At 65.0% G+C, this 56,226-nt stretch carries 49 protein-coding genes and 1 tRNA gene (1 of these 50 cut by a window edge); 22 read left to right on the forward strand and 28 right to left on the reverse strand.

Annotated features, from left to right (window positions below; genetic code table 11):
* Together mfd and AB1384_05130 are read right to left on the reverse strand one after the other, a co-directional pair.
* Positions 1-2,511: the 5' portion of a transcription-repair coupling factor gene (mfd, locus tag AB1384_05125; GenBank protein MEW6553649.1), read on the reverse strand. It extends 726 nt beyond the left edge of the window; 2,511 of the gene's 3,237 nt are visible here — the first part of the coding sequence; its start codon is at positions 2,509-2,511; the stop codon falls past the left edge of the window.
* Positions 2,512-2,733: 222 nt separating this feature from the next.
* Positions 2,734-3,366, reverse strand: a complete 633-nt coding sequence (locus AB1384_05130; GenBank protein MEW6553650.1) for a hypothetical protein — start codon at positions 3,364-3,366, stop codon at positions 2,734-2,736.
* A gap of 163 nt (positions 3,367-3,529) precedes the next feature.
* Here AB1384_05130 and AB1384_05135 point away from each other — a divergent pair, with 163 nt between their 5' ends.
* The 5 genes from AB1384_05135 (at position 3,530) to AB1384_05155 (ending at position 6,933) form a co-directional block, all read left to right on the forward strand.
* Positions 3,530-4,087, forward strand: a complete 558-nt coding sequence (locus tag AB1384_05135; protein MEW6553651.1) for a hypothetical protein — start codon at positions 3,530-3,532, stop codon at positions 4,085-4,087.
* Positions 4,088-4,233: 146 nt separating this feature from the next.
* Positions 4,234-4,920, forward strand: coding sequence for a 50S ribosomal protein L25 (locus AB1384_05140; GenBank protein MEW6553652.1), 687 nt, complete (start codon positions 4,234-4,236; stop codon positions 4,918-4,920).
* Between the two features lie 63 nt (positions 4,921-4,983).
* The gene (pth, locus tag AB1384_05145; protein ID MEW6553653.1) at positions 4,984-5,538 is read left to right on the forward strand and encodes an aminoacyl-tRNA hydrolase; all 555 of its coding nucleotides are present in this window, start codon (positions 4,984-4,986) and stop codon (positions 5,536-5,538) included.
* A gap of 259 nt (positions 5,539-5,797) precedes the next feature.
* Entirely contained in the window at positions 5,798-6,376 is a 579-nt protein-coding gene (locus AB1384_05150) for a hypothetical protein (protein ID MEW6553654.1), read from the forward strand.
* A complete protein-coding gene (locus tag AB1384_05155) occupies positions 6,373-6,933 on the forward strand; it encodes a hypothetical protein (protein ID MEW6553655.1) in 561 nt (186 codons plus the stop codon). The genes AB1384_05150 and AB1384_05155 overlap by 4 nt, the downstream gene beginning before the upstream one ends.
* 41 nt (positions 6,934-6,974) lie before the next feature.
* On the opposite strand, the gene AB1384_05160 is transcribed toward AB1384_05155, so the two are convergent.
* The 4 genes from AB1384_05160 to spoVG form a co-directional block, all read right to left on the reverse strand.
* Positions 6,975-7,940, reverse strand: a complete 966-nt coding sequence (locus AB1384_05160; protein ID MEW6553656.1) for a ribose-phosphate diphosphokinase — start codon at positions 7,938-7,940, stop codon at positions 6,975-6,977.
* A complete protein-coding gene (glmU, locus tag AB1384_05165; protein ID MEW6553657.1) occupies positions 7,937-9,325 on the reverse strand; it encodes a bifunctional UDP-N-acetylglucosamine diphosphorylase/glucosamine-1-phosphate N-acetyltransferase GlmU in 1,389 nt (462 codons plus the stop codon). Before glmU ends, AB1384_05160 begins: the two co-directional genes overlap by 4 nt.
* 172 nt (positions 9,326-9,497) lie before the next feature.
* Positions 9,498-9,571: transfer RNA gene (locus AB1384_05170), tRNA-Gln, on the reverse strand.
* Between the two features lie 22 nt (positions 9,572-9,593).
* Positions 9,594-9,875, reverse strand: a complete 282-nt coding sequence (gene spoVG, locus AB1384_05175; GenBank protein ID MEW6553658.1) for a septation regulator SpoVG — start codon at positions 9,873-9,875, stop codon at positions 9,594-9,596.
* A gap of 389 nt (positions 9,876-10,264) precedes the next feature.
* Here spoVG and rbr point away from each other — a divergent pair, with 389 nt between their 5' ends.
* Entirely contained in the window at positions 10,265-10,840 is a 576-nt protein-coding gene (gene rbr / locus AB1384_05180; GenBank protein MEW6553659.1) for a rubrerythrin, read from the forward strand.
* A gap of 25 nt (positions 10,841-10,865) precedes the next feature.
* Here rbr and ispE read toward each other — a convergent pair whose 3' ends face one another.
* Positions 10,866-11,753, reverse strand: a complete 888-nt coding sequence (gene ispE, locus AB1384_05185; protein ID MEW6553660.1) for a 4-(cytidine 5'-diphospho)-2-C-methyl-D-erythritol kinase — start codon at positions 11,751-11,753, stop codon at positions 10,866-10,868.
* A 190-nt stretch (positions 11,754-11,943) separates the two neighbouring features.
* On the opposite strand from ispE, the gene rsmA reads away from it, so the two are divergent.
* Positions 11,944-12,786 (forward strand): 16S rRNA (adenine(1518)-N(6)/adenine(1519)-N(6))-dimethyltransferase RsmA, encoded by an 843-nt coding sequence (rsmA, locus tag AB1384_05190; GenBank protein ID MEW6553661.1) that lies wholly within the window; start codon positions 11,944-11,946, stop codon positions 12,784-12,786.
* 181 nt (positions 12,787-12,967) lie between these two features.
* On the opposite strand, the gene AB1384_05195 is transcribed toward rsmA, so the two are convergent.
* Positions 12,968-13,210: an AbrB/MazE/SpoVT family DNA-binding domain-containing protein gene (locus AB1384_05195; protein MEW6553662.1), complete on the reverse strand. Its 243-nt coding sequence runs from the start codon at positions 13,208-13,210 to the stop codon at positions 12,968-12,970.
* A gap of 160 nt (positions 13,211-13,370) precedes the next feature.
* Between AB1384_05195 and metG the strand changes: the two genes are divergently transcribed.
* Entirely contained in the window at positions 13,371-14,915 is a 1,545-nt protein-coding gene (metG, locus tag AB1384_05200; protein MEW6553663.1) for a methionine--tRNA ligase, read from the forward strand.
* A 5-nt stretch (positions 14,916-14,920) separates the two neighbouring features.
* On the forward strand, positions 14,921-15,673 hold the full coding sequence (locus tag AB1384_05205) for a TatD family hydrolase (GenBank protein ID MEW6553664.1): 753 nt from the start codon (positions 14,921-14,923) through the stop codon (positions 15,671-15,673).
* 88 nt (positions 15,674-15,761) lie between these two features.
* Here AB1384_05205 and AB1384_05210 read toward each other — a convergent pair whose 3' ends face one another.
* The 4 genes from AB1384_05210 to AB1384_05225 form a co-directional block, all read right to left on the reverse strand.
* Positions 15,762-17,744 (reverse strand): DUF2330 domain-containing protein, encoded by a 1,983-nt coding sequence (locus AB1384_05210; protein ID MEW6553665.1) that lies wholly within the window; start codon positions 17,742-17,744, stop codon positions 15,762-15,764.
* A 128-nt stretch (positions 17,745-17,872) separates the two neighbouring features.
* Entirely contained in the window at positions 17,873-18,439 is a 567-nt protein-coding gene (locus tag AB1384_05215) for a hypothetical protein (protein ID MEW6553666.1), read from the reverse strand.
* 221 nt (positions 18,440-18,660) lie between these two features.
* Positions 18,661-19,521 (reverse strand): 16S rRNA (cytidine(1402)-2'-O)-methyltransferase, encoded by an 861-nt coding sequence (gene rsmI, locus AB1384_05220; GenBank protein MEW6553667.1) that lies wholly within the window; start codon positions 19,519-19,521, stop codon positions 18,661-18,663.
* Positions 19,522-19,723: 202 nt separating this feature from the next.
* Entirely contained in the window at positions 19,724-20,050 is a 327-nt protein-coding gene (locus AB1384_05225) for a hypothetical protein (GenBank protein ID MEW6553668.1), read from the reverse strand.
* 328 nt (positions 20,051-20,378) lie between these two features.
* Between AB1384_05225 and AB1384_05230 the strand changes: the two genes are divergently transcribed.
* The 5 genes from AB1384_05230 to otsB all read left to right on the forward strand — a co-directional run bounded on the left by AB1384_05230 (position 20,379) and on the right by otsB (position 26,162).
* Positions 20,379-22,478 carry a DUF5719 family protein gene (locus AB1384_05230; GenBank protein MEW6553669.1) on the forward strand — a complete coding sequence of 700 codons (2,100 nt, stop codon included), beginning with the start codon at positions 20,379-20,381 and terminating at the stop codon, positions 22,476-22,478.
* A 113-nt stretch (positions 22,479-22,591) separates the two neighbouring features.
* The gene (locus AB1384_05235) at positions 22,592-23,530 is read left to right on the forward strand and encodes a zinc ribbon domain-containing protein (GenBank protein MEW6553670.1); all 939 of its coding nucleotides are present in this window, start codon (positions 22,592-22,594) and stop codon (positions 23,528-23,530) included.
* Positions 23,531-23,599: 69 nt separating this feature from the next.
* Entirely contained in the window at positions 23,600-24,559 is a 960-nt protein-coding gene (locus tag AB1384_05240; protein ID MEW6553671.1) for an NAD-dependent epimerase/dehydratase family protein, read from the forward strand.
* Positions 24,560-24,561: 2 nt separating this feature from the next.
* Positions 24,562-25,377 (forward strand): CpsB/CapC family capsule biosynthesis tyrosine phosphatase, encoded by an 816-nt coding sequence (locus AB1384_05245; GenBank protein ID MEW6553672.1) that lies wholly within the window; start codon positions 24,562-24,564, stop codon positions 25,375-25,377.
* A complete protein-coding gene (otsB, locus tag AB1384_05250; protein MEW6553673.1) occupies positions 25,374-26,162 on the forward strand; it encodes a trehalose-phosphatase in 789 nt (262 codons plus the stop codon). Before AB1384_05245 ends, otsB begins: the two co-directional genes overlap by 4 nt.
* A gap of 113 nt (positions 26,163-26,275) precedes the next feature.
* On the opposite strand, the gene AB1384_05255 is transcribed toward otsB, so the two are convergent.
* Positions 26,276-26,941 carry an ABC transporter ATP-binding protein gene (locus tag AB1384_05255; GenBank protein ID MEW6553674.1) on the reverse strand — a complete coding sequence of 222 codons (666 nt, stop codon included), beginning with the start codon at positions 26,939-26,941 and terminating at the stop codon, positions 26,276-26,278.
* Positions 26,942-27,206: 265 nt separating this feature from the next.
* Between AB1384_05255 and AB1384_05260 the strand changes: the two genes are divergently transcribed.
* Positions 27,207-28,247 carry a nitronate monooxygenase gene (locus tag AB1384_05260; GenBank protein MEW6553675.1) on the forward strand — a complete coding sequence of 347 codons (1,041 nt, stop codon included), beginning with the start codon at positions 27,207-27,209 and terminating at the stop codon, positions 28,245-28,247.
* Positions 28,248-28,489: 242 nt separating this feature from the next.
* On the opposite strand, the gene AB1384_05265 is transcribed toward AB1384_05260, so the two are convergent.
* Together AB1384_05265 and AB1384_05270 are read right to left on the reverse strand one after the other, a co-directional pair.
* Entirely contained in the window at positions 28,490-29,737 is a 1,248-nt protein-coding gene (locus AB1384_05265; GenBank protein MEW6553676.1) for a glycosyltransferase, read from the reverse strand.
* Between the two features lie 37 nt (positions 29,738-29,774).
* Positions 29,775-31,916 (reverse strand): HAMP domain-containing methyl-accepting chemotaxis protein, encoded by a 2,142-nt coding sequence (locus AB1384_05270; GenBank protein MEW6553677.1) that lies wholly within the window; start codon positions 31,914-31,916, stop codon positions 29,775-29,777.
* 340 nt (positions 31,917-32,256) lie between these two features.
* Here AB1384_05270 and AB1384_05275 point away from each other — a divergent pair, with 340 nt between their 5' ends.
* From AB1384_05275 to AB1384_05290, 4 genes are all read left to right on the forward strand, one after another.
* Complete coding sequence (locus tag AB1384_05275) at positions 32,257-32,778, forward strand: nitroreductase family protein (protein MEW6553678.1); 522 nt, start codon at positions 32,257-32,259, stop codon at positions 32,776-32,778.
* A 97-nt stretch (positions 32,779-32,875) separates the two neighbouring features.
* Positions 32,876-33,955, forward strand: a complete 1,080-nt coding sequence (locus tag AB1384_05280; GenBank protein MEW6553679.1) for a hypothetical protein — start codon at positions 32,876-32,878, stop codon at positions 33,953-33,955.
* Between the two features lie 74 nt (positions 33,956-34,029).
* A complete protein-coding gene (locus AB1384_05285; GenBank protein MEW6553680.1) occupies positions 34,030-35,634 on the forward strand; it encodes a trehalose-6-phosphate synthase in 1,605 nt (534 codons plus the stop codon).
* A 189-nt stretch (positions 35,635-35,823) separates the two neighbouring features.
* Positions 35,824-36,927, forward strand: coding sequence for a hypothetical protein (locus tag AB1384_05290; protein MEW6553681.1), 1,104 nt, complete (start codon positions 35,824-35,826; stop codon positions 36,925-36,927).
* Positions 36,928-37,047: 120 nt separating this feature from the next.
* Here AB1384_05290 and AB1384_05295 read toward each other — a convergent pair whose 3' ends face one another.
* A complete protein-coding gene (locus AB1384_05295) occupies positions 37,048-38,331 on the reverse strand; it encodes a nucleotide sugar dehydrogenase (protein ID MEW6553682.1) in 1,284 nt (427 codons plus the stop codon).
* 118 nt (positions 38,332-38,449) lie between these two features.
* Here AB1384_05295 and AB1384_05300 point away from each other — a divergent pair, with 118 nt between their 5' ends.
* Both AB1384_05300 and AB1384_05305 read left to right on the forward strand, forming a co-directional pair.
* On the forward strand, positions 38,450-39,232 hold the full coding sequence (locus tag AB1384_05300; protein ID MEW6553683.1) for an NAD+ synthase: 783 nt from the start codon (positions 38,450-38,452) through the stop codon (positions 39,230-39,232).
* 93 nt (positions 39,233-39,325) lie between these two features.
* A complete protein-coding gene (locus tag AB1384_05305) occupies positions 39,326-40,486 on the forward strand; it encodes a glycosyltransferase family 4 protein (protein ID MEW6553684.1) in 1,161 nt (386 codons plus the stop codon).
* 71 nt (positions 40,487-40,557) lie between these two features.
* On the opposite strand, the gene AB1384_05310 is transcribed toward AB1384_05305, so the two are convergent.
* The 12 genes from AB1384_05310 to AB1384_05365 all read right to left on the reverse strand — a co-directional run bounded on the left by AB1384_05310 (position 40,558) and on the right by AB1384_05365 (position 53,919).
* Positions 40,558-41,211, reverse strand: coding sequence for a response regulator transcription factor (locus AB1384_05310; GenBank protein ID MEW6553685.1), 654 nt, complete (start codon positions 41,209-41,211; stop codon positions 40,558-40,560).
* A 6-nt stretch (positions 41,212-41,217) separates the two neighbouring features.
* Complete coding sequence (locus tag AB1384_05315; GenBank protein MEW6553686.1) at positions 41,218-42,867, reverse strand: PocR ligand-binding domain-containing protein; 1,650 nt, start codon at positions 42,865-42,867, stop codon at positions 41,218-41,220.
* 151 nt (positions 42,868-43,018) lie between these two features.
* Complete coding sequence (locus AB1384_05320) at positions 43,019-43,354, reverse strand: non-heme iron oxygenase ferredoxin subunit (GenBank protein MEW6553687.1); 336 nt, start codon at positions 43,352-43,354, stop codon at positions 43,019-43,021.
* Between the two features lie 102 nt (positions 43,355-43,456).
* Complete coding sequence (locus AB1384_05325) at positions 43,457-44,860, reverse strand: 2-hydroxyacyl-CoA dehydratase family protein (GenBank protein MEW6553688.1); 1,404 nt, start codon at positions 44,858-44,860, stop codon at positions 43,457-43,459.
* A 157-nt stretch (positions 44,861-45,017) separates the two neighbouring features.
* Positions 45,018-45,788 carry an acyl-CoA dehydratase activase gene (locus tag AB1384_05330; protein MEW6553689.1) on the reverse strand — a complete coding sequence of 257 codons (771 nt, stop codon included), beginning with the start codon at positions 45,786-45,788 and terminating at the stop codon, positions 45,018-45,020.
* Positions 45,785-46,576, reverse strand: coding sequence for an acyl-CoA dehydratase activase (locus AB1384_05335; GenBank protein ID MEW6553690.1), 792 nt, complete (start codon positions 46,574-46,576; stop codon positions 45,785-45,787). Before AB1384_05335 ends, AB1384_05330 begins: the two co-directional genes overlap by 4 nt.
* Positions 46,577-46,673: 97 nt before the next feature.
* A complete protein-coding gene (locus tag AB1384_05340; protein MEW6553691.1) occupies positions 46,674-48,074 on the reverse strand; it encodes a 2-hydroxyacyl-CoA dehydratase family protein in 1,401 nt (466 codons plus the stop codon).
* A gap of 13 nt (positions 48,075-48,087) precedes the next feature.
* Entirely contained in the window at positions 48,088-49,200 is a 1,113-nt protein-coding gene (locus AB1384_05345) for a 2-hydroxyacyl-CoA dehydratase family protein (protein ID MEW6553692.1), read from the reverse strand.
* A 13-nt stretch (positions 49,201-49,213) separates the two neighbouring features.
* Positions 49,214-50,836 carry a hypothetical protein gene (locus tag AB1384_05350; protein ID MEW6553693.1) on the reverse strand — a complete coding sequence of 541 codons (1,623 nt, stop codon included), beginning with the start codon at positions 50,834-50,836 and terminating at the stop codon, positions 49,214-49,216.
* Positions 50,837-50,846: 10 nt separating this feature from the next.
* Entirely contained in the window at positions 50,847-51,410 is a 564-nt protein-coding gene (locus AB1384_05355) for a hypothetical protein (GenBank protein MEW6553694.1), read from the reverse strand.
* Positions 51,411-51,422: 12 nt separating this feature from the next.
* The gene (locus tag AB1384_05360; protein ID MEW6553695.1) at positions 51,423-52,691 is read right to left on the reverse strand and encodes an acyl-CoA dehydrogenase family protein; all 1,269 of its coding nucleotides are present in this window, start codon (positions 52,689-52,691) and stop codon (positions 51,423-51,425) included.
* 19 nt (positions 52,692-52,710) lie between these two features.
* Positions 52,711-53,919, reverse strand: a complete 1,209-nt coding sequence (locus AB1384_05365; GenBank protein MEW6553696.1) for an acyl-CoA dehydrogenase family protein — start codon at positions 53,917-53,919, stop codon at positions 52,711-52,713.
* A gap of 534 nt (positions 53,920-54,453) precedes the next feature.
* Between AB1384_05365 and AB1384_05370 the strand changes: the two genes are divergently transcribed.
* Positions 54,454-55,974: a DUF2079 domain-containing protein gene (locus AB1384_05370; protein ID MEW6553697.1), complete on the forward strand. Its 1,521-nt coding sequence runs from the start codon at positions 54,454-54,456 to the stop codon at positions 55,972-55,974.
* Positions 55,975-56,226: the final 252 nt, after the last annotated feature.

Raw genomic sequence — 56,226 nt, forward strand, 5'->3', positions numbered from 1 at the left:
GTTGCCGCGCCCTATCCGGCCCCGCAGGTGGTAGAGCTGCGACAGTCCCAGGTTCTCCGCCGCGTCCACGATAAGGGTGTTCACGTTGGGGATGTCCAGGCCGGACTCCACGATGGTGGTGCACACCAGCACGTCGGCGCGGCCGGCGATGAAATCGTCCATGACCGCCGCCAGCCGGCCCTCCTTCATCTGGCCGTGCCCCACCACGATCCTCGCCTCCGGCACCAGCTCGTGCAGCCTTTTCGCCGTCCGCTCGATGCTGCGCACCCGGTTGTGGACGAAGAAGACCTGCCCCTCGCGGGCCAGCTCCCGGCGCACGGCCTCGCGCACCAGCTCGTCGTCGTAAGGCCCCACCGAGGTGATGACCGCGTAGCGCTCCTCGATGGGGGTATCCATGATGCTGAGGTCGCGGATGCCAGAGAGGGACATCTGCAGGGTGCGCGGGATGGGGGTGGCGGTGAGGGTGAGCACGTCCACGCTGCGCCGCAGGGCCTTGAGGCGCTCCTTCTGGGCCACCCCGAAGCGGTGCTCCTCGTCCACTATGACCAGCCCCAGGTTGGCGGGCCTGACGTCGTCCTGCAGTAGGCGGTGGGTGCCGATGACCACGTCCACCTCGCCCGTGGCCAGCTTCTCCAGTACCTCTTTCTGCTCCCGCGGAGAGCGGAAACGCGACAGGCTCTCCAGGCGCACCGGGAAGGAAGCGAACCTCTCGGCGAAAGTGCGCTGGTGCTGCTGCGCCAGCACCGTGGTTGGCACGAGCACCGCCACCTGCTTGCCGTCCATGACCGCCTTGAAGGCGGCTCGTACCGCCACCTCCGTCTTTCCGAAACCGACGTCGCCGTAGACCAGGCGGTCCATGGGCCGCGCCTTCTCCATGTCCCGCTTCACGTCGCGGATGGCCCGCTCCTGGTCGGGGGTCTCCGCGTAGGGGAAGGACGACTCCAGCTCGCGCTGCCAGGGGTCGTCGGGGCCAAAGGCATGGCCCTCCCCCGCCATGCGGTCGGCGTACAGGCCGAGCAGGTCCATGGCCATCTCCTTCACCGCGGAACGGGCGCGGCGCTTGACGCGCCCCCAGTGGTGGCCGGAGAGGTGGTGAACCGCCGGCTTCTCCACCCCCACGTAGCGGTGCACGAGGTCGATGCGGTCGGTGGGCACGTAGAGGGCGTCGTCCCCGGCGTAGCGCAGGAGCAGGTACTCGCGCACCGCTCCGTCCACCTCGCGTTCCACCAGCCCGCTGTAGACGGCCACGCCGTGGTTGACGTGTACCACGTAGTCTCCCTCGTCCAGGTCCCACCAGCCCTCCACGGGCTTGCCGGATACCGCGCCAGCGGGGGCTGGGCGCATACGCACGCTCCCGAAGATATCGCCCTCGGTGAGCAGCGCCACCTTCTCGCGCGTCAGCCGGAACCCCCGGGTCCAGCTCCCCTCCGCCAGCGTCACCGTCCCCGGCCGCATGGGCTGACCCGGCCTGACGCCGATGCCCTCCTCGCCCAGTATCTCCCGCAGCCGCTCCGTCCGGCCCCGTGTGTCCATCAGCACGGCGACCCTCCAGCCGTCCGCGAGGAGCTGCCTCAGGTCGGCGAGGAGATCTTCATGGCGGCCGCGGTACTCCGTTGCCCCGAGACTGGGGACAGCCGCCGTGGGGTAGGGGGCCATGGGGTCCAGTTCCACCGTGAAGAAGGGCTTCCCGCGCGCCCACGCCGCGAGGTCCATGTCCTCGCCCCGGGCGCGCAGCTTCTCTCTAACCAGCATTGGCTGCAGCAGGGCGGCCACCGTCCCTTCCGGCGCCAGCTCCAGCAGTCCCATTCCGCCACCGCCCGCATCCGGCAGGACCACCGGGAAGATCTCCACCTCCTCGCGCGCCTCGTCCGAGCGCTGGTCGACGGGGTTGAAGTGGCGTATCCTCTCCACCGTGTCGCCGAAGAACTCCACCCGCACCGGCCGGGGCCAGCCGGGGTCGAAGACGTCCAGGATGCCGCCACGCACCGAGAACTGCCCCGCCCCCTCCACCAGGTAGTCCCGGACGTAGCCTGCCTCTGAGAGCCGCCGCGCCGTCCCGGCCATGTCCATCTCGGCCCCGACCTCGAAGCGGAGCGGCGAGACGGCCTTCTCCGCGGCTGGGAAGAGCTGCGTGAGGGCCCGGGCCTCGCAGACCACCGCCACACGCTCGCCCCTGCCCAGCGCCCTCAGGGCGCGCGAGCGCAGCGCCACCGCCTCCGGGTCCTCCCCGTGCTCCCCGGCGATGACCAGTTCGCGGAAGGGCAGCTGTCGCACCGCCTCCGGGCCGAGCAGCAGCTTGAGGAGCAGCGAGAGTTCCTCCTGCGCCGCCCTTCCCGGCACCACCGCCAGCAGCGGTCCGGACACGGCACGAAAGAGGGAGGCCGCCAGGAACGGGTGAAGCTCCTCTTCGGCCTTGACCGCCATGCCGCCACCTCCCCCGGCCAGCGACTCCCGCGGCCAGGGGCCCAGGCTCTCCTCTACCAGTCCCTCCAGTTCCCGCAGTATCTCCATGTCTCTCCTTGCCAGCACACGCCGAACGGGCCTCGATGCACAGCACCCAGGCCTCCGTACTATAATACAACACCCTACTTATCTCCCACGCCCGTTCTTTTCACCGTAGGTGGGGGTCAGCGCCTGGAAGGCCTGACCCCGCTTGCCATTACCTGCCTCCCCACACCCCACACCCCACGCCCCGTTGTGTTAGGAAAAATTGAAAAGTAGACACTTTAAGGTTTAAAAGTGGACCCTGGGAAACTCTCCCAATGGATAGACCACCGATTTGACCATCTTATCCCCCCACCATATCCTAAGCTCCATGGCACCCCTCTTCACGTCGGGGATGAGATGGACATCGACCTCGTCGTGCAGGGTCACCCCGGGCACTGGTATATCGTGCTTATGGATCTCTATCTTGCGATAGCTGTTCACCATCCTTCTCTCCCGCAGGCAGAAGACGTCCCGGGGAAGGGAATAGGGCTTGGGGATGGCAAAGGGCCTGAAGAGGCTGTTTCCCTCCGAGAGCGCCTTTCCGAAGCGCACAGCAGGTATCTCCCCGGTGGTGGAATGGACCTGGCGATTGTTGTAGCGGTCCACCTCTTCCTTGAGGACCGCCCGCACCTCCTCCATGGTGGAGAGCTTCTCCCGGGCGCAGGTCCTCACGATACGGTCCTGCAGCCAGCGGTAGGGCCTCTCCACCTTGCCTTTGGCCTGGGGGGAGAGGGCGTAGACCACCTCCACACCCAATACGCGCATCACCTTCTTCCACTGGGGGTCCACGTCGCCGGTTAAGGCCACGTGCCTTCTCCATACGCCGTCCCTTGTCTTTACGTAGCGGAAGACGGAGAGGGAATCCACGTAGTAGCGCAAGGGAATGCCGAATCGGCGCGTAACGTCCTCGGCGGCCCGGATATGGGCCCAGCTGCTCTCGGCGCCCCAGAAATCGGCGTAGAGGAGCAGGCGGGAAAAATCGCGAGGTTGGCAGGGCCCATTTCTCCAGGGCGTAGGGCGACCAGAGGTGATGGGAGGCGTCGTGCTGGATGAGGGCGTCCACCGCGGCGGTCACCACCTCGCGGTCATGCGCTTTCTTCTTCCTGCGCGGCTTATGGCATCCCATCCCCTTGGCCCGGTCGATGATGGTGGGCAGGGATACCTCTATTCCCTGTCCGACCAGACGGTCCCTGACCGCCGAGTAGTTGTAGCTGGTGATGGGAAGGGCGGGGTTGTCTATGAGCTCCTTCTCCTCGAGGATGGCGCGGGCGATCCCCTTCTCCCACAGTGCGGGGATCCTGGCCGGCGAGGACCTGCGGTACTCCACGCTGAAGCCATCCGGATTCTCTCTGTATTCCCGGAGCAGGGAGAAGAAGCGTGCCTTGCCTATCCCCAGGATCTCCTCCACCTCCCTGCGCTCCAGGTTTTTCTCCAGGTATCCCTTGAGCAAGGCTTTTACCTGTTCGGTGGTGAATCTCCTGTGGATCTGCTCCATGTCTCCTCCCTCCGTCCGGACTGTTTCTCCAGGCTTCAATTAAAGCCCGGTCGAGCGGAGGAGTCAGGTGGCAGTTCGGGCAGATCACCAGTTGGAATATCTTAGTGTCCAGTTTTCAAGCTTAAACTGTCCAGTTTTGAATTTTAGATAACAACCCACGCCCCGTTGTTGCCACCCTACCCGCTCTTCCCTATAATTGTATGGTTGGACCGGCCCGAAAGTGGGCGATAAGGAAGAAGAGGTGGCGAGAGATGCAAGCGGAACTGGTAGCCGTGCCCCGCGAGGAGAAGGGGAAAGAGGCGGCGAAACGGATGCGACATGCTGGGCGGATACCGGCCGTCCTCTACGGTCACGGGTTCGATCCCATGCTCATATCCCTCGATGAGAGGTCGTTCAAATCGCTGCTCCGGCACGAGAAGGGACTGCACGGACTCCTCGGCCTCAAGGTCGAGGGAGACGCGGGGGACCCCCATACCGTGGTGTTAAAGGAGCTGCAGCGCGATCCCATCAAGGACCACATCCTGCATGTGGATTTTCAGAAGATACGCGGCGACGAGGAACTCCACGCCGAAGTGGCGCTGCACTTCACGGGAGAGCCGGCCGGGGTCAAGGCAGGGGGGATCATGCAGCATTACCTCTACGAGGTGACGGTAGCCTGCCTGCCCAGGGACCTGCCCGAGGTCATCGAGGTCGACGTGTCCGGCCTCAAACTCAAAGAGAACCTTAGGGTGAGCGACCTTCCCTCCATGGAGGGGATAAGGTATATCAACAACCCCGATGAGATTGTCGCGGCGGTCACCCCCAAGCGCGTACGCGAGGAGGCAAGGGTCGTGGAGGAGCTCTTCGTGGAAGGCGAGGCCGCGCCCGCGGAGGGGGCGGCGGAGGCTCCGGCGGCAGCCGCGGAGGGCGAAGCCGCTCCCGGCGGAGAGCCGGAATAACCTGCATTCGAAGTCGGTCTCACAGGGGCGGGAAAACCGCCCCTGTGTTTATGGGGAGGCTGTATGTTCCTGATCCTGGGCCTGGGAAACCCGGGAGAGCATTACCGCAGGACGCGGCATAACGCCGGCTTCTGGGCGGTGGAGGAGCTTTCGCGCAAGCACGGCGTGGCCCTCAAGCCCAAAAAGGGCTACGACCTCGCGGAGGTCAAGTTCTATACCGAGGACGTCTACCTGGCCCGTCCCCTCACTTATATGAACCTCAGCGGCAAGGCGGCCCGCAAGCTGCGCCGCAAACTGAAGGTGGAGCCGGCCTCCATCCTGGTCATCCACGACGACATCGACCTCAGGGAGGGCACCATCCGCATCAGGAAGGGCGGCTCCTCCGGCGGCCACCTGGGCGTGCAGTCCCTCATCGAGAACCTCGGTACGCAGGATTTCCCGCGTATCCGGGTGGGAGTGGGCCGTCCCCCGCAGGGCATGGACCCCGCCAAGTACGTACTCGCCGAGATGAAGGGCCCCGGCCTGGACGATTTTCTCTCCTGGTGCGAGAAAGCGGCGGCGGCTGCCGAGGCCGTGGTCATGGACGGCCTGGAGACCGCCATGAACCTCTACAACTGAGCACTCTTCGGGCGCTCTTGGAGATCAACGCGGGATTGCCGACCGCGAATGCTTTCCCGGCTTTGTCGGGGTTCCCATATCCGTCTTCTCGATTATCTATTCCTTCTTCCTCATAGAAGACACGTCCGTCCTTATCGCCAACGACGTATCAAGCATTATGTGACATAACCCTCCTCCGTGACGTCAAACCGGATGAAGGATGAGGCTCGTGGGCTTGTTTAGAGGAATAAGCCCGCCGTTGAGAGAAGAAACGACGGAGATGAAAGCTAACAGGATCGTGATCCCGATGGTGGCGCTGCTTTTCGCGGTGGTCCTGGCCCTGCCGGGTTGCGGCAACTCCGAGGCCAAGTCCAAGGTGGAAGAAGCCGTGGGGGTGATCGCGGCGACCCGGTCCGTTCAAGACGACCTCATGAGCCTGAACCAGCGCCTCAACGCCCTGGGCACGCGCTCCTCCAACGTGGAGGACACCATCGCCGAGGGCAAGTCCCTGGTGGAGATAGCCCTCATGGACCTGGACGAGCTGGAGACCGACTACGCCCGGGCCAGGGACATCCTGCGGGAGGTCGAGTCCATGGACGGGGCCGGGGATTATGCGGAGTACGCCAGGCTCGCGCTGGCGGCACTGGAGACGGAGAGCGAGGCCCTGGCGGTAAACCGCCTGCTGCTCACCTCCGTCTGGGACATGCTGGACGTCCTGCCCATGGCCGAGAGCCAGGAGCAGCTCTCCTACTACGTGGAGGAGATCGACAGCCTCACCACCGAGGTGAACGACCTGCTGCAGCAGGGGGCGGCCGAGGCGGCCGAGGCCGACCGCTATTACCGGGAGGAAGGCCTGTGAAAAAGGCGCCGGCACTCGTCCTGGTGCTGCTGCTGGCGCTGGCCGCCGCCGCCGGCTGCGGCTCCAGCGCCCGCGAATACGCCAGGGAGGCGCGGTCGAGCTACATCTCCGCGCGGGCCGTGCTGGTGGGCGTCGAGAAGTTCCCCTCTCAGATGGAGGAGCTGCTGCGCTCCACGGGCATCAGCGCGGTGGAGGAAGACGCCGACGCCCTCATCGACGAGGCCCGCGACCTGCTGCCCACCGCCTCCTCCGCCTTCCTCTCCGCTAAGCAGGCCGCGGAGCTCCTCGGCGCGGAAGACAGCGAGAAGTTCAACCCTTACGCCGACCGGCTGCTGCAGCTCTGCGGCCTCAACGAGCAGCTCATCAGCGCCTACTCGGAGTTCATCGCGGCCTCCAGCTCGGTGCTGCAGGGCCTGCCCTATGCCGAGGACCCCACCGCGCTCATGCCCACCCTCGACTACCTCGACGAGCTGAGCCGGGGCATCCAGGAGCTGGGCGCCAGCATCGAGGTGCTGGAGGAGGAGACCGAGGCGCTCTACCGGCAGATAACGCGGTGACCCGGCCCTTGGGGCCTCGAATCGATGGATGAGACCGACCTCTACGGCATGTTGTCGCCGCCGAAGAGTTCGCTCACCGACTCGTCCTTGAAGACGCTGGCGATGGTGTTGGCGAAGATGGAGGCTATGGAGAGCACCTCCACCTTACCGCTCAGGCGCTCCGCGGGGATGGGCAGGGTGTTGGTCACCACCACCTTTTTCAGGGGGCTCGCGTCCAGCCGTTCCCTGGCCGGCCCGGAGAAGATGCCGTGGGTTGCGCAGGCGTAGACCTCCCTGGCGCCGTTCCTGATCAAAGCTTCCGAGGACGCCGCCAGGGTGCCGGCGGTGTCGATCATGTCGTCCACCAGCACGGCGGTCTTTCCTTCCACCTCGCCGATGACGTGCAGCACCTCGGCCTGGTTGTGGCCCGGCCGGCGTTTGTGGAGTATGGCCATGGGCACGCCCAGTTGGTCGGTGTACTTGTTGGCCATCTTCACGCGCCCGGCATCGGGGGAGACGATGACCAGGTCCGGGAAGTCCTGGCGCGAGATATAGGAGGCCAGCAGGGGCACGGCGGTGAGGTGGTCCATGGGACCGGAGAAGAAACCCTGTATCTGGCCGGCGTGCAGGTCCATGGTGAGGATGCGGTCCGCTCCGGCCACGGCGAGTACGTCCGCCATGAGCCTCGCGGTGATGGGCTCCCTGGCCAGGGTCTTCTTGTCCTGGCGCGAGTAGCCGTAATAGGGGACCACCGCGGAGATGCGCTTGGCCGAGGCCCTCTCCAGGGCGTCGATCATGATCAGCAGCTCCATGATGTTGTCGTTGATGGGCTCGGAGCAGGTCTGGACGACGAAGGCGTCGCAGCCGCGCACGCTCTCCTCGAACCTGACGTATAGTTCGCCGTTGCTGAAGGTCTTGAGGTCCACCTTGCCCAGACCTATGCCCAGGTGGCCGGCGATCTGTCGCCCCAGTTCGGGATATGACCTCCCGCTGAAGATCATCAGCTTCTTGCGCGTTACCTCCTTCAAGGCCGCTCCTCCTCCTTCTTTCCGCCCCTCTTCCTGTATTCCGGGATGTTCTTCTGCTGGTTGCGTTCCACCCCCAGCCCGCCGGGCGGGACGTCCCTGGAAATGGTCGAGCCCGCGCCGGTCACCGCCCCCCTGCCTATGCGCACCGGGGCCACGAACATGGTATCGGACCCGATGAAGGCCTCGTCCTCGATGACGGTGCGGTGCTTGCTCACGCCGTCATAATTGCAGGTGATGCTGCCCGCCCCGACGTTCACGCCCTCGCCGATCTCCGCGTCGCCCATGTAGCTGAGGTGCGGCACCTTGCTCCCCCTGCCCACCACCGTCTTCTTCGTCTCCACGAAGGTGCCCGCCTTGGAGCCGGCGCGGAAGACGCTGCCCGGGCGCAGGCTGGCATAGGGGCCCACTTCCACCCCGTCCTCCAGCTCGCATTCCCGCACCGTGGCCTGCTCGACCGTGACCCCTCTGCCAAGGCGCGAATCGACGATGCGCGTGTTGGGGCCGATGACGCAACCCTCCCCCACCGCCGTGGTCCCCTCCAGCATCACCAGGGGACGCAGGACGGTATCCCTGCCGATGGTCACCTCGCCGCCGATGAAGGTGGTCGCGGGGTCCTCCATGGTCACCCCCTCGGTCATCCAGCGGCGGTTGATGCGCTGCCGCATCACCGCCTCGGCCTGGGCCAGGTGCTCGCGTGAATTGACCCCCAGGGCCTCCGAGGCATCCGGGGTGATATGGGCGGAGATGGCCTTCCCGGCCTGCGCCAGCAGCGTGATGGCATCGGTGAGGAAGTACTCTCCCTTGGCGTTGGCGGTGCCCAGTTCCGGCAGGACCTTTTTCAGCTCCTGCCAGCGGAAGACGTAGGTCGAGGTGTTGACCTCCCTGGTCTCTCTCTGCGCGGGGCTGGCCTCTACCTCTTCCACAATGCCTTTTACCTGGCCTTTTTCGTCGCGCACTATCCTGCCGTAACCGGTGGGGTCGTCGAGGACCGTGGTGAGGACGGTCGCCGCCGCGCCTCCGGAGCTGTGGCTCTCGCACAGCTCGCGCAGGGTGGATGGGGTGAGCAACGGCGAGTCGGCGGTCACTACCAGCAGCTCATCGGCGCTGATGTCGGGGGCGGCCACCATGACCGCGTGCCCCGTTCCCTTTCTCTCCTCCTGCACCACACAGGCGGCCCGCTCGCAGACCTCGCCCTGTACCTCGTCGGCACCCCTGCCCACCACCACCAGGATATCGCCGATATGCCCCGTATCCCTGGCCTGCTCAAGGGCATCCAGGACCCACGAGAGCATGGGGCGGCCGCAGACATGGTGCATGACCTTGGGCCTGTCCGATTTCATGCGGGTACCTTCTCCCGCCGCCAGCACCAGCGCCGTGCGCCTCATCTTCTCTCCTTACACCGCCTCGCTGAACAGGGAATCCAGCAAGTCACGCGCCTGGATCAGCCGGGTCCGCGCCGCCATCCGGCTGGATGCTCCCGACGGCATTATTGTATAGGACTGGTAGTGACAGTCCAACTCGGGGATAAAAAAAGAGGGCCCGGGGCCCTCGGTCAGCTGGCTGGGGCGGTAGGATTCGAACCTACGATAGCGGCTCCAAAGGCCGCTGCCTTACCACTTGGCGACGCCCCAGAGAAGAGGCACGCTTATCGCCCTAATCCTCTTGGAGCGGCTCGCTCTCTCCCCTTTTGACCTTGAAGAACTCTCGCAGGACCGCTTCCTGGATCTTCTCCCGCGTCTCCGAGTTCAGGGGGTGAGCGATGTCTTTAAAATCTCCGTTTGGGAGCTTCCGGGAGGGCATTGCCACGAAATATCCGCGGTCTCCGTCCACAACACGCAGATCGTGGATGACGAAGCAGTCGTCTAGGATGATGCTGGCGATTCCTTTGACCATGTTCATGTCGATCTCACGTACGGTTACCCTTGTGATCTCCAAGACTTGTGTCCCCCCTAAGTAGCTCGTTCGTCCCAATTTAACCGACAGGAAACTTGTTAATATATTATGCCCCTCAAGCTCCGTTTTCAAGCCGTTTGTCTGGTTTGCTAAACGTTTTCTGTAAACTATGTTCGCCGCGGGGGTTTAAATAGTGGCCTACACCCTTGCGGCGCGGCGGCGGGCCCGGCCCGGGACGGCTTCCCGCGCAGCGGAACGGCCTCCCGCCGTCCCGCCGGGGTCCGCTCCGGGACGATCTGGAACATGTTGAAGTGGCGGCGAACGTGGTAGAATCCACTCTGCCAGCAGAACGGCCACTGCGGCCCGGCGCCGCCCGGACCCGGGGGCTCAGTGTGTATGAGACCGCATGGAAGGACGGAAAGGAGAGTGTGATGGCAGGATTGAAAGGGGCCGCGACCGAGAAGAACCTGCTGACCGCCTTTGCCGGGGAGTCGCAGGCCAGGAACAGGTACAGCTTCTACGCCAGCAAGGCCAAGAAGGAAGGGTTTGTCCAGATCTCGCTGGCCTTCGAGGAGACCGCCAGCCAGGAGAAGGAGCATGCCAAGCGCCTCTTCAAGTTCCTCGAGGGAGGCGACGTGGAGGTGCGGGCGGCATTCCCCGCGGGCGTCATCGGGACCACCGCCGAGAACCTCAAGGCGGCGGCGGCCGGGGAGAACTACGAATGGACCGAGATGTACCCGGACTTCGCCAAGGTGGCGCGCGAGGAAGGCCTGGAGGAGGTCGCGAAGGTCTTCGAATCCATCGCGGTGGCCGAGAAACAGCACGAGAAACGCTACCTCGGGATGCTTGCGAATGTCGAGAACGGGACCGTCTTCAAGAAGGACAAGCCCGTCGTGTGGCGCTGCCTGAACTGCGGCTATCTCCATGAGGGCACCGAGGCTCTCGAGGAATGCCCGGCCTGCGCCCACCCGCGGGACCATTTCGAGCTGCTCTCGGAGAACTGGTAGCGCTTCACGGCTTGGGTGAGGCCAGTCAGCCCGCGCGGCTGACGCCGGAGGGGCGGAACCTGGTGCTGATAACCATGGGGGCGTACCTTCTCATCTCCGCCTCCAGGTCCGCCAGCCGTCCCTCGCCGGCGGGCAAGATGAAAACGGTGGGGCCGCTGCCGCTCACCAGGGCCCCGGCCGCACCCGCCCGCTCCGCCGCCCGCAGCAGCGATCCCACCTCCGGCATGAGCCCGCAGGCCGCGGGCTGCAGCGAGTTGTGCAGGAGGGAAGCGATGGCTCCGGCGTCGCCGCGGTGCAGCGCCGTGATGAGGTCCGCGGGACCGGGGACTGGCGGGTCTTCCCCACCCACTTCGTCGAAACGCCGGTAGACCTCGGCCGTGGAAAGTCCCCTGCCCGGGTTGGCCAACAGCACCGGCAGGGGCGGGGCCTGGGGAAGCGCGGTTATGCGCTCGCCCCTCCCCTCCCCTAGGGCGGTCCCCCCCACCAGGAAGAAGGGGACGTCCATACCCAGGGTCGAGGCCACCTGTAGCAGCTCCTCCCTGCCCAAGGCCTCGCCTGCGATGAAATTGAGCACGCGCAGCACCGCCGCCGCGTCCGAGCTCCCGCCACCCAGGCCGGCCGCCTGCGGGATGGCCTTGGTGAGGGCGATCCTGATGCCCATGCGCAGCCCCGTCGCGGCCAGGAAGGCGGCGGCGGCGCGGAGGCAGAGGTTGTCCTCCCCCGGGGGGGCGTCGCCTTCCACCTCCAGGTGCAGGCCCGACCCGCCGTCGGTCACCTCCACGGCCAGCAGGTCGCAGACCTCCACCGTTTGCAGCACCGTGCGTACGGGATGGTAGCCGTCCGGGCGCGCGGGGCCCACCTCGAGGTAGAGGTTGATCTTGGCCGGTGCCTCTATGACCACCCTGCTGCGCACCCTTCCTCCTCTCCGCGACCACTTCCGCCTCCATCTTACCAGCCCACGGCACGCTTGGGTCGAGGCCGAGGAGAGGCCGGGCCGATTTCCGGGCGTGACCCCTCGGCCTTGATCCGTAAAAGCATGGCCCGGTGCGGCATAATAGAGATGAACCGGTTGTATCAGCCGATAGCCTTGCGGGAGATTCGTTATGGGTGAACTTGCCAGGCCAAGCGTGGTGGCGGAGATCCTGGAGCGACACGGGCTGCGCCTCACACGCGCCCTGGGCCAGCACTTCCTGGTGGACGGCAACGTCCTCGCCCGCCTGGTGGACGCCGCCGCTCTCAACGAAAGGGACACGGTGCTGGAGATAGGTCCCGGCATCGGTACCCTCACCGAGGAACTGTGCGCCCGCGCCGGCCGGGTGGTGGCGGTTGAGATGGACAGGCGCCTCCTCTCCGTCCTGGACGAGACCCTCGGTCCCCGGACCAACCTGGAGGTGGTCGCGGGAGACGCCATGCACGTGGACCTGCCCGGCCTGTTCGCCGCCGGCGAGCCCGTGAAAGTGGTCTCCAACCTGCCCTACAACGTCGCCACCCCGCTCATCCTGCGCCTGCTGCGTGAACTCCCCCAGGCCACCGGCATGGTGGTCACGGTGCAGCGCGAACTCGCGGAGCGTTACATCGCGCAGCCCGGCCGCCCCGCCTACGGCGGCGTGTCGGTGAAGATGCGGCTGCTCGGCGAGGTGCGGCGACTGGCCTGGGTCCCCCCCACCGTGTTTCTCCCCCCGCCGCGGGTGGAATCGGCGGTGCTGCGAATCGACAGAAGAGGCGGGGAGGCTTCCCGGGTGGATATCGACTCCTTCTTCCGCTTCGTGGACGCCGCCTTCTCCGCCCGCAGGAAGATGCTGGTAAACTCGCTCGGCGGCGGGCGCACCCCCTATTGCGCGCGCGCCTCCGTCGCGGGGGCGCTGCTGGACGCGGGCCTGCCGCCGGGCACCCGGGCGGAGGAGCTCTCCTGCGAGCAGCTCCTGGAGATGTTCCGCCGGCTGTGAGCGGGCAAGCCCGGGCCAAGGGCGGTTCGTGCCCGGCGCGCCATCAAGCCACGGGTGACCGGTCGCTGACCGGGCATGAGTAAGGGCGGGAACGGCGCCCGCCCTTCAGGTATCGATGCGGAACGGAACCCTTACCCCCCTGTCCCGATCCGTCCCGGCTCGTGTCGTTTTCCTCTCGAGGCTACTTGCGCTTGATCTCGTTGATGCACTTCTGGCAGATGCGGCTGCCCTTGACCGTCTTTATCTTGTCGGGGTTGTTGCATATGATGCACCCCGGCTGATACTTCATCAGCACGATCTTCTCGCCGTCGACGAATATCTCTATGGGGTCGCGCTCCTTGATGTCCAGAGTGCGGCGCAGCTCCATGGGGATGACTATCCGTCCGAGCTCGTCGATTTTCCTTACGATTCCGGTCGCTTTCATGTGTAGCCCACCCTTTCTGGTTTGTCGGCCCGGTCTTATCTGTCCCGAAGCCTCTCGTTCTCCTTGACAATGCAGGGATATTCCAGGGATATAATTATATGTACATCGCGCGAAGGGTGTCAATAATATTCCTGTAATATTTTTACATGGAAAGGAAAAAATGGACAAAGCCTACTACGTGACCACGCCCATATATTACGTCAACGACCTGCCCCATATCGGCACCGCCTACACCACCGTGGTGGCCGACACCCTGGCGCGCTACCACCGCCTCAAGGGCGAGCGCGTATTCTTCCTCACCGGCGTCGACGAGCACGGCCAGCACGTGGCGCGCGCCGCGGAGCGCAACAACGTCACCCCCCAGGAGTGGGCCGACCGTATGGTGACCCATTTCACCGAGGTGTGGGAGAGACTGAACATCAGCAACGATTTCTTCATCCGCACCACCTCGCCCCGTCACGCCGCGGTGGCGCGAAAGTTCATCCAGGACCTCTACGACAAGGGCGACATCTACCTCGACACCTACGAGGGCTGGTACTGCGTGCCCGACGAGTCCTTCTGGCTCCCCTCGCAACTGGAGGGCGGCAAGTGCCCCCAGTGCGGGCGCGAGGTGGAGATGGTGCAGGAGGACAACTATTTCTTCCGCCTCTCCGCCTATGCCGGGCGCCTGCTCGAGCACATCGAGGCCAACCCGGACTTCGTGCAGCCGGAGATGCGCCGTAACGAGGTGACCAGCTTCATCAAGCAGGGGCTCACCGACCAGAGCATCAGCCGCAAGACCCTCACCTGGGGCATCCCGCTCCCCTTCGACGAGGACCAGGTGATGTACGTGTGGTTCGACGCCCTGCTCAACTACGTCAGCGCCATCGACTACGGCATCGACGAGGCGCGCTTCGGCGGCACCTGGCCCGCCGACGTCCACCTCATCGGTAAGGAGATCCTGCGCTTCCACGCCATCATCTGGCCGGCCATGCTCATGGCCGCCGGCCTCCCCCTCCCCCGCCAGGTCTTCGCCCACGGCTGGCTCACGGTGGAGGGCGAGAAGATGTCCAAATCCAAGGGCAACGCCATCAGCCCCTTCGAGCTCATCGACGAGTACGGCGTCGACGCTTACCGTTATTACTTCCTGCGCGAGTTCTCCTTCGGGTATGACGGCAACTTCTCGCGCGAGAACATGACCGGGCGATACAACTCCGACCTCGCCAACGCGCTGGGGAACATGGTCAGCCGGGTGTTGGCCATGGTCGAGCGCTACCGCGGCGGCGTGGTGCCCGAGGCCCAACCGGGAGACGGGGCAGACGTGGATGTGCGCCTCAAGGAGGCGGCGGAGCGGGTCTTCTCAGAGGTGGATGATCAGATGCGGAAACTGGCCTTCAACGAGGCCCTGCAGGCCGCCTGGAATTACCTGGGAGCCGTCAACCGCTACGTGGACGAGACCGCCGCCTGGGACCTGGCCAAGGACCCCGCCCTGGCAGGGCGCCTGGACACCGTGCTCTACAACGCGGTGGAGGCGGTGCGCCTCACCGCGCTGCTGGTCCTGCCGTCCATGCCCGCGACGGGAGAGGGCATCTGGAAGCGCCTGGGCTTTACGGACTCCGTCCACCTGCACCACCTTCCCGCCGCTGGCGCGTGGGGGCTCTTCCCCGCCGGGCAGAAGGTGGCCAAGGGCGAGGCCCTCTTCCCCCGCATCGAGACGAAGAAGTGAGGCCCTTGGACCTCATCGACACCCACGCCCACCTCGACCTCCTGGAGGGCGACCTGGCACAGGTCCTGCGACGGGCGGAGGACGCCGGCGTCACGGGCGTGGTCACCATCGGCATCGACGTGAAGTCCAGCCGCCGCGCCGTAGAGCTGGCGCACGCCTTCCCCCAGGTGCGGGCGGTGGTGGGCATGCACCCCCACGACGCCGCCGACCTCGACGCGGCGGCCCTGCGCGAGCTGCGCCGCCTGGCCGGAGATGCGCGCGTGGTGGGCATCGGCGAGACCGGCCTCGACTTCTACCGCAACCTCTCGCCCCGCTACGAGCAGGAGCGGGCCTTCCGTTCCCTGCTGGACCTGGCGCGCGAGACGTCCCTGCCGGTGGTGGTGCACGACCGCGAGGCCCATGCCGACGCCCTGCGCATCCTCGGCGAGTACGTGCCCTTCGACGGCCGCCTGGTCATGCACTGCTTCTCCGGCGACCTGGAGATGGCCCGCGCCGTCCTGGACATGGGGGGGTACGTCTCGGTGGCCGGGCCGGTCACCTTCCATAATGCCCGCAAGCTGCAAGACGTCGTGCGCGAGCTTCCCCTCGAGCGCCTGCTCATCGAGACCGACTGCCCCTTCCTCTCGCCCCACCCCTTCCGCGGCAAGCCCAACTCGCCCGAGCGGCTGGTGCTCATCGCGGAGAAGGTGGCCGAGCTGAAGGGGATCAGCGCAGAGGAACTTCATCTCCCCGACCCGTTCCCCCTGCGCGCGGGCTGAACCCCTGCTCACTGCCAAGCGACCGGGTGCCCCTCGCCAACCTCGTACGGGCTGCCGCCGCTCGTATCAAGCAGGGTGGCCTTCGCGTCTATTGCCAGGCGATCGGATACCCTTTCCCCGCCTCGTACAGGCTGCCGTCGCTTGTATCCAAGACGAAGACCACCTCACCGGCATCGTTATCCGGATACCCAAAAAGCAGGAGGAAGCTGCTGGCGTCCGTAGCGTCGCGAAAAGAGGAGTCCAGATAGTGCCTCTTCAGGGGTTCCCCGCTCGCACGCATGCTTCTGTAATCGATTACCAGCGGTTGTCCCCTGAAGGCTGCGTTTTCTTCCAGTACGGGGATGAACCCGATATATTGATTGGGGGTTTCCTCAGAGTCTGAAAAGATCCCGGCGAGCAGTGGTTCACCCTCAGCCGAGAGGACGATCTCGCCTTCCGACATGTAGTAAACATGGGTGATGGAGCGCACCAGCTCCAGGGAGGGAAAAGCGTACTCCCTTGTCTCTGTCTTTCTGGCGGGAACCTCCGTTGCCGCCACGACCCACATAGTCCCACCGCTTGTGGAGAGGCGAGCGTCGATGATGTATCCTCTGCCGATTTCCATTTCGTAGAACTCGCCGCTTGCGCTCTCCTCCACCCTGAGGTGAGTAGGCCGGAGAACCTCGCCCTGCAGTCTTTCGCGGATGCTCCATGTCCACTTGCCTTCCGCGTCCAGTTCTCCTTTGGGAAAAACGATATCGGAGCCCGGTTCGAGGTCCGTATAATAACCCGGTTGTGAGCCTTCCATCATCCAGGCCGCATCCTCGCTTAACCCCGTTATCTCGATTCGCCCGTCCGGATGGATCAACTTCGACCAGCTACCGTCTACGACCAGGATGTCGTCCTGCCATGGCCATTTCACGTGCGGAGCGGCTTCTACAGCGTTCCCATCCGACCGGACCCAGATCCCCAGCGGGAGCAGGACCGCCGAACTTACAAGGAGGGTGATGGTGAACACGGCTGCCATTTTTCCCAGCTGATTGCTCCCGTCTTCACGAGCAAAGCGGTAGGTGATTCCCGCAACCAACGCCATTGCCAGGGAGATGAGCAAAAACGCCCACCATGGAAGGTGATCGCCGCCCTGCGAGGCCGCCGCGAGGCCGGGCCACTGCTCCAGGAGGGAGGCATCGAGAGGCGAGAGGTAGAGGTCCTCCATTTCGTCTGGGGAAAAAGTAGCGCGCAGCTTGGTGATACAGCAGCCTCCGCTTGCTCCCATCTCCCCCGCCAGCTCGCTGAACTCTCCGAGCACCCCGATCTGGCCCGGCTGCCACCTCTCCGCGTACTCCAGCTCCAGGCTCGCATGCCCGTAGGCTTGCGGGCCCAGCACGTACAGGAGCACCTCCGTAAGTCCAGGGTTGAGAGAGGATATGCGCAGGGGATAGACCGGCACAGGGGCGTTGAAGGTGAAGCGCAGGGGGTCGACGATCCCCTGTGAGAGCTCACGGTCGGTGTTGCCTTGCCAGAACTCATCTTCCATGTCGCCTGACCCCTGGTCTGCGGCTGAAGGGTTGATGCGCATGGCGGTGAAGCACCAGCCGCGCTCGATGTAATCCGCCAGTATACCCTCGGCCTCAGCCTCATATACGAATCCTCTCTCCTCCAGCCAGGATACGAGTTCGCCGGCGTCGCCCGCGCGCACCACGGTGAGGTCGAAGGCGCCCACCGTGAGTTCATCTATCACTTCCACCCCCGCGCCCAGCTGTTCCGAACCCCCGTAGGAATCCTTCATATAGTCGGCGGACGTCGGGGTGAGCGTGCTCATCAGCTGGAAAAGGGCTATGCTCGATTCCTCGATGACCGGGGGCTCCGGGGTGGGGACGAGCCAGGCAAAATCCTCAGTTGCCCCATCGTAGCGCACGGAGAGCACGAGTTCTTCCGTGCCTTCATGGAAAAATATGACGGCTTTCTGCTCCGGCTCCGAGATATCGCTTCCCTCCGGCCCGAAAAAGCCGCCGTCCGCATAAGCGGGGGCGGCGAAGAGGAATGACATGACGAAGATAATGACTGTTATGCCCAGGATTCTCTTGCCCATTTTCAAACCCCCCTATAAGCCCGCATTCAAATCCGCCTGACCATACCACGCCCCTATTTTATTGACGCCGTATGGTACGATCCGGGTTCCAGGCAGGGATAGGGATGTGCGCTGCCCGCCCCCAACTTTCACGCTACCGCGCCGAAGAAGAGGATGCCCAGGGGCAAGCCGGCGGAGATGCCCGCGATCTGCGGCCACAGGCTGCGCCGGTTCTCCTTCACCGCCGTGAGCAGTTCCCTGCCGGTGGTCTTCCTGGCGACCAGGTAGAGCGGCAAGCCGCCCATGAGGACGAAGACCACGCCGCAGACGATCCAGCCCCACGCCAGCCCCTCGCCGGTGAAGAAACCGTATTCGAGGAAGTTCCATCCCAGGGAGAGAAATATGGCCGGCCAGAAGAAGAGCGCCACCAGGCTTACCGCGCCGTCCCCCCCGGAGAGAGCGCCCCTGCCGGAGAAGGGAGAGGAAGCGGAGCCCGCCATGCCCCTCATCAGAGAGAACATGCCCATGCTCGCGAAGACGATGATTATCATCCCGATGATGGAGACGGGGAATATCCACCAGTAATCCGGCGCGGGGTGGGCGATCTCGTAGGGCCCTCCCCTCGCCACCATGCCGCCCTCGTCCAGCACGCCGCGCATGGCCAGGAAGAGGAGGTGAGGAGGAAGGTGAAGCCCAGGGGCAGCAGGACCATCCACGCCCACTGCCCCGGTGTGGCTTTGCTCTCACCGGCATCGCGGGCTTCGTCCGGTTCCGTGTCCGCGAAGTCCGTGTACTCGGCATCTTCGCTGCCGCCATTCTCCTCCGGCGGTGGGCCCTCCCCGCCGGGCGCGGGCGGTCCCGAATGCATCCAGGTGGGGTCGGTGGGATCCATCGTCCCTCTATCCTTCCTTTCGGCGGAGTGGTTTGCGCGCTCTCCCTACGTGGGATCTTTGCTTTCTTCACCCGCTGCGTTCTTTTCCTCGAGCCAGGCGTCGTAGACCTGGCGCTGCGAGACGCCGTGCTTGAGCGCCACCGCGCGCACCGCCTCGCGCGCGGGCAGTCCCTCCGCGACCAGGCCGGCGACCTCCCCCGCCAACTCGGGCAGGGGCGACGCCTCCCCCTCTTCGCCGGGGGCCACGATGATCACGAACTCTCCCCGGGGTTTGGCGACCTCTAGGGCCGCGAGCACCTCGGTCGCGGTGCCGCGTAGCACCTCCTCGTGCACCTTGGTCAGCTCCCGCGTCACCACCACCCGGCGGCGGGGGGCCAGCTCCGCCAGGTCGGCCAGGGTCTCCAGCACGCGGTGGGGAGCCTCGTAGAAGACCAGCGCTTCTCCCTCGCGTAGCAGGTCTGAGAGGCGGCTGCGCCTCTCCCCCCGCTTACGCGGTACGAAGCCATCGTATCGGAACCCGTCCAGGGGCAGGCCCGAGAGGGCCAGGGAGGCGGTGAGGGAGCTGGGCCCGGGGACCACCTCCACCTTTAGGCCGCGCCGCGCGCACTCCTCGACCACCCGGAAGCCGGGGTCGGCCACGCCGGGCATGCCCGCGTCGCTGACCAGGGCGACCTTTTTGCCCGCCTCCACCTCTATGGCGATGGAGGAGGCCTTCTCGCGCTCGTTGTGGCCGTGGTAGCTGGTCACCGTGGTGTGGATGTCGTGGCGCGACAGCAGCTTGCGCGCGCGCCGCGTGTCCTCCGCCGCCACCAGGTCCGCCTCACGCAGCACCCGCAGGGCGCGCAGGGTGATGTCTTCCATGTTGCCGATGGGCGTCCCTACCAGCCACAGCCTTCCTTCGTCCATACAAGGATTATAGTCCAGTAGCGGCACCACCGGGGTCAAACCCTGAGCGTACCTGTGAGACATGGGGCCGTATCTTCAGTCTTCAATCCGTGTATCGAACGTTAATGGGGCCGTATCTTCAGTCTTCAATCCGTGTATCGGAAGACTTAAAGAGAGAACGTCAGATTGAACTGAAGACTGAAGATACGGCCCCTCAACGGCCCTAGTGGCGGGTGAGGAGGGTGTTGACCAGCTCGATCTGAGCGTTGTAGTCCATGTCCGGCGCCAGCTCGGCGATGCGCTTCAGGATCTGCGCCGAGGCGTAATAGATATAGATGGGCTCGGGGCGGGCGGGGACCTTGTTGCAGATGCCGTGCTCGGAGAGTTCCTCCAGGGCCGTCTCCACCTCTTCCCTGGAACGCCCCAGGCGGATGCAGATCTTCTCCGCGCTGTCCACCGTGCCCGGGTTGTCCTTGAAGAAGGTGATCAGCTCGAGCTTTATCCTGTCTATGTCCGCGTCGCGGACTATGAAGTTGCCTACCCTTGCCATCTCCTACCCGCCGTTATTCCGTACTCTCCCGTCCGCCATGCGGGCGGACAGTCCCTAATAAACGTCACGCCCCCGGACCAGCCGGCGAGGGAACGACATGCCTGATCCCTTCCCATCAACCGTTTTCTCTTGCTGGGCCCTGACGGCGCGCTTTTGTCTCCACTGTCCTTACTTGAATCGGCACAATCCTGCTCCATCTTGAACCGCCTCCCCGCCCCCGCGCGGCATGACGGCGGTATGATAAAAGCCCTTGTAAAAAGCATGCCGCCTGCCGATAATATCCACTGTGCCGGGAATGCCGTCCCGGGACTGTTTTCTAAGAGGTGTGATGAGGTCGATCAGTGCCCGCAGCGGTACGCTTTCCAGCCGGTTATGGCCGCTCTTCATCGCGGCGGTCCTGCTCTGCATGGCGGCCGCGCCCGCGGCGGCCCTGACAACGGAGCGCCCCCTTCCCCCTGGTAACCCCTGGGCGGCCGACCGCCCCGACGATAACGGGGGCAAGATCGACCTGGGATGGACGGACAGCCCGACGGCGGGTATCGCCGCCTACCGCGTCTACCGCGCGCAGCAACCCGGCGGCCCGTACGCCCTCCTCAGCGAGCGCTCCACCGACTCCACCGTCAACTACCTGGGGTACGTGGACACCGGCCTCACGGACGGCGCCACCTATTATTACGTGGTGACCGCCGTGGACGGCCAGGGCCTGGAGAGCGGATTCTCGCCGGAACTCTCCGCCGTCCCCTCGTCCCAGACCTTCCAGGCCGCCGTGACCATCCAGAAAAAGATGGTCCTCTCCATCGCCGAGCAGAAGCTCTACTGCATGGAGAACGGGCGCGTGGTCTACATCTTCCTCGTCTCCACCGGCGCCGGGGGCACGCCCACTCCCATCGGCGATTTCCGCATCCTCTACCACGACCAGGCGCACCCGGTGCCCAAGTACCCCGGCTGCGTCTGTTACTACTGGATGGGCTTCTACGAGGACTACGCCATCCATGCCTGGCCGACCTACAACGGGGTGCAGTCGAACTATGAGGGCCTGGGCTACCCGGCCTCCCACGGCTGCGTGCGGCTCGATCCCACCCAGGCTCACCTGCCCTTCTACTGGGCCCCGGACGGCACGCCGCTCTCCATCATCCCGGGGCCGTTCCAGGCGCCGCCGCCGCCCCTGCGGGGGGGCACCGTCTCCAAGGGCACTCCCGAGCCCTCCACCACGTGGTACTTCGCGGAGGGTTTCACCGGTGCGTCCTTCGACGAGTACATACTCATCCAGAACCCCAACGCCGCGGCCACCATCGTGGACATCGAGTATGTCAAGCCCGACGGCAGCTCCATCACCAAGCCCTACATGGTGAACGCGAACAGCCGGGTCACGGTGTCCGTTGACGGCGTGGAGGGCATGGGCGCAAGCGACGTCTCCGTCCGCCTCACCTCCGGTTACCCGGTGGTGGCGGAGCGGTCGATGTACTTCGACTACGGGGGCAAGACGGGCGGCCACGATGCCCTCGGCGTCTCCACCCCCTCCCTGGAGTGGTATTTCGCGGAAGGATACACGGGTGGCGGCTTCGACGAGTACATCCTCATCTTCAACCCGGAATCAGTGGACGCCACGGTGGCCCTCGATTGCCTCAAGCCGGACGGCAGCATCACCTCCCAGCAGTTGCAGGTGAAGGCGAACAGCCGCCTCACCGTCGGCGTGGACGGCCTGCCCGGCATGGACAACACCGACGTCTCCGTGCGGGTCCGCTCCAACAGCCCCGTGGTGGCGGAGCGGTCCACCTACTTCGGCTACATGGGCACCGACGGCGGGGACGTGAGCACCGGCGCCACCCAGCCTGCCCCGGACTGGTATTTCGCGGAAGGCTACACGGGCGGCGGTTTCGACGAGTACATCCTGGTGCTCAACCCCAACGATCGGGAAACCCGTGTGACCCTGGATTTCCTCAAGCCCGACGGAAGCACCACCTCGCAGGCCATCGTGGTCGGGGCGAACAGCCGTTATACCTTGAGCGTGGACGCGGTGCCGGGCCTGGAGTCGGCGGACGTCTCCACCCACGTCCGCTCGGACCTCCCCGTGGTCGCCGAGCGGGCCATGTACTTCGGGTACCCGGAATGCCCCGGGGGGCACGTGCAGACGGGATACACCGAGCCGGGCCAGCTCTTCTACCTGGCCGAGGGGCTCACCTCGCGTTTCTGCGACACCTACGTCCTGGTGATGAACCCCGGCGATACGGCGGTCTTCGCCGGCGTGATCCTCGTGGGTCCCGGCGGGACCCTGGCGGAGTGGCCCCTGGACGTGGCGGCGCACAGCCGCGCCACCGTGTGCGTGAACAAGCTCCCGAACCTCGAGAACAAGGAGTTCTCCATCCGCGTGGTCTCCAACGGCCCCGTGGTGGTCGAGCGTGCCATGTACTTCAGCTTCCCCCGCTAACGGTGTCAGCCCCTTGCGCAACCCGGACGCCACCACCTGCGTCTATAATCCAAGGTGACTGGGCGTGGCGGAGAGAATAAGATTAATGGCGAGCCTAGAGAGAGGTTGATAGATTGATCTGTCCCGAATGCGGCAGTTTCCAGCCTGACAGGGCCAAGTTCTGCGGTATATGCGGGGCGGGGCTCTCCCAGGACGGACTGGTGGAGAGTTTTCTGAGGAACGATCCCGAGCATGAGATCGTCCTGCCGCGCCACCGCAGCCCGTGGTTCTACCTTGCGCTGCTGGGAATCGTGCTCCTCGCCCTGGCCACCCTCGCCGGTGCCGGTTACCTCGTCTACAGGATCGCCTGGGGAGAGGAGGAGGCCGGGGAGGGGAACGGCATGGTCGAGGACAACACCCTGGACTACAGCGACCCCGTACTCGGTTTCAGCATCTCCTACCCCGACAACTGGACCCTCGAGCAGGGGGCCCTTGAGGATGGCGAACTTGCGGCGCTGGTCATCAGCCTCACCGCCAGCAAGAACCTGCAGTTGCGCGTGTCCCAGCTGGACCCGCTGGTGTCCATCGGCGGGATCGAGGCCATCGAGGAGTACCTGGCCGAGGACGCGACCGCGCGCATCACCGCCCTGGGCGGCCAGCCCTATAGCGGCGAGACGTCCCGGCCCGCCGGAGACCAGAGCGGCTACGGCCAGGAGGAGACGCAGGCGCCCACGGGGGGAGAGACGGTGCCGGGCGAGACGGAGGAGAGCAGCGGCGATATCTTCGAGTCGACCCGCGTCTCCGGCCTCCCCGCCTTCTACACCGAGTTCACCGCCAACTCCATGGGGGAGGAGACCCGTTTCCTCCTCTACTACATCGTTGCCGGGGACTCTATCTTCACCTTCCTGGGCCGCGCTCCATCCAGCGAGTTCAAGGACGTGCGGCCGCAGTTCTTCGCCATCACCGGCTCGTTCAAGTGGGAGGAGACCGACGGCGGGGAGATGCCGCAAGAGAACCCCGACGTAGGCGCTCTGCCGAGCAGAGGCGTGTTCCCTGTGATAACCTTTAGCTGACAAGGCCTGGACGGCACAGCGGCACCGGTAATGTGGGCTTTCCGTTGCCGGCTGGACACAGACAGGGAGGTGGATCGATTGCGCATCGTAGTCACTGGCGGGGCCGGTTTCATCGGCTCCAACCTCACCGATACCCTTCTCGCGGAAGGGCATGCGGTCACGGTGGTGGACAACCTGTCCACGGGCAAGTTCGACAACCTCATGGGCGTAAAAGACGCCGCCAAGGAGAACCGCTTCTCCTTCCTGCACACCGATATCCGCGACGACGCCCTGGCGGCCGCCTTCAAGGGCAAGGAGCAGGACGCGGTCATCCACCTTGCCGCCCAGCCCGACGTGAGGATATCGGTGAAAAACCCGGTGATGGACGCGGACATAAACGTCCTGGGCACCATCAACGTGCTGCAGATGGCGGCCGAGAGCGGGGTGAAGCGCTTCATCAACACCAGCTCCGGGGGCTGCGTCTACGGCGAGCCCGATACCATCCCCGTCTCGGAGGAGTTCCCCCGGCGGCCCGATTCGCCCTACGGCGTGAGCAAGCTCGTGGCCGAGGAGTATATACGTTACTACGAGCGCGCGCGCGGCATCTCCTGCTGCACCCTGGCCCTGGGCAACGTCTACGGACCGCGCCAGAACGCCTTTGGGGAAGCCGGCGTGGTGGCCATCTTCATCGGCAAGATGCTGGCCGGCGAGGACTGCACCATCTTCGGGGACGGCGAACAGACCCGCGATTTCGTCTTCGTCGAGGATGTGGTGGACGCCTACCGCGCCGCCCTCAGCAATGGCGGCGGTGAGTTCATGAACATCGGCACGGGCATACAGACCTCCGTCAACCAGCTTTACCGCGGCATCGCCGACATCATGGGCTGGGAGGCGGCCGCCGTGTACGAGCCTCCGCGCACCGGCGAGCTGGACCACATCGCCCTGGACGCTTCCAAGGCCGCCCGGGTCCTGGGCTGGACGCCCCGCACTTCCCTGCAGGACGGGCTCGCGCGCACGGTGGAATGGTACCGCCAGAACCTGCGGAGGTAAGATTGCCCTTTACCGACCTTCATTCCCATATACTTCCAGGTTTCGACGACGGCGCCTCCGACGACGGCGAGTTCCTGGAGATGGCCCGGGCCGCAGAGCGCGGCGGCACCGCCCGCATGGCCGCCACCCCCCATTACGACCCCGAGAACCCGGGGCTCGGGCTGGAGGCGGTGATCGAGGCGACCAGGCGGCACGGCGAGATGCTGCGCGGCGCGGGTATCGCGCTCGAGCTCATCCCCGGGGTGGAGGTGCGCATAAACGCGGGGCTCTACCGCCTGGCCAGGGGGGGCGGAGACCTCGAGTCCCTCACCCTGGGGGAGGGCCGAAGGTACCTGCTGGGCGACCTCCCGCTCATCGATATGCCCTCCGCCACCGCGGACATCCTCTTCCGGGTCCAGCTCAGCGGTATCGCGCCCATCCTGGCTCACCCGGAGCGTAACCGCTACCTCGCCACCAGGCCTGAGGCCGTGCGCGAGCTGGCGGAGCGCGGGGTGGAGCTGCAGGTGAACGGGGGCAGCCTGGAGGGACTGTACGGGAAGGCCGCCCGCGCCAGCGCCCTGACCCTCCTCGGCGAAGGCCTGGCAAGGCTGGTCGCCTCCGACGCGCATTCCTTGAGCGGCCGCGGTGCCGACCTCTCCGCGGCGGCACGCATCATCACGCAGCGCTTCGGCGAGGAGGCCGCGCGCCTGCTCCTCGAGGTCAATCCCGAGCGGGTGCTGGCCGGGGAGCCGCTGCTGGACACCGTCCCGGCGATGCCCGCTGCGCGTCCGGACCGGAGGCGCATGTCCCTCGGGGCGCGCGGGAGGAGGCGGCGATGAGCCCGCGACGCGACTGGATATCCACGTTCAGAGCGGATGCGCGCCGTTCCGGCATCTTCCTGGACTTCGACGGCACCATCAGCGAGATCGCCGACACCCCGGAGGGCGCGAGACTGCACCCCCGCGCCGCCGGGATCCTGCCCGGCCTGGCCCGCCGCTACCCCATGTGCGTGATGTCCGGACGCCGCGCCGGCGAGGTGGCGTCCCTGGTGGGACTGGCGCACGTGCACTACGTGGGGGTGCACGGAATGGAGTGGATGGAGGAGGAACCTCGTATCGATCCAGAGGTGCTCCCCCACCTGCCCGTGTTGGACCGCGCCCGCGAGGAGCTGGCCGCCGCAATGTCCGACCTGCCCGGGGTGAGCCTGGAGGACAAACTGGTCGCGGTCTCGCTGCATTTCCGCGAGGCTCCGGACAGGGAGGACGAAGCGGTGCGCCTGGCGGAGGGGCTTGCGGTGAAGCTCGGCCTCAGGGCGAGGCGTGGCCGCAGTACGGTGGAACTCCGCCCGCCCGTGGACATCGACAAGGGCACGGTCTTCATCCGCCTGGCCGCGGGATGGAGGCTGAAACGCGCCCTCTACGCCGGGGACGACCTCACCGATGTCGACGCCTTCCGGGGCATGCGCCATCTCATGAAGGAGGGCGGCTTCGAGGGTGTCGCCATCGCCGTGCTGTCGCCCGAGACCCCCGTCGAGCTTGAGGCGGTGGCGGACGTCAGCGTGGAAGGTCCCGACGGCCTCCTGGACCTGCTCTCCCGACTAATGGGGCCAGCCCCTGACATGTGACATTGTATCGGATGGGGTCAGCCCCTGACATGCGACATTGTGTTGCGTAACGGCAACCAGGGCTTCGGGTGTGCCTGGCATGTCACATGTCAGGGGCTGACCCCATCCGGACTCTACCAGACCAGCTCGTCGGCGTCCTTGGGGTTGTCCACCTTCAACACCTCGGCCACCTCGCCGCTGTGCAGGCGCACGGTGCGGTCGGACATCTCCGCGATGGCCGAGTTGTGGGTGACCAGGATGATGGTCTGCTTCTCCTCGCGGTTGATCTTCTGCATCACCTTGAGCACGTTCTTGCCGGTCTCGAAGTCCAGTTCCCCGGTGGGTTCGTCGCACAGGAGGATGGGCGGCTCCTTGCAGATAGCGCGGGCGATGGCCACCCGCTGCTGCTCGCCGCCGGAGAGCTGGCTCGGGAAATGGTCCGCGCGTTCGGACAGCCCCACCATCTCCAGTGCGCGCATGGACTTGTCGCGCGTGTCGCTCTCCACCAGCTCCAGGGCGAACTCCACGTTCTCCAAGGCGGTGAGGGTGGGGATGAGGTTGAAGAACTGGAAGATGAAACCGATCTGGGTACGCCGGTAATCGGTGAGGCCTTTGCCGTCCAGGTTGGATATGTCCTGCCCGTTGACGGTGAGCTTGCCCTCGCTGATGGTGTCCATGCCCCCGATGAGGTTGAGCAGGGTGGTCTTACCCGAGCCGCTGGGCCCCAGGATTACGATGAGTTCGCCCTCCTTTATGGTGAGATTTACCCCGCACAGCGCCCTCACCTCGAACTCGCCCATGGGGTAGGTCTTGCACACCCCGTCAAATACAATAAGGTCCCTTCCGTTGTCTCCCGGCTCGGCCAAGCTCGTTCCTCCTCGTCCTCTCAGCGCCCGCCCTCACCGGGCGCCCGCCCGTCGCCTCCGCCTCGATACGACCGGGCTCCGCTAAATGATACACCATAGCATGTCTCGACCGTTATGCTCCCTGTCCTTAACCCCGCACATGGGGGATAATAAGGCGAGGTGACCGGTTGGTAAAGTGCTCGGAGAAACGGAGGGGGATATGATCAACACCAGGTTAACCGAGATGTTGGGGATCAGGTATCCCGTAATCCAGGCCGGTATGGGGCCCTGGAACACCGACAAGTTGTGCGTAGCGGCGGCCAACGCGGGCGCCCTCGGCATCATCAGCACCGTGGGCATCGGGTACCTCTGGACCAAGCCGGAGGAGGGCGGGCCCAAGACCCCCTACGAGTTCCTGCGCTCCATCATCTCCAGCGTAGGTGAGGCCACGGCGGCGAAGAAGGGGGTGTTCGGGTGCAACATCCCGCTGGCCATCGAGTTCAGAGAGCAGATCGAGGGCCTCATCAAGGCGGTGGGAGACGCACGCAGGGAGGACTCGGAACTGGCGGACCGACTCAAGGTGATCATCACTTCCGCCGGCAGTCCGACCCCCTGGACGGATGCCATCAAGGAGACGGGGTGTTACTGGTTCCACGTGGCTCCCTCCGTCTATCATGCCCTGAAGGGAGAGAAGGCCGGGGCGGACGTGATCATCGCCTCGGGCCGCGAGGGCGGCGGACATGTGGCCTTCGAGCCCATCCACACCATGGTGCTCCTCCCCGCGGTTATCAAGGCGGTGAACGTCCCGGTGGTGGGTGCGGGCGGTTTCGCGGACGGCGCCAGCCTGGTGGCCGCCCTGTCGCTTGGCGCCATCGGCATACAGATGGGGACACGTTTCATCGCCACCAAGGAGAGCGACTTCCACGACCTGTGGAAGAACAAGGTGGTGGAGTCGTCGGAGATGGATTCCCTGGTGGGTATATCCATATTCGGCCCGGCCCGCTATCTGAAGAACGAGGTCTCGGTGAAACTGCACGAGCTCCTCAAGGGGGGTTTCGAATCCGGTTACGACGAGGGCGTGCTACTCGAGACCAAGGGCATCGCCCTCTCCATCGAGGGTGGTGATCCGGAATGGTCCATCTATTTCGGTGGCGAGGCCTCGGGGAGGATCGACAGCATCGTCGGCGTGGAGGAGCTGCTGCTGGGCATCGAGGAGCAGGCCGAGGCCACCATCCGCGACCTCCAACTCAACCTGGGCTGATCAACTGCGTGCCCGGGGTCGACCCCCGCATGCCATTGGCAAACCCGGGGTCCGCCCGGGCCGTGCCGCAAGCGTCGTCCTCGCGTGCGCTTACGACCCTGCGGGCGCTTTGAGGCCGCCTCGGCGCCCGGGGCGCTCGCGCTGACGGATCAGGTTCTCGCGCCTCGCGATGACAAGCCGGCCTGCGGCGCCTCGCACGGTCGGAACTTGCCGCGGCTCCCCACGATGATTTCGGCGTATGCCTAACCCTTGAGGAGGATGTGGAAGAAACGCAGGTAGTCCAGGACATGGCGGGTGGAGAGGAAGTTGCGCCGCACCTTGTCGTGACCGGCGTCCCCCATGCGCTGGGCCGTGGCGGGGCTCTCCAGCAGCAGGCTCACCTTCTCCGCCGCCTCGCCGATATCTTCGACCAGGAACCCGGTGACCCCGTCGTCCACCTGCAGCTTGATCCCGCCCACCGCCCCCGCAACCACCGGCTTGCGTTTCCACATGGCCTCGGTGACGGTGAGGCCGAACCCCTCGCGCAGGGACTTCTGCAGCACCACCGTGGACATGGCCTGGAAGGCGCTGACCTCGACGTTGCCTATCCCCTGCTGGTTCGAGAGCAGGAAGATGTCGGGGTCGCCCTCGCTGTAGTGAAAGGTCTTCTCGTAGTAGTGCCATCCCTCGGGATCGTCGTCGGCCATACTCGCCAGGTAGACCAGCTGCAGGTCGTGATGGCGGCGCTTCACGTCGCGGTAGCAATCGATGAGCCCCAGGGGGTCCTTCCAGGGGTCGAAGCGGGAGACCTGCAACATGATGGGACGGGACTCGTTCACGCCGTAACGGCGGGCGATATCCGATTGCACCCGCTTCTCGGGGATGATGTTCTTCGCGCTCAGCGGGTCGATGGAGGGGGGGATGAAGGCCAGGCAGGGCACCTCGAGGGGCGTCTTGATGTACCTGTCCATGGTGAAGACGGCCCCGTCGTAGAGGTCTATGTAAGGTTTGAGGAATTCCCACGCGTCGTCCTGGGCGAAGGTGGAGTCGATGTGGCAGCGCCAGATGAACCTGGCCTTGCGCGTCTTCGTGCCCTCCAGGGAAGCGATCATCGCGCAGGGCTGGGGGTCATGCACGATGACGAAATCGTACTCCTGGTCGCAGTCGGCGGCGTTCTCCTCGCATACCGCGAGGTACTTCGCCTTCATCTCGTCGGTGATGGGGATGTCCATGCCCTGCAGGGAGTTGTGGAACAGCTTGGTGATGGTGAAGAAATCGGAGTCGCCCTGCAGCAGGTGCCACTCCGCCTGCAGCCCCACGCTGTTCATCAGCGGCACTAGCGTGTAGAGCAGCTCGGCCACCCCGCCGCCGTGGGCGGTGCTGTTCACGTGCGCCACCCGCGCGCCCTTCAGGCCCTCCGCGAGCTCGAGGATCTCCTCGATTACCTCGTCGCCGGCGACGCCGCGGTAACTCTCGATGTTCTTCGGCTGGACCGGAACCAGGGGCAGCATATACGACCTCCATCCGAACTCACGCCGGGCGATCCGCCTAGAGCTTGTACCTCTCCACCAGGCCCTTCATGTTGTCGGCAAGACCGGTGAGCTGCTGGCTGGTGGCGGTCAATTCCTCCATCGCGGCCGCCTGCTCCTGGGAGGAGGCGGACAGCTCCTCGCTGTTCGAGGCGTTCTGCTCCGCGATGTTGCGGATCTCCTCCATGGCCTTCATTATCCGCTCGCCCAGCATCAACTGCCTCTTGGTGGTCTCGGCGATGGCGCTCGACAGCTCGGCCGACCTGCTCACGTACTCGTTGATCCTCTCAAGGCTGTTGCCGGTGACCTGCACAACCTGCATGCCCTCGGAGACCTCCTTCGACGCTCTCTCCGCCTGCTCCACCGCCGACCTGGTGTTCGCCTGGATGCCCCTCACCAGGGTGGCGATGCGGGCCGTCGACGCTGTGGACTCCACGGCGAGCTTGCGCACCTCTTCCGCCACCACGGAGAAGCCACGGCCCTGCTCCTGCGCCCGCGCCGCCTCGATGGCCGCGTTGAGCGCCAGCAGGTTGGTCTGGTCGGCGATGTTGTCGATCACCTCTCCCACGATCCCTATCTCCTCCGACTGCTCGCCCAGGGTCTTGATGGTCTCGACCGCGTCGCCGATGCTCTCCCTCACCCTGGTCATCTTCTCGATGGCGACCGCGGCGTCGTTCCTGCCCTCCTCGGCCAGGCTGGACGATGTCATGCTGGCCTCTGCCCCCTCGTCGGCCTGGCTTGCGCTGAGCTCCAGGGCACCGTGTATCTCGGTGCTCAGCGAATACACTTCCTCCGCCATGCGGGCCTCCCGGTTGGCGCTCTCCGCCATCTGCTGGATGATCCCGGAGAGCTGGTCCAGGGAGGACTGGATCTGCTGCGAGGTGGCGGCTACCCCCGACGCTCCCCCGCTCGTCTCGTCGGCCGCGCTCAGCGTCCGGGCGCTCAGGGCGTGCAGGCTCCTCAGCATATCCGAAAAGGCCGCGGTGAGCTGACCCACGTCATCCGAGGATGACATATCCAGATGCACCGTGAGGTCCCCTTCCGCCACCGAAGCGGCCGTCGCCCTCATGTCCCTGATAGGAACGGAGATGCTGTCCGAGGTGATCTTTCCCAGGTAATAGGCAAAAGGAAGCGCGATGAGCACGATGATCAGGTAAAAAAACGTCAGCGATGCGACCTCGCTCAGCATGGACTCCAGGGGACTTATCTGGACCAGGGAATAACCAGTATCCGAGATGGGAGCGATGGCCGCCACCATGGTCATGCTTTTGTTGAGGGTGGACTTTTCGCCGCTCTCGAGCAGTTCCACCAGGAGCTCGTCGGACTCCTCCTCCTCCACGCCTTCCCCCAGGACGACGCGGTCGACCACCCGCCCCCGTTCGTCGACGAGGATGACCATGCCGTCATCCGCAGAACCGAAGGAAACGGCGGTGTCTTCGTAGGCTTTCTCCGACCTCCAGGACTCCAGGGCGGCGGTCTCACCGGCCATCAGGGTGGTGCTCTCTTCCTGCCGTTCCATCTCGCTGGACTGCCCGCCGAAGATGTAACCGGTGGCCGCCACCGTCCACCCGATGATGAGGATGACGACGCACATGACCATCCCCAGGATGACGATGCGGCTCTTCAGCCGCAGGCCGCCGCTGTAACCCCGTTGCCAGTGGAGGGAGTATGCCGTCCTGCGCAGCGGTTCGACGGTGCTGTAGAGGATGTAGGCTTGCAGGTAGGCGGCGAAGAGCGCGATGCCGAACGTGATCACTCCGTAGACAAGACAGAGAAAGGCGTTGTAGTCCGCCATGAGATGCAGCAGGACCGATTCGATCACCGCGGCCGCCGAACCCGCCGCGAGCACGGTCAGGGCCATTGCCGTGGGATAAGAGTCTATGGCCTTCAGCGCGGCGGCGGCGCCAGGTGCGTCTTCGCGTGCTCCGCCCCCAGCGCCGGGAGAGGCCGCCTTGAATATGCGGTTGGTCCTCGAAACAAGGTAGATGACCGCCGGCGGCACCACTATGCCGATGGCGATGAGCGTGATGAACAGCCATTTCAGCATCATCTGGGCATCGAAACGGAAGACGATCAGAGACGCGGCGGCCGTGGCGATAAGGAAGAACAATATGGGGCTGCCGACTCCTAGCAGATAGATCCTGCGTTTGAGATCCCGCATCAGCATCACCTTTCAGGGAAACGGCATCTTGCACAGCACGATCACGCCCCCCGGTTGCGACCGCCTGCTTCCCCATCATCTTTCCTCGCTATAGCAATTCTAACACCAAATCAGGGCACATGAGCGTCCCGGGCACGGTGCCCGGATCAAGGGATAGGACCGGCAATGATCGGGCCCGCCGTCCAGGCCGGCTCCCGCGCCGCAGGCGTTCCGGGGGGACGGAGACCGGGCCCGGCTCCTTCAATCCCGGGCGTGGATATGCTACCTTCCAGGAAAGCGGGAAATTGCGCCTGAGAGCGCGGCCCCCCTACACGGTCACAGCGCGGAAGGAGATGATCGCATGGCCATGAAGCTGTTCGAGGAGCGGCGCAGCATCCGCAGATACGGCGACCGCCCGGTGGAGGAGGAGAAGCTCGCGGCGGTGCTGGAGGCGGCGCGACAGGCGCCCTCATGGGCCAACATGCAGTGCTGGACCTACGTCGTGGTCAGGGACGCCGGCATCAAGGAGGCCGTGGCCGCGACCCTTGAAAACAACCCCGGCCAGAAGGCGGTCCTCGCCGCCCCGGTGCTCATCGTGGCGTGCGCCGACCCGGAGAGGTCCGGCACCGTGAACGGCCAGCCCTACTACATGCTGGACATCGGCATCAGCATGCAGCAGCTCATGCTGGAGGCCTGGGACCAGGGCCTGGGCACGTGCTGGATCGGCTGGGTCAAGGAAGACGAGATCCGCGCCATCCTGGGAATCCCGGATAACATCCGCGTCGTCGCCCTCACCCCCCTCGGCTACCCCGCCGTGCTGCCGGAAAGCCCGGGGCGTAAACCCCTGCGGGAGGCTGTCCGCTACGACCGCTGGGGAGATTAGGGGTGGGCCGGGCGACCTTGACCTTGCATAAGGCTAAACGTACTAAATGATTTCTCCGAAAAAGAGATATAGTACTACTTCTACCCGGGAGGAAGAGATGCGTATCAGGAAGTGCAAGGTCTGCGGTTTTCCCTACTGGCTTGCCAGGTCGCTGGTGTGGAACGGCAACGGCACCATCACCAGCAAGAACCGGCCCGATTTCCGCACCCTGATCATCGAGGCCGATTATATCTCGGAGATCTTCAGAAAGATCGAGAAGGCGCTGGGCGTATCCATCCAGCACCTCGTCTTCGAGGCGCAGCGCAACGCCGCCAAGGACGTCATCGATGGCAATATAGACAGGGTGCGCTGGGCGATCCGCTATGTCCCGGGGGTGCGCAGGCTGGTCATCACCTACTTCAACCGCATGGCCTCCTGGACCGGTCAGGGTTATGCCAAGACCATCTCCTACGGCAAGAAGGGCGCCGGCGCGGCGATCATCCGCAACCCCTTCAACAAGGACCTCATGTCCGCGGTGGTGGTGGGCGCGCTGGAGAGCCTGGGCGAGGCGCCATACGACTACCACTGGGAAAAGCGGGACGGAGACGACGTCATCGTGGTCGAGCCCACCGGTGAGCACCCGGATATCTCGGAGCGCCTCACTTACACCACCCCGCCGCTCCTGCCTGGTGACCGCCGCTACGAGAGCTGTCCGGGCTGCGGCGTGCCCGTGCTCCTCAATGGAATGGAGTGGCGGGAGAACGAGGGGTTGATGATCGACACGAAGCGCGGGGTGCGCATGGTCGTGGCGGAGATATATACCACGGGGGTAGTGCTGCGCGAACTGGCCCGGGAACTGGGGGAGGACGTCTACCCCATCATCGTGGACGCGCAGCGCGAGTTCTCGCTGGAGCATATCCGAGGCGAGTTCCTCTCCGCACCGGGGCCGCGGGAGGATGCCGGCAAAGACGCTCTCTACCGCGACGTGCTGGACAGTATCGCCCTGCGCGGCCAGGGAAACCCGGCCATCCAGGAGATGGATGGAGGGAGACTGGTGATAAGGGTCGAGAACCCCTTCGACGAGCACGTGCTCGCCGGTCAACTCGCCGCCCTCTACGAGCTGGCAGAGGGCAAGCGGCCGCGGGTCAGCTGGGAAGCCTCCGGCCCCTCCACCGTCGTCTATACCCTCACCGCCTGAGACCCCCGGGCGCGCTCCCCGGCCGCCCCCGGGCGGCCGGCCGTGCTAAACTGTTGCCAGGAAGGGGGTGCGCCTTGGACGCAGAGATCCTGGAATTCGACGAACTCGACCTGGAGACCGTCACGCCGCGCCAGGTGCGCCAGTACCTCAGGGACAAGTTCGTCATCGTGGCCTCCAACCGTGGCCCGGTGGAGTTCCGGCGCGACAGGGACGGGACGGTCAAGGCCTTCCGCGGCGCGGGCGGGGTGGTCACCGCCATGTCCACCGCCCTGGTGGCCACCGATGCGGTGTGGATATCAAGCATGCGCACCAGGGAGGACGCCCTCATGGCCAGGGAGGCCCCCTACGGGCGCCTGGCCATGCCCCCCGACAAGCCGCAGTACTCGGTCAAGTTCATCGTCCCGGACGTGAGCGACTTCCAGCAGTACTACAGCGTCATCAGCAACTCCATCCTCTGGCCCCTGCAGCATTACCTCTTCGACGTGCTGCGGCGGCCGGCCATCGACGAGTCGGTCCACGAGGCCTGGAACAACGGCTACCGCAAGGTCAACCGCCTCTTCGCCGACGAGATCGTCCGCGAGATACGCTCCACCGAGAAGAAGCCCCTCGTCTTCCTCCAGGACTACCACCTCTACCTTTGCGCCCAGTACATCAGGCGCAAGGAGCCTGACGTCCTCATCCACCATTTCACCCACAGCCCCTGGGCGCAGCCGGACTACTTCCGCCTGCTCCCCCAGGGCATGCGGCGTGAACTGCTGCAGGGCATGCTGGCCAACGACATCCTGGGCTTCCACACCCCCCATTACGTAAACAACTTCCTGCAGTGCTGCCGCGAGGGTGAGGCGGTAAGGGTTTCCGTGGACGCCAAGCGGCGCCTGGTGCGCCAGGGGTCCCGCGAGACCTTGGTCCGCCATTACCCCATCTCCATCGACCACGAGGCCTTGAAGCGGACGGCCGCGCGCCCGGACGTCGCCAGGCACCAGGCCCGGCTGCGCGAGCTGGCGGGGGGACGCAAACTGCTGGTTAGGGTGGACCGCGTCGAGCCCTCCAAGAACATCATGCGCGGCCTGCAGAGCTATGAGCTCTTCCTGCGCCGCAACCCCAAGTGGCACAACCGCGTGGTCTTCGCCAACTTCCTCTATCCGTCCCGGCTGGACCTGAAGGAGTACCGGGACCTGCAGCGCGATATCGAGGAGGCCTCCAGGGCCATAAACGCCGATTTCGGCAGCCTGGACTGGGAACCCGTCCACCTGGAGGTGGAGGACAATTACCCGCGCTCCGTGGCAGCCCTCATGGAGTTCGACACCCTCCTGGTCAACCCGGTCGCCGACGGCATGAACCTGGTCTCTAAGGAGGGGGCGGTCCTCAACCGCCGGGACGGCGTCGTTATCCTCTCGGTGAACGCCGGGGCCTACCAGGAGATGCGCGGCGCGGTGTTCCCGGTCAACCCCCTGGACATCGCGGAGACCGCCGATGCCATCCGCCGGGCCCTGGAGACCGGGGAGAGGAGGCGCAAGTCCATGGCCGCCGCGGCGCGGGAGGTGGTGCAGGCCAATACCTCCTTCAAGTGGTTCCTGCAGCAGATGCGCGCCCTAAGGCGGGTGGAGAAGCAGCGCGAGGCGGGCGACAAGGAGACGGTGGGGCTGGTGGAGATGCCCCGCTACGAACGCTTCGAATGACATCCCATGGGATCAGCCTATGGGGTCAGCCCCTGACATGTGACATTTTCAATAGCGGTATCTTCTTCAATCTTGTCAGAACGAGAAAATGTCACATGTCAGGGGCTGACCCCGCCCACTACTAATGGAAAGCGGCCGATTATCCGATAATCTCTGCAGGTTTTTTTACCGATTCAGGAGGGGTTAGCCATGGCCGATTGCTGCAGGGAATGCGGGGTCCCCAGGCTGCTGAGCTTGACGCAAGCCTGGCGTGAAGGGTGCATCATCGACACCACCAGCGGTTCGGCCAGCCTGTGCGTCTACGAGGCCTCCTACCCCACGGCGCTCATCAGGGAACTCGAGGAGCGCCTGGGCATCCCGCTCGACCGCATCGTGTACCTGGCGGGCACCCACGCGGCGGTAAAGGTGCTGGGCGTGCTCTATGAATCGCACCCCCTGGTGGGGAAGCTGCTCTTCAGCGCCCCGCTCCACCGCATGACCGAGCGCATCCTGGTGAAGTTCGGGAGGGCCATCGGGGTGGCCAACGTGGAGATCCTGGAGCGGCACAGGAGAGAGGGCGCCCTGGTGATGATCGAGGACCCCTTCGACCTCTCCAACTGCCTCGCCATCATCTCCGGCATACTTCAGATCGCGGACGGATGCCAGATCGCCTACGAGATCCTGGAGGGCGGCGGGCCGGACGGTAGCGCCTCCGCCGGCGCGGCGGCCGACGGTTCCTATCTGGTGCGCTTCTTCCCAGCCCCCGCGGAGGACGGCGAGGAGGAGGCCTATCAACGCCTCTTCGCGGAGAACCTCTCCCCCGGGAGCACCGGGGGCAAGGAGCTGGCCCGCTGCGGGAAATGCGGCGCCCCGCGCGCCTTCGGAGATCTCCTCTCGTTCGACCTTGGGAAGGGCCTGATACGCGAGCGTGCGGGGGGAGAACGCGTCATCCTCATGGGGGTGCACGGTCTCAACACCATCATCCGTGAGCTTACCTGGGAACTGGGGCAGGTGGTCGGCGAGACCTTCATCGCCTTCGAGCGCCAGCACCTCCTCGCCAGGCTGCGGGGCGGGGGTGGCGTGAGCATCTCCCTGCATGAGGACCCCCTGCGCGAGTATCTAGCCCTGCGGGGACTGGGATATCTCCGCGAGGTGCGGGACGGGGACGGGGGGACATCCTTCGTGGTGGAGAACGCCTTCATCGCTCCCCTGGTGGCCGGCCGCCTGCTCGCCATGTGGGAAACGGAGTACGGCCGCACCGGCTCCTACGAGTTCGACGTCTCCGACGATGTCCTCCGCCTCTTCATCCACTGAGCGCAAACCAATGGGGTCAGCCCCTGACATGTGACATGCTGGTTGGCTCGAGGCTCTGGTTGCTGCTACGCAACACAATGTCACATGTCAGGGGCTGACCCCATGTTGACCGGCGTGCCGCTATGGCAGTTTGCGCAGGACGTTGCGGGTGTCCAGTACGGGCACCCCGGAACGCGCGATGAGTCCGTAATCGACGCCGCTGTGGGCGGTGACGATGACCACGCAGTCGCAGTCCCTCAGGGTGTCGTCGGTGAGTTCCACGCTGCGCAGTGCCGCTTCGCCCAGGCTGAACGAGGGGACGAAAGGGTCATGGTAGGCCACGTCCACCCCCGCATCCCCGAGCAGTTCCATGAGCTTCGCGGCCGGGGTCTCGCGCGTGTCGCCCACGTCCGGTTTGTAGGCCACCCCCACCACCAGCACCCGCGCGCCCTTGACGCTCCTGCCCTGGCGGTTGATCTCCCGCACCACCAGCCCGCTCACGAAGTAGGGCATGTTCACGTTGACCTTGCCGGCCAGCTCTATGAACTCGGTCTGGAAGTCGTATTCCCGCGCCTTCCATGCCAGGTAGAAGGGGTCCACGGGGATGCAGTGGCCGCCGAGCCCCGGCCCCGGCCAGAAGGGCATGAAGCCGAAGGGCTTGGTGGCGGCGGCCTCGATGACCTCCCACACATCCAGGCCCATGCGCTCGCAGAGCATCCACAGCTCGTTCACCAGCGCGATGTTCACGCCGCGGAAGATGTTCTCCAGGATCTTGGCCATCTCCGCGACCTCGGGCGAACTCACCTCCACCGTCCGCTCCACGAAAGAGCCGTAGAAGAGGCGAGCCAGCTCCGTGCACCTCTCGCACATCCCTCCCACCAGCTTGGGGGTGTTGGCGATGCCCCATCTCTCGTTGCCGGGATCGACCCTCTCGGGCGAGTAGGCCAGGAAGAAATCCTCGCAAAGCTCCGCCCCGTTCTCCTCGAGGATGGGCAGGACGACCTCCCGCGTGGTCCCCGGGTAGGAGGTGGACTCCACGATGACCAGCTTGGGCCCTCGCCCGGCGCCGAGGACATCCCTTATCTGCCGTGTCGCCTCGCGGATGAAGCCCAGGTCGGGATCGCGGGTCTTGGAGAGTGGGGTGGGGACGCACACGCATATCACATCGCAGGAGGCGAGGGCACCCGCATCTCCGGTGACCTCGAACCTTCCCGATGCCTGCAGCTCTTTGAGCCTGGCGTCGTCAAGCCCCTCGTAGAGGGCATCGCCCCGGGCCAGGCGGCATCTCTTATCGCCGTCCCGCTCCAGCCCCGTCACCCTGAAGCCCGCGCACCCCGCCTGCAGCGCCAGGGGGAGGCCGACGTATCCCAAGCCGATGACGCCCACCAGCGCGCTGCGGTCCTCTATAGACTCTCTGAGCCCCATGCCACCTCCCGTCTAACCGGCCGTCCTTCTGCCTGATTGCCTATATGTTATCATTTGGGAGGCGGTAAAAGCGCGCGTGTGAGGGGACGCGCCCGATCACGATACGGGAGGTCATGGGGTGTTAGAAGTGCCCGTACTGGACCCGGAGGAGGCGCTCCCTCACATCCTCGGTTTCATCCGCGAGCGCACCGCTGCGGCGGGCAGGTCGCGGCTGGTGGTGGGGCTCTCCGGGGGGCTGGACTCCGCCGTCTCCACATACCTCGCCGAGCGCGCCCTGGGGAGGGACAACCTCACCGCGTTCCTCATGCCCTATAAGACCACCGACCCGCAGAGCACCAAGGACGCGCTGCTGGTCGCGTCTGAACTGGGGATCGCCCACAGGATAATCGACATCACCCCCATGGTCGACGCCTACTTCGACCGCCTGCCCGAGGCCGACCGCAAGCGGCGCGGCAATTACATGGCGCGCACGCGCATGGCGGTGCTCTACGACCAGTCGGCTGCGCGGGACGCCCTGGTGCTGGGCACCGGCAACCGCACCGAGGCCCTGCTGGGCTACACCACCCTGTGGGGGGACATGGCCTGCGCCTTCACCCCCCTGGGCGACCTCTACAAGACGCAGGTCAGGCAGCTTGCGGGCGCCCTCGGGGTTCCCGCGCGCATCGTCGGCAAGCCCCCCTCCGCGGACCTCTGGCAGGGACAGACCGACGAAGGGGAGATGGGCCTCACCTACGACGAGGTGGACCGCCTGCTCTACGCCATGATCGACCTGGGCCACGGCGATGCGGAACTGGAGGCGGACGGGTTCGGGCCTGCCCTCGTCCGCAAGGTGCGGGACATGGTGGAGGCATCCTCCTTCAAGCGCTGCATGCCCCCCTCCTGTGGGGGGGTCAGCCCCTGACATGTGACATTTGTATATCTGGTCGTGGCCATTCGATCTCGTGAACCGTAAATGTCACATGTCAGGGGCTGACCCCATCACTATAATGAAGGCATGGAGAAGCTCAAGGTCCTCGAGGTGTGCAATCTCGACCGTTTTGCCGTCTCTCCCTACATGTTGCCGGTCTTCCGCTGGTTGGTGGAGCAGGGCCACGAGGTGCACGTTGCCTGCCGGGTGACCACCTTCGAGGACAGGCTGCGCGGGGCCGGCCTCGTCGTGCACGATCTGCCCATCACCCGCAGCGTCACTCCCCTGCAGGACCTCAAGGCCTACCGGCGCCTCAAGTCACTCATCCGCGAAGGCGGCTACGACATCGTTCATACCCACAATCCCAAGGACGGCGTACTGGGGAGGACCGCCGCCTGGAAGCTTGGGGTCCCCGCGGTCATCCACACCTGTAACGGTTTCTACTTCTCCCACCGCTCCTCGGGCCCGAGGCGGTGGCTGGTGACCAAGGCGGAACGCTTTGCCGGCAAGCGCTGCCACCTGGTCATCTTCGTCAACACCGACGACCTGGCCCTGGCCGCGGCCAAGAGGATCGTGAGCCCGCTCAAGGCTAAACTTATATACAACGGGGTGGACCTGGAGCGTTTCCGACCGGGGGAGGACGACGGACTCCGGGACGAGCTGGGTATCCCGACGGAGGCGACGGTCCTGGGGTACCTCGGCGAGATCAAGCGGGAACGGAACCTGGACGTGATGGTGGAAGCCGCTGCGCGCCTGACATCCGGGCGTGGCGATATCTACCTGGTCATGGTGGGAGATTCCTCCATGGAACCGCGGGAGCCGGAACGCCTGCGCCGGCTCGCCTCCGGACCGGCGCCCGCCCTCGCCGGACGCATCATCTTCACCGGATACCGCTCCGACCCCGAACGTTTCTACCGCATCTTCGACATCTACGTGCTCCCCTCGTCGCGGGAGGGGTTCGGGGTGACCCTCATCGAGGCCATGGCCACCGGGGTGCCGCTGGTCGCGTGCCGGGTGCGCGGCCCTAGGGACATCGTCGAGGACGGCAAGGACGGTATACTGGTCGAGGACCGCGACCCCGTGGAACTCGCAGAAGCGGTGAGCTTCTACCTCGACGCCCCCGAGGCCGTTGCCAAATACACGGGGCGGGCGCGCAAGAAGGTGGCGCGGGAGTTCGACCACGCGGTCATGCGAGACAAGATCTACGGGGAATACCTCCGCCTGGCGGGGTCAGCCCCTGACATGTGACATTTTCTCGTTCTGACAAGATTGAAGAAGATACCGCTATTGAAAATGTCACATGTCAGGGGCTGATACCATTAGGAGCTGAGGAAGAGCTTCACCGCGGCCGTCCTCGAGCTGACGCCCAGCTTGCGGTAGACGCCCGAGATCACCTTCTCCACCGTCTTCGGCGACACGAACAGCCTTGCGGCGATCTGCTTGTTGCTCATCCCCTCGCTCATCAGCGAGAGGACGTCCTTCTCGCGCGAGGTCAGCATCTCGATGGGCGAGGGTTTCGCCGCTGGGGCGCCTTCCCCCCGCACGGAGGCGACGATCATGTCCAGGACCTGCGGGCTGAAGGTCTTCTCGCCCTGGTAGGCCTTGCGCACGGCGCTAACCAGTTCGGAGCTGGCCACCTTCTTCAGCAGGTAGCCGTCGGCGCCCGCCTGCAACGCCTGGTTCACGTATTCGTAGTCCTCGTACATGGAAAGCATGATCACCTTGATCAGGGGGTGGGACGCCTTGAGCTGCTTGCATACCTCGATACCGGACATCCCCGGGAGCTTGATGTCCAGCACCACTACGTCGGGGATGAGCGTGGCGGTCCTCTCCAGGCACTCGCTTCCGTCCTCCGCCTCCCCCACCACCAGGATGTCCTGCTGCTTCTCGATGAGGGACGCGAGCCCCTCGCGCAGGATGGCGTGGTCGTCGGCCAGGAGCACCCTTATCCTCTCACCCTTGGCGTCCGGCATCGCGCATCACTCCCGCGGCGCTTCCAGGGGCAGGTGGACGGCTATGGTCACGCCGCGCTCACATGGCGGGCACTCGAAGGTCCCGCCTATCTGTTCCGCCCGTTCGCGCATGTTCACCATCCCCAGGTGCACCACGTCGTCCTCTGGAGGCGCCTCGAAACCGCGACCGTTATCGCTTATCACCAGCTCTATGCCGTCCGCATTGCGGCTGAACCTCACCATGGCCTCGCTGGCCCCGGAGTGCTTGATGATGTTGTTGCATGCCTCCTGTACGATGCGGTAGAGGTTGATCTTGGTCTCGCCCGGCAGCTCCCCCTCCACACCGGCGGTCACCAGCGAGAACTCGATGCCGTGGTCGGCGTTGAGGCGCCGTACCAGGTTGCGCAACGCCTCGCTTAGCCCCAGGTCGTCCAGGACCGGCGGGTGCAGGGACGCCGACAGGTCGTGCAGTTGCTTCACCACCTTGGAGATGGATGACGAAGCGGACTCGATGTGCTGTCGCATGTCCTCCGGCGTGCCCTCCTCGCTCAGCGCCAGCTCCAGGTTGACCAGGGCGTTGGTCAGGTTCTGCCCGGTGTCGTCGTGCAGGTCCCGCGCCACCGCCGCCCGCTCCCGCTCCTGGATCTCCACGAAAGACTGGAAGAGCGCCTTGAGCTCCGTGTTCTTGAACCACAACTTCCGGGTGAGATCGGTGTTCTCCTTGATCTGCTCCGAGAGCAGGTACTGCTTGAAGCTCATCTCCGTCAGCACCTGCGCGATGGCGTTGACCACGGAGAGCAGGAACTCGACCTCCTCGATGTTCACGTTGCGCACCTGCGAAAGTGAGGCCAGCAGGGGCTCGGGGTCCACGCCCAGCTCCTCCGCCAGCCGGCGGTACTTCTCGGGATCCGCGGGCTCCATGAGCGAGGCGTCCCCGCTGATCATCCCCACCATCTCCCCGCCCAGGATGAGGGGGGCGTCGAAGCAGATGAATCCCGCGTGGCAGATGCGCACCCTCGGCTTAAGGTTCCTCTTCAGCTCCGCGAGGCCGCCTATGGCGGAGTTGTAACAGCGCATCACGCCCTCCAGGGAGTCGATGATCAGCTTGCAGTGCTCGCCCCCGGCCACGCTCACCACAACCGGCATGCTGTTCATGTCCAGTACCCACAGGCGGACGCCGGTGATCTCCGCCAGCTCGTTCACCAGGTTCTGCAGGTACTTGACGTCGAGGACCTCGGAGAATGCGATCTCGCGCAGTTGCAGCGGGCGGATGAGCTCCGTATAGGCGGAGGGGGCCGAGAGGATGCCTATCTCCTGCAGGAACAGCCCTACCCCCATGGTCCACAGCTCCATGAAGGGAAGGAGCATGTCCAGCCGGAGCCTCTCGTCGCGGACCATGGCCAGGAAGAGATCCCCGAACTCAGCCGCGGTGGTAACGTCCTTAAAGGCCTCCAGGTCGCCGGGGTCCACGAAGTGGATCTCGAACAGGGGAGTTGCTTTCTGGGGGTCGATGAGGCCGATCTCCCCGTTCTTCTTCCTGCCGGCGGCGCACCCCCCCGGGGCGGATACGCGCAGAACCGCGCCGTCCTTGAGCAGATCGAGGGCGGAGCTAATCGGGCTGTCCGCGCTGATGAACAGCCTCTCCGCCAGTTCCTCCAGCAGCTCCTGCACCGCCATGATCAAGCCTCGTTTCCTTTTACACCTTGATTATACCCGGGGCACCGGTGCGTTTGGGGTCAGCCCCTGACATGTGACGTTTTCACAACCAGCATACGTTTCACGAACGAAAAATGTCACATGTCAGGGGCTGACCCCATCCTTCCAAATCCTATCCGAGAGAGACGTAGATGCGGCCGTCCTCCACTTTGACCTCGTAGGTCACAAAGGGCCTGGCCTTCCTGGGCGGCTTCTCCTCCAGTCCCGCCCAGTGGAGCACGCTGCCGCCGGCCAGGTCGAAACGCGCGCCGTGGAAGGGACAGGTGATCACGGTACCGTTGAGTCTCCCCATGGACAGGGAGCCCCCCTGGTGGGGGCAGCTGTCCGAGGCGGCGTAGTAGTTGTCTCCCACCCGGGCGAGCACTACGGCCCGGCCGCCGGCCTTGACCTTCCTGAGCCCGCCGTCCTCCAGGTCACTGACTGACGCTACCTCTATGTATGAGCCCATGCAATACCTCCCATGGGGCCGTATCTTCATTCTTCAATTCCCCTATTGTGGCACCAATGGGTTGCGCTTCGGGCGTGGAGCTTAAGAACGAGGACAAGACCCCTAGCCCACTTGTGTGGCAGGGGTGGTCCTCTTCCCCTTCAGCACGCTGCCCACGAACTCGTCGATCTGTTCGTCCATCGCGCTCATGGGCAGCATCCTGCGGATCCAGGAGTCACCCTGCAGCATGAGCGTCGGCAGCTTGGAGCGTTTCATGATCTCGCTGCGCACCACCGAGAACACGCTCCAGGTCTGCTTGCATGAGTGGTGCCCGCAATAGATGCAAGCGTCGGCATCGAGCTGCGAGGTCCAGTAGGCGATATCGTCCGCCCACTGCGCGCTCATGGACTCCGCCCCTACCTGCCGCGTCATGGCATAGTCCCAGCAGGTGTCCGCCAGACCGTCGATCATGGTGTCCTTGGAGGAAAGGTCCACGGGCTGGAAGAAAAAGGAACCCAGCAGGTCACCCAGGACGGTGATGCCCCGTTCCTCCATGCGGTTGAAGAAACCGTACCAGTCCCAGTAATAATAGGTGTAGATCCAGAAGCAGCGCGCCACCTCTTCCTGCGCGGGGTACAGCCCCTTCTCCATCCTCTCCTTCACCGTGTCGATCATCATGCGCAGGATATCCAGGCCCACCTCCGTCCCCCACAGTACGTAGCGCACGGCGTAAGCGTAGAGGGTGAAGAGGTTGGGGCAGGGGTTGGGGCGGATCTTGCGCAGCTCCCACAGGTCGTAGTAGAGCTGTGTGGCCTCGTTGGCCCTGGAGAGGACCTCGCGCATATGGTCCTCGTTCAGCTCCTCGCCCACGAACTCCTCCATGTCCCTGACCAACCGGCGGAAGTAGGTGCGGTAGGCCCTGCGCCCCCGCGGCGAATCGTCCACCGGCTTGTCCAGGATGAACTGCGGTACGCCGATGTAGCGCGCCACGAACTCGTGGATCTTGGAGTTGGCGTCGCAGCTGCCCGGGGCGGCCGAGATGACCGCGTCGGGCTCGAAGTCGGCCCCGGTGAGGGCCGAGCCCAGCTCGATGGTGTTGGAGGAACAGAGGTAGTCTGGGAGGCCCAGCCCCATGGCGAAGTCCCAGTACCTCTCGCCCTGTCCCTCCAGCGCCGCCACTCCCGACACGGTGAGGACTTCGCTGGTCAGCGGGTAGGCGTTCTCGAAGCAGTAGACGAACTCCGGGGGGAAATTGAAGGGCACGAGGATGATCTTCTTGCCCCTCGCCCTGGCCTCCGCGGCGCCGTCGAACCAGTGCTGCATACCCTTGAGAAGCGCGATGCTGGTCTTACGGATGCGTGGCGCCAACACCGCGCTGATGGCGCTGGACATGTCCTTGGGAAGGACGTGGAGGATGCCCTCCACTTCCTCGTCGCTCATGTCGTCCGGGAAGTGCTTGAGCAGCCCGTAGATGCCCATGGACCGGTTGACCAGGCCCTCGTAGTCCTTGAACTCTCTCTTTGCCATTGGCGCTACTTCCTTTCTCCCTCCCCCCGATCAAGCCCCGCCCGTCGCTCCGTCCCCCCGGGGTCAGCCCCTGACGTGTGACATCATCACACCAGCATACGTTATCCCGCCCGTCCGAACCAAAGAAATGTCACATGTCAGGGGCTGACCCCATCCTTTATTCCTCCTCGGCGGAGATGGCGGCTCCGATGGCGCACGCCAGCTGCGGGTCGAAGGGGAAGGAGTGGAACTCGCCCCTTATCTTCTCCCGCGCCGGCCCCGTCACCGACTGGTATTTGGCCACCCCACCGGTGAAGGTGTAATCGTCCTGGAAGCCGAACTTCAGCGCCTGCGATATCATTATTTTGGCCACGGATTCGCATATCCCCGCCATGATATCCGCCGGTTCTACCCCCTCGTTGACATGGGTTATGAGTTCGCTCTCCACGAAGACGCCGCACTGCGAACTCACCGGAACCTTGTTGGTGGAACGCGCGGCCATCTCGTCCAGCCCGTCGGCCGGGCATCCCAGGGCCGCCCCCATGACGGTGAGGAACTTCCCGGAACCCGAGGCGCACTTGTCGTTACGCATGAAGTCCACCACGCCGCCCTCCTCGTCCAGGAGGATGGAAGTCACGCTCTGCCCCCCGATGTCCAGCACCAGGTTGGCGCCGGGCACCAGGCGGCTCACCGCCTCGCACAGGCACGAGATGTCGTCGCGCTTGACGTCGCCGAAGTCCACCATGTCGGACCCGCGCCCGGTGACGCCGATGCCGGCCAGCTCGTCCCGGGAGACCCCCGCCGCCGCCAGCACCTCGTCCACCAGTACCTCCACCTCCTCGGCGACGTTCCCGGTGGTGTCGATGACCTTTGACGCCAGCAGTTCGTCGCCGTCGATGACCACCGCCTTGGTGTAGAGGCTGCCTATATCCAGTCCCAGGTATTTCATGAGTTGCCTCCCATGCGCCTGGCCATGAGGGCCGCGCCCAGCGCCCCCACGATCTGCGAGTCTGCGCCGTACTTGATCAGCCTGACGTTGAGCATGCGCTCCAGCTCCGCGCGCACCGCCACGTTCTTGGCCACGCCCCCGCTCATGGTCACCTCTTTCTCCAGGCCCACGCGGCGCACCAGGGCGGCGACGCGCTCGGCCATGGCGCGGTTCACCCCGGCCGCGATGTCCGCCTTGGAGTGGCCGCGCTGCAGGTAGTGCAGGACCTCGGTCTCGCAGAATATGCTGCAGCGGCTGGAGAGCTCCAGCACCTTCTCCGCCCCCAGGGAGACCGTGCCCAGCTCGTCCAGGGACAGCCCCAGGGTGCGCGCCTGCACCTCCAGGAAGCGCCCCGTCCCCGCCGCGCACTTGTCGTTCATGACGAAGTCGATGAGCTCGCCGCCGGGGCCGATGCGTATGACCTTCGCGTCCTGCCCTCCGATGTCGATCACCGTGCGTGCCTCTGGGACCAGAAAAGAGGCCCCCATGCCGTGGCATGATATCTCGCTCATGTTGTCCTGGGAGAGCCCTTCCGCCTGCACCTGCTCGCGGCCGTACCCGGTGCTGACGCAGAACTTCACCTGGCTCCAGGGCACGTTCTCCTCCTGGATGAGCATGTCCACCACCGCCTTGGCCGACTGCACCGGGTTGGGCTTCACCCCCATGCTCTTGTAGGCGTGGATGCCCTTGCCGTTGATGAGCACCGCCTGCGCGGTCAGCGAGCCAACGTCTATGCCGCCATAATACATCTCATACCTCCCTGCGCTATCGTATTGCCTGCCTGTTAATCACTTCCTTGCGGCCCGCTCCGGCCGATCTCCGGGCGTGACCCCTCGGCCCGCGGCTTCAGCCCACCTTGCGGGTGGGTGTGCCTTCCGTCCTCACCACGTTCTTCACGAACTCATCTATGGATTCCTGCAGAACGCTGATGGGGGTCATCCTCTTTATCCACGAGTCGCCCTGCAGGATCAGCGTCGGTATCTTCTCCCGTTTCATCAGCTCACTGCGGACCACCGAAGCCCCGCTCCAGGTCTGCTTGCACGAGTGGTGCCCGCAGTAGATGCAGCAGTCGGCGTCAAGTTCCCGCGAGGCGAAGGTTATATCGTCGAGCCATTGCACAGACATGGAATCCGCCCCCATCTGCCGCGTCATGGGCATGTTGCGCGCCGTCTCCGCCACCCCGCGCAGCATGGTCTCGCGCGAGGTAAGGTCGATGGCCATGGGGAAGACCAGGTCCAGCCCGTCTCCCAGGTGGGTGATGCCGTTCTCCTCCATCCAGTTGAAGAGGCCCGCCATGTCGTAGTAGTAACTGGTATAGGTCCACAGGCTGCGGGCTACCTCCTGCTCTGCCGGGTATTCGCCCCTCTCCAGCCTCTTCTTGCAGGTGTCCACCATGGACCGCATGATGTCCACCGCGTCCTGCGTGCCCCACTTGGTGAAGCGGGTCCCGTAGGTCATGAGGGAGAAGAGGTTGGGCACCGGGCAGGGCCTGAACTTGTGCAGGTCCCAGTACTCCCAGTACAGCTCCGAGGCCTGGTTGGCGAGGCCCAGCACTTCACGCATCCTGTCCTCGTCCAGCTTCTGACCCAGGAAATCCTCCATCTCCTCCACCAGCTTGAAGAAGTACCTGTAGTACTGCTCGATGCCCCGCTGGCTGTTGTCCACCGGCTTCTCCAGGTAGAGCAGGGGGATGTCCATGCAGCGGGCCAGGAACTCGTGGGTCTTGGAGTTGATGTCGCAGGAGCCGAAGCAGTCGCTGATGATCACGTCCGGCATGAAGTCGGCCTCCGTGAGCACGGAGCCCACCTCGATCATGTTCGCCGAGCAGGCGAAGTCCGGCAGCCCCAGCCCCATGGCGTAGTCCCAGTACCTCTCGCCCTGCCCCTCCAGCGCCAGCACGCCCAGAGTGGAGAGGACCTCGCTGGTCACCGGCCAGGCCCCCTCGAAGAGGTAGACCGTCTCCGGCGGGAAGTTGAAGGGGACGAGGAAGACCTTCCCCCCCTCCTGCTTGGTGCGGTAGGCGCCCTTCAACCATTCGTTCATCCTCTTGAAGAAGAGGATGCTCGTCTTCCTGATGCGCGGCGCCAGGAAGGCCTGCATGGTCTTCTTCAGGTCTCCCGGCAGTACGTGGATGATGCCCTCCAGCTCGTCGTCGGTCATGTCGTCGGGCAGGTAGTCGATGATTGAAAAGGTCTCGAATGCCCGGTCGATGAGACCCTCCCTCTTCCTTATCTCCATCTTGCCCATGCGAGCCACCCCCTTACTTTCCCAGCCTCTCCAGGAAGGCCTGCACGCGGGTCTTGATGCGCCCCGTGTCCGCCTGCGAGCCGTAGTCCTTCTCCAGCACCAGCACGGGGATGCCCGCCTTCTCCAGGTCCATGCGCTGCGAGACCGCCTCCACCCCGTGCAGGTCGCAGAACTTGTTGTAGGTGATGATGGCCCCGTCCACGCCCGCCCGCTCCGCGGTGTCCAGGATGTAGGCGATGCGCCGGTCGTAGTCGGTGAACATGCGCGGGCAGAAGAGGTGTCCCAGGTAGCGCTCGGCCAGCAGGCGCAGGGGGTCGCCGTCCTCGCCCTCGCGGTTCCAGAAGGCGCGCGAGCCGAAGCAGAGGGCGTCGGCCGCGATGAGCGCCCCGGTGGACTCGATGTCCGCGATGAGGTCCACCTCGTCGGTGGCGCTGCCCATGATTATCAGGCGCGCCTTGTAGCCGCTCACCCTGGCGTTCTCCTTCTCCGCCAGCACCTCGTCCAGCATGGCCGCGAAGTCCGCTCCCATCATCGACGAGCCGGTACAAACCAGCTCCATGACCTCGGCCCCGCTCACCGCGGGCGGCACTTGCTCGCGCAGGGCGTAGAGCCGCTTCAGCTTCGCGTTGACCTCGTCATAGGTGTCGATGGCCGCGCGCAGGTCGTCGTCGGTTATCTCCCTGCCGGCAAAGGCCGCCACCGCGTCGCGCATGAGCGCCAGCTCCTCGGTGAAGTACTCCAGGGAGTCGTCGCGCAGGAAGTGCGGCACCTTGAGGTAGTGGAAGAAGTCGTACTCCTTCACGTGCTGCCAGTTCTCGAACATGCCGCGCAGGTGGTCGCACCCGTTGGTCTCGACCAGGCCGTCGAGGAAGTCGTAAGAACCCTCCAGGCCCAGCTGCAGGCAGGAGCGGCAGAAACGGCAGTTGAAGCGGGCCAGGTAGGCGTCGCCCAGCTCGGTGTCGGGGTGCCCGAAGGCCTTGATGCGGTAAGGGAGGACCCCCGCTGCCTCGATGATCTCCACCGGCGTGGCCACGCAGGCGTAACCGAGCACCTTGCCGCCCTTCTTCTTCCAGTCACGCACGTAATCCGTTTCGAGGTCCGTCGATTGCCTCTGCAGAGTCGTCATGCCGACCTCCCCCTTACTTCCTCAGTTTGCGGACGACCAGGACGGTGGCGGCCAGTCCCGCCAGCGCGGCCGCTCCGGCACCCGCCGCCATCATCGCCGGCTTGGCCAACGGCTTGAGGGCCTTGCGCACCACTTCCGGGTTTTTCATCAGGGCCTTGATCCCGGCCCCGGCCAGCTCGCCCGCGGCCAGCACCAGCTGGTCCGTGTCCACCACCGCCAGGAAGCGCGCCGCCTTGTCGGCCATGACGCCGGGGTTCTGCCACGCGAAGCGGTTGAAGGCCGCCAGCCCGGCGTTTATCATCTCCCCCACCGCCTCCGGCTCCATGGCCGCCTTTATCGTGGGGTCGGCCAGGGCGGCCCCGGCCACCTGCAGCGCGGCCGTCTTGCCCGCCGCTACCAGCTCCTCGGTGTCCAGGCCCGCCAGCATCCTGCCCGTGTGCCGCGCCAGCTCGCCCGGCCTGGCCTCGAATACCTTGTTCATGTAAACGGCGCCGTAGTTGATGATCCTGGCCACTTCGCGCATGTCGATGGCTTCCTCGTAGCTGTCGATGAAGGCCCCGATGGCTTCCTCCGGCATCTCGGAGAAGCGGCGGAAGGTCTCGGCGGTGGCGCGCAGCCCGGCCCCGACGGCCAGGTACACCCCCCTCACCACCTGCGCGGTGGCCTCCGGGGTGGCGTAAACGTAGTCGGAGATCACCGAACCGATGACCGCCCCGTCATCCTTCAGGGCGAGGAGCATGTTCTTGAAGGCCTCGCCGTCCACGTTTTCCACCAGGTCGCGGCTGACGCGGCTAAACACCTCCTTGAAGCGGGGCTCGTCGCGTCCCAGCACCAGGTTGCCGCGGTGCAGCGCGTTAACGAACCCGGCCAGGGCGTTGACCAGCCCTCCGGTCTCCGCCATGTCGATGTCCTCCAGCAGTTGAAAGACGGCGTTGGCCAGGATCTCCGCCGGAAGGTTCAGCGCCTGCAGCGCCCTGGTCGTGACCCGCAGCGTGAAGTTGGCCAGCGGGGGCACCACGCCCAGCAGGTTGGAGATGGCCACCGGGTTGAAGAGCCCGGCCTCGCCCTGCAGCTCCTCGCGGCGCCCCTCCAGGTGCGCGGTGAGGCCCACGCGTATCTTGCCGAAGTCGGCCGTGTTCCAGATCTTGCGCCAGGTGCGCTCACCGGCCTGCATCATCTCCCCGGCGATGACCCCCAGGCCGGCGATGAGCCCGTCCAGGGCCTTGCGGTCCTCCAGCAACAGCTGGTTGACCAGGGGCGCGTAGGCGTCTGGGAGCGACCGCAGTTTCTCGATGTCCAGGTCCTGGCCCAGTTTGACCAGGAAGTCGCGCAGGATGTCCAGGGTGAAGTTGTTCAGCTGCACCCCCAGCTCGATGAGGGCTTCGGTGATCCAGTTGACCATCTTCGGCGAGGCGCCCAGCACGCTCATGGAGAACGCGACGTCCTCCCAGAGAGACGCCTTCACCAGCTCCCCGGCGTTGTCGGGGTTGATGTCCCGCAGGTGGATAAGCAGCAGTTCCTTGAAGCCGGGGGTGCGGATGAGTTCGCGCACGAGACCCGGCAGCGCGCTGTAACTGCCGCTCCCCGCCCCTCCCTCCTGTTCCGCGAGCTTCTCGATATCGATCTGGTCTACCATCGGCAACACCTCATTCCTTCCCTGCCGCGCCGGGCTTGCCCGTGCCGCCGGTCTTCTTCGCGGCCGGTTTCTTGGCGGCCGGCTTCCTGGCAGCGGTCTTGCTCGCGCCCGCCGGCCTTGCGGCCGCGGCGGCCTTGGCCGTCTTGCCGTCCTCACCCGCTCCGACCGCGGCCACCACGCCGGAGGAGGCCTCCTTCAGCTCCTCCACCACCGGCTCCAGCCGGTCGAGCACGGCCTTGAACTCCACCACCGCCTCCCTCATGGCCTCGAAGTCGAGGCCTTGCACCATCTGCGACATGAAGGCGATGAGCATGGGAGGGGGGAACGTGTTCAGCTGTGCGGTGACTTCCCGGCCCAGCGCCACAAGGAAATTTACCAGCGCCGGCATTGCGGAGACGGTGCCCATGAAGAACTCCACGTCCTCCCACATCAGGGCATTGGCCAGTCCCTTCGCCGTCTCCGGGTCGATGTTGGCCAGGAACATCTTCGCGCTGGCCTTGAACTTGGGGCTCTTGATGAGCTCCCTCAAGAGGCGCTCCGACGCGCCGCGCTTCTCCAGGGTCATCTCGGTCATACGCGCCACCACCTACACCGTCTCGAGGTCCCAGAACCAGCGCGCCACCTCAGCCTGCCCGAGTTGCTTGCCGCCCAGCCAGAGCTGCACGATCTTCAGGTCGCGCCAGTGCTTCTCGATGTCCCAGTCGCGGTCCGCGCCGTAGTTGGACATGAGGTTCATGGCCTTGCCCACGGTCCTCATGCCCACATCGGCGGACCAGTACTTGTACAGCCTCGCCTTGGCCACCTGCTCGTCGCTCCAGCGCGGGCCGTAGATGTCGGTCCGGTCGTTCATGCGGGCGTTCTGGTATCCGACGATACGGACGATCTCCGTGTCCCTGGCGATGTCGGCCAGCTGGGCGGCCACGGCGTCGTGTTCCTTCAAGGGCTGGCCCTTGTACTTCGTCTCGGTGACGAACTCGTACAGCCGCTCGAAGACGTTGAGCAGAACTCCCCCCACGAAGGCGGTCGAGGCCATGTTGCCCAGGGTCACCATCTCCTTGAAGTACAGGGCGTCGAGCCCCGGCCCGTGGGCGCGGTACGACTTGGGCACGCGCACGTTCTCGAACCAGATGTCGCCGTTCTTGTCCGCCGCCATGCCCGCCTTCTGGTAGGGCGGTCCCTGGGTGCACCCGGGGGTATCGGCGGGCACGAAGATGAAGGCGAAATCGTTGACATCGCGCGATCCGGGGTTGGTGGTGCACACCACGCCGAAGAGGTTGCACACCCCGCCGGAGTTGGTCGGCCACAGCTTGTGGCCGTTGATCACCCATTCGTCGCCGTCCAGCACCGCCGTGGTCTGGATGGTGGAGCCGCCCAGGATATCCATGTTCTCGATGTCCGACCCCCCCTGGGGCTCGGTCATGGCATTGGCCGCGAAGACGGCCTTGTCGGTCTCGCAGAACATGGGCGCGAACTCCGCGCACAGCTCGTAGTTCACATGGGGCTCTACCGCGATCATCAGCAGCGGCCAGTAGACGACGCCGTAGGCCACGGCCATGCCGGAGTCCGCCCGGGCCACCTCCTCCATGATGCGGTACATGGAGGTGCCGACGTGGTCGGAGCGGCCGAAGCCCCAGCCCCCCAGGTCCTCGGGGAAGAGCACCCGCTGCAGTCCCATCTCGCCCATGAGCTTGTCGAAGGCCGGCTCGATGAGCCTGTGCTCGGCGTAGTCCTCGTCGAACTTGCGCCGGTAGGGTATGACGTACTTCTCGGCCCAGTCGCGCACGATCCTGCCCAGGGGATCATCCATGGGAGAGATGTTCTCCAGGGGCCGGGTGAAATCATCTATGGTCCTCATGCTCAGCTCCTTTCTCCTCTCATCTGGCCTGGGACTGGTAGAAGTAGCGCGCGTAGTCCATCTTGGCCAGCTCGTAGGGGCCCAGGCAGAGCTGCATGGTCTTGGTGTCGCGCCAGTAGCGCTCGAGGTTCCACTCCGAGGCGTAGCCCGCGGAGGCCATCATCTCCATGGCGCCGCCGATTGCCTTCTCCGCCGACAGGGTCACGGTGTTGGCCACCATGGCCGCGAGTACGTAGTTGCCCTCCTGCCCCGCCGGCCCGTAGATGCCCGGCTCGGCCAGCACGCGGGCCAGGTCGCAGGTGAGCAGGCGGGACACGCTGATCTCCTTGGCCACCTCGGCCATGACCGAGGAGGTCATGGGGTTGCTCTTGAAGACCTGCCCCTTGCCCTTGATGACGCGGTTGTCTCCCCATTCCTTGAGGATCTCGTAGGCGGCGAAGAGGGCGCCCACCGTGGAGGCGGAGATGCCCAGGTAGAGCCAGGAGAGCATGGCGCGGCAGGCCTCCTCGCCACTTGCCACCAGCATCCCCTCGGGGGCCTTGGCCTTTTCGAAGCTGACGGGGGCGTTGCGGTCCGCGGCCAGGCCGGTCTTGAGGAAAGGCTTGCCCTGCTTGATTCCGTTCGTCCCGGCGGGCAGGGCGATGACGCCCACCCCGTCCCCGGAGCCGTCCAGGGAGCACAGCACCCCGAAGACGGCGGCGTCCGCCCCGGAGGCCATCGGCCGCGTATCCGCGGCCTCCACCGACCATGATCCCCTGGCGAGCTTCGCCTTCGCCTGGGGCTCGTCGCGGAAGAGGGGCAGGACCAGGGAGGTGATGGCCAGTGTGTCCTCGGACCCGAAGAGCCCCGCGAGGGCCTCGCAGGCCTCGGCGTTCTCCTTTCCCTCCATGGCCACGCAGCTCTGCAGCGCCCACATCCCGGAAAGCAGCATCGCGATGGAGGTATCTCCGCGGGATACCTGTTCCAGGGCCGCGACCATGGTCACGGCGGCCTTGGGGCTGTTGTGCCCGTCGCCCCCGTATTTCTCCGGCCACAGCAGGCGCTGCAGCCCGATCTCCAGGAGGAGCTGGCGCATGGCGGGCTCCAGGAGCTGCTCGTAGCTCTCCTTCAGCTCCAGCCGCTTGGCCATGACCTCGTTGTCCGCCCAGCGTTTGAGGTTCCCGGCCAGCGACACGTCCATGTCGCTCAGCCACTCGTACATACACGGAAAGATGTCGTGCTCGCTCATGGATTACCTCCCCTTCATCCCAATCCGCCCCTGACCGCGGACACGCGAAAACGAACTGGTAGTGGCTTGAAGTGCTGCGATGCCTCTTTTTCGTACGGCCGATATGTACAAACATGCCGAAACAGTATGGTTATACTATGATTTACCCAGCTGAGCTGGCAATAGGTGAAAGCCCTAGATTCTGGAGGGGGTAATCCCCCATCACCGGCCACGGAAGGGCACTGGCTGAAGGTGCCGCGGGTCATCCGGGTCTACCGCGAGCTGTTGGCGGCCGGCGATAGTTGACGCGGCGGCGCCGTTTCTGAAAGAATCCTCAAGTGGTATGCGTTCAGCGTGCTTCCAGGCCAAGTGCATGCCACCGCGCCGTACCGGTCGATGGCTTGGAGCGCTGAAGGCCCCGGCGAAGAACCCCGGGACATTCTCGCCACGAGCTCCGTCTAAAGGGCTGGCGCCGACCGCGTTGAAGGATTTAGGTGGAAGTAGCATGGACCGGGGTTGGCCCTGAACGTGCCGTGATGAGGTAGTGGGAGGAAGATGAGGCTGGTCAACTGGGTCTGGGGAGGATTCCTGTCCTTCCGGGAGAAGCACCCGCGCTTCAGCGCCTGGCTGGGGCGCTACGGCATCTACCTCGTGGTACTCTTCTTCATCCTCCTCTACAGCATGATCTCGCTGCTCAAGCACATGAACTTCCAGTCCCACGGCTGGGACCTGGGCATCTTCGACCAGCATACCTGGCAGCTATCCAACTTCGAGTTCGGCTTCAACACCGTGCGCATGGTGCCCTCGCTGTGGGGCGACCATTTCCACCCCATCTTCTTCCTGGTGGCGCCGGCCTACTGGATCTGGTCGGACGCGCGCATGCTCCTCATCTACCAGGCGGTCATCGTGGCCCTGGGGGCCCTGCCCGTCTTCTACGTGGTGAAGCGCGACTTCGAGAGCCGCTTCTGCGCCCTGTGCATGGCCCTCACCTACCTCATCTTCTGGGGGACCATGGAGCTCATCTTCTTCGACTTCCACACCGAGGCCTTCCTGGGCCCCGTGCTGGCCCTCTCCTATTTCTTCATCGACCGCGATAACATGGTCGGCTATATGTGCACCATACCCCTGCTGCTGTGGGTGAAGGAGACCACGGCCTTGCTCGTCTTCTTCCTAGGCCTGTACATGATCGTCTTCCGCCGCAAGTACTTCATCGGCGGGGCCACCTGCGCCATCTCCATGGGGTGGTTCTACGCCGTCACCAGGCTCATAATGCCGCCCCTGTCTTCGGGCACCAACTATTTTTACTTCAAGTATTACTCCCATATGGGGGATGACTGGGGCGGCGTGGTGAAGTACCTCATCACGCACCCCTGGGAAGGGGTGAAGCAGCTCTTCGTCCCCTATCACAAGGCCAAGCTGTTCTTCTTCATCCTGGCGCCCTTCCTCTTCCTGCCGCTCATCGGCGGCTTTTCCATCGTGGCCGTGCCGGCGCTGCTCGAGCGCCTGCTCTCCAACTACTACCCCCACTGGGAGATCCTGCGCCACTACAACGCCGTCTTCGCGCCCATCTTCATCTTCGCCCTGCTGGACGCCGTCCCCCGCCTGCACCGCTGGCTGGTCAGGCGCGGGCGCGAGATAGACTACCGCAAGATGGTCTTCGCGATCTGCGTGCTCATCCTGCTAGTCAACATACCGTTCACCTTCACGCGCTCGGCCAAGACCCTCTTCAACCCCTGGTTCTACCAGTTGGACCCCCGCATGGAGCAGATGGGCTACGACATCATCAGCATGATCCCGGAGGACGCCTCGGTGTGCGCGCAGGACATCGTCGTGCCCCATATGTCCCAGCGCGACCTCATCTTCCAGTACGACGGGGACACCTACGGGGCCGAGTACGTCATCCTCAACAAGTTCCTCGACTGCTACCCACTGACCAGCCGCACCCTGGTGTGGGAGATAGCCAGGCTCTACCGCGACCCGCGCTACGAAGCCCACCGCTTCGGCTACGGCTGGGTGGTCTTCACCATCAAGCCCGAATACGATATAGAGGGGAAGCTGCAGCCCCTCCCGGTATAGACCATCCCACGGGGGCTGACCCCGCTGTGAGAGAATGCCACGCGTGAGCGGGCTGACCCCGAGCGGGGGAAACGGGGGGAGCGCAAGGATCCAGGATTATATAGCTCTGCATTAATAATGCAATGTTGAGGTCAAAAAAGGGGAAGCTGGGATTGATGGACACAAGCACGCAACTTGGGCTGAGAAGACCGAAGATCGGCAAAGCAGGCAAGGAGATGGCCTTCGAGATCACAGATATCGTCGGGCCTGCCG

The sequence above is a fragment of the Actinomycetota bacterium genome, from assembly GCA_040757835.1.
Taxonomy (GTDB): Bacteria; Actinomycetota; Geothermincolia; order Geothermincolales; family RBG-13-55-18; genus SURF-21.

What these genes read in the sequence shown, in the direction of transcription:
- AB1384_05140 (MEW6553652.1), top strand. Translation starts at nt 4,234, where the DNA reads ATGCAAGCGGAACTGGTAGCCGTGCCCCGCGAGGAGAAGGGGAAAGAG.
- pth (MEW6553653.1), top strand. Translation starts at nt 4,984, where the DNA reads ATGTTCCTGATCCTGGGCCTGGGAAACCCGGGAGAGCATTACCGCAGG.
- AB1384_05150 (MEW6553654.1), top strand. Translation starts at nt 5,798, where the DNA reads ATGAAAGCTAACAGGATCGTGATCCCGATGGTGGCGCTGCTTTTCGCG.
- glmU (MEW6553657.1), bottom strand. Translation starts at nt 9,325, where the DNA reads ATGAGGCGCACGGCGCTGGTGCTGGCGGCGGGAGAAGGTACCCGCATG.
- rbr (MEW6553659.1), top strand. Translation starts at nt 10,265, where the DNA reads ATGGCAGGATTGAAAGGGGCCGCGACCGAGAAGAACCTGCTGACCGCC.
- rsmA (MEW6553661.1), top strand. Translation starts at nt 11,944, where the DNA reads ATGGGTGAACTTGCCAGGCCAAGCGTGGTGGCGGAGATCCTGGAGCGA.
- AB1384_05195 (MEW6553662.1), bottom strand. Translation starts at nt 13,210, where the DNA reads ATGAAAGCGACCGGAATCGTAAGGAAAATCGACGAGCTCGGACGGATA.
- metG (MEW6553663.1), top strand. Translation starts at nt 13,371, where the DNA reads ATGGACAAAGCCTACTACGTGACCACGCCCATATATTACGTCAACGAC.
- AB1384_05210 (MEW6553665.1), bottom strand. Translation starts at nt 17,744, where the DNA reads ATGGGCAAGAGAATCCTGGGCATAACAGTCATTATCTTCGTCATGTCA.
- rsmI (MEW6553667.1), bottom strand. Translation starts at nt 19,521, where the DNA reads ATGGACGAAGGAAGGCTGTGGCTGGTAGGGACGCCCATCGGCAACATG.
- AB1384_05225 (MEW6553668.1), bottom strand. Translation starts at nt 20,050, where the DNA reads ATGGCAAGGGTAGGCAACTTCATAGTCCGCGACGCGGACATAGACAGG.
- AB1384_05230 (MEW6553669.1), top strand. Translation starts at nt 20,379, where the DNA reads ATGAGGTCGATCAGTGCCCGCAGCGGTACGCTTTCCAGCCGGTTATGG.
- otsB (MEW6553673.1), top strand. Translation starts at nt 25,374, where the DNA reads ATGAGCCCGCGACGCGACTGGATATCCACGTTCAGAGCGGATGCGCGC.
- AB1384_05255 (MEW6553674.1), bottom strand. Translation starts at nt 26,941, where the DNA reads ATGGGCGAGTTCGAGGTGAGGGCGCTGTGCGGGGTAAATCTCACCATA.
- AB1384_05260 (MEW6553675.1), top strand. Translation starts at nt 27,207, where the DNA reads ATGATCAACACCAGGTTAACCGAGATGTTGGGGATCAGGTATCCCGTA.
- AB1384_05265 (MEW6553676.1), bottom strand. Translation starts at nt 29,737, where the DNA reads ATGCTGCCCCTGGTTCCGGTCCAGCCGAAGAACATCGAGAGTTACCGC.
- AB1384_05270 (MEW6553677.1), bottom strand. Translation starts at nt 31,916, where the DNA reads ATGCGGGATCTCAAACGCAGGATCTATCTGCTAGGAGTCGGCAGCCCC.
- AB1384_05275 (MEW6553678.1), top strand. Translation starts at nt 32,257, where the DNA reads ATGGCCATGAAGCTGTTCGAGGAGCGGCGCAGCATCCGCAGATACGGC.
- AB1384_05280 (MEW6553679.1), top strand. Translation starts at nt 32,876, where the DNA reads ATGCGTATCAGGAAGTGCAAGGTCTGCGGTTTTCCCTACTGGCTTGCC.
- AB1384_05290 (MEW6553681.1), top strand. Translation starts at nt 35,824, where the DNA reads ATGGCCGATTGCTGCAGGGAATGCGGGGTCCCCAGGCTGCTGAGCTTG.
- AB1384_05295 (MEW6553682.1), bottom strand. Translation starts at nt 38,331, where the DNA reads ATGGGGCTCAGAGAGTCTATAGAGGACCGCAGCGCGCTGGTGGGCGTC.
- AB1384_05305 (MEW6553684.1), top strand. Translation starts at nt 39,326, where the DNA reads ATGGAGAAGCTCAAGGTCCTCGAGGTGTGCAATCTCGACCGTTTTGCC.
- AB1384_05310 (MEW6553685.1), bottom strand. Translation starts at nt 41,211, where the DNA reads ATGCCGGACGCCAAGGGTGAGAGGATAAGGGTGCTCCTGGCCGACGAC.
- AB1384_05315 (MEW6553686.1), bottom strand. Translation starts at nt 42,867, where the DNA reads ATGGCGGTGCAGGAGCTGCTGGAGGAACTGGCGGAGAGGCTGTTCATC.
- AB1384_05320 (MEW6553687.1), bottom strand. Translation starts at nt 43,354, where the DNA reads ATGGGCTCATACATAGAGGTAGCGTCAGTCAGTGACCTGGAGGACGGC.
- AB1384_05325 (MEW6553688.1), bottom strand. Translation starts at nt 44,860, where the DNA reads ATGGCAAAGAGAGAGTTCAAGGACTACGAGGGCCTGGTCAACCGGTCC.
- AB1384_05330 (MEW6553689.1), bottom strand. Translation starts at nt 45,788, where the DNA reads ATGAAATACCTGGGACTGGATATAGGCAGCCTCTACACCAAGGCGGTG.
- AB1384_05335 (MEW6553690.1), bottom strand. Translation starts at nt 46,576, where the DNA reads ATGTATTATGGCGGCATAGACGTTGGCTCGCTGACCGCGCAGGCGGTG.
- AB1384_05340 (MEW6553691.1), bottom strand. Translation starts at nt 48,074, where the DNA reads ATGGGCAAGATGGAGATAAGGAAGAGGGAGGGTCTCATCGACCGGGCA.
- AB1384_05345 (MEW6553692.1), bottom strand. Translation starts at nt 49,200, where the DNA reads ATGACGACTCTGCAGAGGCAATCGACGGACCTCGAAACGGATTACGTG.
- AB1384_05350 (MEW6553693.1), bottom strand. Translation starts at nt 50,836, where the DNA reads ATGGTAGACCAGATCGATATCGAGAAGCTCGCGGAACAGGAGGGAGGG.
- AB1384_05355 (MEW6553694.1), bottom strand. Translation starts at nt 51,410, where the DNA reads ATGACCGAGATGACCCTGGAGAAGCGCGGCGCGTCGGAGCGCCTCTTG.
- AB1384_05360 (MEW6553695.1), bottom strand. Translation starts at nt 52,691, where the DNA reads ATGAGGACCATAGATGATTTCACCCGGCCCCTGGAGAACATCTCTCCC.
- AB1384_05365 (MEW6553696.1), bottom strand. Translation starts at nt 53,919, where the DNA reads ATGAGCGAGCACGACATCTTTCCGTGTATGTACGAGTGGCTGAGCGAC.
- AB1384_05370 (MEW6553697.1), top strand. Translation starts at nt 54,454, where the DNA reads ATGAGGCTGGTCAACTGGGTCTGGGGAGGATTCCTGTCCTTCCGGGAG.